General features: G+C 35.3%; 38 protein-coding genes and 3 pseudogenes (1 of these 41 running past the window's edge). 16 read left to right on the top strand and 25 right to left on the bottom strand.

The genetic code is table 11. The features are described from left to right. Nucleotides 1-233 carry the 5' portion of a hypothetical protein gene (locus LEP1GSC049_RS213110; RefSeq protein WP_004753147.1) on the bottom strand. 136 nt of this gene lie to the left of the window's left edge, so the window shows 233 of its 369 coding nt (coding positions 1-233); its start codon is at nt 231-233; the stop codon falls past the left edge of the window. Nucleotides 234-952: 719 nt separating this feature from the next. Between LEP1GSC049_RS213110 and LEP1GSC049_RS213115 the strand changes: the two genes are divergently transcribed. Continuing rightward, on the top strand, nt 953-2,092 hold the full coding sequence (locus LEP1GSC049_RS213115) for a DUF1577 domain-containing protein (RefSeq protein WP_004759144.1): 1,140 nt from the start codon (nt 953-955) through the stop codon (nt 2,090-2,092). Nucleotides 2,093-2,364: 272 nt separating this feature from the next. Here the strand turns inward: LEP1GSC049_RS213115 and LEP1GSC049_RS213120 are convergent, their stop codons facing one another. From LEP1GSC049_RS213120 to LEP1GSC049_RS213150, 7 genes are all read right to left on the bottom strand, one after another. Continuing rightward, the gene (locus LEP1GSC049_RS213120; protein WP_004768969.1) at nt 2,365-3,372 is read right to left on the bottom strand and encodes a hypothetical protein; all 1,008 of its coding nucleotides are present in this window, start codon (nt 3,370-3,372) and stop codon (nt 2,365-2,367) included. A 41-nt stretch (nt 3,373-3,413) separates the two neighbouring features. Next, nucleotides 3,414-4,058 carry a DedA family protein gene (locus tag LEP1GSC049_RS213125; RefSeq protein WP_004759162.1) on the bottom strand — a complete coding sequence of 215 codons (645 nt, stop codon included), beginning with the start codon at nt 4,056-4,058 and terminating at the stop codon, nt 3,414-3,416. Between the two features lie 440 nt (nt 4,059-4,498). Continuing rightward, nucleotides 4,499-4,831, bottom strand: coding sequence for a hypothetical protein (locus LEP1GSC049_RS213130; RefSeq protein ID WP_004753335.1), 333 nt, complete (start codon nt 4,829-4,831; stop codon nt 4,499-4,501). A 233-nt stretch (nt 4,832-5,064) separates the two neighbouring features. After that, complete coding sequence (locus tag LEP1GSC049_RS213135; RefSeq protein WP_025186062.1) at nt 5,065-7,572, bottom strand: TonB-dependent receptor; 2,508 nt, start codon at nt 7,570-7,572, stop codon at nt 5,065-5,067. 24 nt (nt 7,573-7,596) lie between these two features. After that, entirely contained in the window at nt 7,597-8,805 is a 1,209-nt protein-coding gene (locus LEP1GSC049_RS213140; protein WP_004753248.1) for a HupE/UreJ family protein, read from the bottom strand. Nucleotides 8,806-8,811: 6 nt separating this feature from the next. Continuing rightward, nucleotides 8,812-9,651: a peptidyl-prolyl cis-trans isomerase gene (locus tag LEP1GSC049_RS213145; protein WP_016560907.1), complete on the bottom strand. Its 840-nt coding sequence runs from the start codon at nt 9,649-9,651 to the stop codon at nt 8,812-8,814. Between the two features lie 71 nt (nt 9,652-9,722). Further along, complete coding sequence (locus LEP1GSC049_RS213150; RefSeq protein ID WP_032827512.1) at nt 9,723-11,933, bottom strand: DUF3604 domain-containing protein; 2,211 nt, start codon at nt 11,931-11,933, stop codon at nt 9,723-9,725. Between the two features lie 280 nt (nt 11,934-12,213). Here LEP1GSC049_RS213150 and LEP1GSC049_RS213155 point away from each other — a divergent pair, with 280 nt between their 5' ends. Beyond that, nucleotides 12,214-13,632, top strand: a complete 1,419-nt coding sequence (locus LEP1GSC049_RS213155; protein WP_016560974.1) for an OmpP1/FadL family transporter — start codon at nt 12,214-12,216, stop codon at nt 13,630-13,632. Nucleotides 13,633-14,392: 760 nt separating this feature from the next. Here LEP1GSC049_RS213155 and LEP1GSC049_RS213160 read toward each other — a convergent pair. After that, nucleotides 14,393-15,946 carry an SDR family NAD(P)-dependent oxidoreductase gene (locus LEP1GSC049_RS213160; RefSeq protein WP_004776739.1) on the bottom strand — a complete coding sequence of 518 codons (1,554 nt, stop codon included), beginning with the start codon at nt 15,944-15,946 and terminating at the stop codon, nt 14,393-14,395. Nucleotides 15,947-16,962: 1,016 nt separating this feature from the next. Here LEP1GSC049_RS213160 and LEP1GSC049_RS213165 point away from each other — a divergent pair. After that, nucleotides 16,963-18,114 (top strand): adenylate/guanylate cyclase domain-containing protein, encoded by a 1,152-nt coding sequence (locus LEP1GSC049_RS213165; RefSeq protein WP_016561002.1) that lies wholly within the window; start codon nt 16,963-16,965, stop codon nt 18,112-18,114. Nucleotides 18,115-18,305: 191 nt separating this feature from the next. Here LEP1GSC049_RS213165 and LEP1GSC049_RS213170 read toward each other — a convergent pair whose 3' ends face one another. Next, nucleotides 18,306-18,812, bottom strand: coding sequence for a hypothetical protein (locus LEP1GSC049_RS213170; protein WP_004752985.1), 507 nt, complete (start codon nt 18,810-18,812; stop codon nt 18,306-18,308). Nucleotides 18,813-18,981: 169 nt separating this feature from the next. Beyond that, nucleotides 18,982-19,236, bottom strand: a complete 255-nt coding sequence (locus LEP1GSC049_RS2000000228805; RefSeq protein ID WP_244266183.1) for a hypothetical protein — start codon at nt 19,234-19,236, stop codon at nt 18,982-18,984. On the opposite strand from LEP1GSC049_RS2000000228805, the gene lenC reads away from it, so the two are divergent. Continuing rightward, nucleotides 19,121-20,485 (top strand): endostatin-like outer membrane lipoprotein LenC, encoded by a 1,365-nt coding sequence (gene lenC, locus LEP1GSC049_RS213175; protein WP_016560963.1) that lies wholly within the window; start codon nt 19,121-19,123, stop codon nt 20,483-20,485. The two genes, LEP1GSC049_RS2000000228805 and lenC, sit on opposite strands and share 116 nt — an antisense overlap. Nucleotides 20,486-20,661: 176 nt before the next feature. Here lenC and LEP1GSC049_RS2000000229375 read toward each other — a convergent pair. Both LEP1GSC049_RS2000000229375 and LEP1GSC049_RS213180 read right to left on the bottom strand, forming a co-directional pair. Next, nucleotides 20,662-20,733, bottom strand: a pseudogene (locus tag LEP1GSC049_RS2000000229375) (SF0329 family protein); the annotation flags it as partial. 51 nt (nt 20,734-20,784) lie between these two features. Beyond that, nucleotides 20,785-22,449, bottom strand: a complete 1,665-nt coding sequence (locus LEP1GSC049_RS213180; RefSeq protein ID WP_016560968.1) for an acyl-CoA dehydrogenase family protein — start codon at nt 22,447-22,449, stop codon at nt 20,785-20,787. A gap of 325 nt (nt 22,450-22,774) precedes the next feature. On the opposite strand from LEP1GSC049_RS213180, the gene LEP1GSC049_RS213185 reads away from it, so the two are divergent. Both LEP1GSC049_RS213185 and LEP1GSC049_RS02000000224750 read left to right on the top strand, forming a co-directional pair. After that, a complete protein-coding gene (locus tag LEP1GSC049_RS213185; RefSeq protein WP_004767517.1) occupies nt 22,775-23,848 on the top strand; it encodes an ankyrin repeat domain-containing protein in 1,074 nt (357 codons plus the stop codon). A 531-nt stretch (nt 23,849-24,379) separates the two neighbouring features. Then, nucleotides 24,380-27,398, top strand: a pseudogene (locus LEP1GSC049_RS02000000224750) (DUF2339 domain-containing protein). Between the two features lie 144 nt (nt 27,399-27,542). Here LEP1GSC049_RS02000000224750 and LEP1GSC049_RS213190 read toward each other — a convergent pair. The 6 genes from LEP1GSC049_RS213190 to LEP1GSC049_RS213215 all read right to left on the bottom strand — a co-directional run bounded on the left by LEP1GSC049_RS213190 (nt 27,543) and on the right by LEP1GSC049_RS213215 (nt 36,277). Beyond that, nucleotides 27,543-27,800: a hypothetical protein gene (locus LEP1GSC049_RS213190; RefSeq protein WP_004759175.1), complete on the bottom strand. Its 258-nt coding sequence runs from the start codon at nt 27,798-27,800 to the stop codon at nt 27,543-27,545. Nucleotides 27,801-28,565: 765 nt separating this feature from the next. Next, on the bottom strand, nt 28,566-29,582 hold the full coding sequence (gene mltG / locus LEP1GSC049_RS213195; protein ID WP_004762453.1) for an endolytic transglycosylase MltG: 1,017 nt from the start codon (nt 29,580-29,582) through the stop codon (nt 28,566-28,568). A gap of 46 nt (nt 29,583-29,628) precedes the next feature. After that, nucleotides 29,629-30,192: a phosphoribosyl-AMP cyclohydrolase gene (locus LEP1GSC049_RS213200; RefSeq protein ID WP_004755506.1), complete on the bottom strand. Its 564-nt coding sequence runs from the start codon at nt 30,190-30,192 to the stop codon at nt 29,629-29,631. Nucleotides 30,193-30,605: 413 nt separating this feature from the next. Then, nucleotides 30,606-33,914: an efflux RND transporter permease subunit gene (locus LEP1GSC049_RS213205; protein WP_004762462.1), complete on the bottom strand. Its 3,309-nt coding sequence runs from the start codon at nt 33,912-33,914 to the stop codon at nt 30,606-30,608. A gap of 1,497 nt (nt 33,915-35,411) precedes the next feature. Beyond that, nucleotides 35,412-35,939, bottom strand: coding sequence for a hypothetical protein (locus LEP1GSC049_RS213210; protein WP_004755518.1), 528 nt, complete (start codon nt 35,937-35,939; stop codon nt 35,412-35,414). Then, nucleotides 35,936-36,277, bottom strand: coding sequence for a hypothetical protein (locus LEP1GSC049_RS213215; RefSeq protein WP_230848370.1), 342 nt, complete (start codon nt 36,275-36,277; stop codon nt 35,936-35,938). Before LEP1GSC049_RS213215 ends, LEP1GSC049_RS213210 begins: the two co-directional genes overlap by 4 nt. 285 nt (nt 36,278-36,562) lie before the next feature. On the opposite strand from LEP1GSC049_RS213215, the gene LEP1GSC049_RS213220 reads away from it, so the two are divergent. Then, nucleotides 36,563-37,249, top strand: a complete 687-nt coding sequence (locus LEP1GSC049_RS213220) for a hypothetical protein (protein ID WP_004755526.1) — start codon at nt 36,563-36,565, stop codon at nt 37,247-37,249. A 722-nt stretch (nt 37,250-37,971) separates the two neighbouring features. Here LEP1GSC049_RS213220 and LEP1GSC049_RS213225 read toward each other — a convergent pair. Next, nucleotides 37,972-40,497 (bottom strand): cyclic nucleotide-binding domain-containing protein, encoded by a 2,526-nt coding sequence (locus LEP1GSC049_RS213225; RefSeq protein WP_004755510.1) that lies wholly within the window; start codon nt 40,495-40,497, stop codon nt 37,972-37,974. 124 nt (nt 40,498-40,621) lie between these two features. Between LEP1GSC049_RS213225 and LEP1GSC049_RS213230 the strand changes: the two genes are divergently transcribed. From LEP1GSC049_RS213230 to LEP1GSC049_RS05710, 3 genes are all read left to right on the top strand, one after another. Continuing rightward, nucleotides 40,622-41,797, top strand: coding sequence for a DUF1343 domain-containing protein (locus LEP1GSC049_RS213230; RefSeq protein WP_004759170.1), 1,176 nt, complete (start codon nt 40,622-40,624; stop codon nt 41,795-41,797). A gap of 620 nt (nt 41,798-42,417) precedes the next feature. Continuing rightward, a complete protein-coding gene (locus LEP1GSC049_RS213235) occupies nt 42,418-43,740 on the top strand; it encodes a phospholipase C/P1 nuclease family protein (protein ID WP_016748426.1) in 1,323 nt (440 codons plus the stop codon). A 407-nt stretch (nt 43,741-44,147) separates the two neighbouring features. Beyond that, nucleotides 44,148-45,053, top strand: coding sequence for a GNAT family N-acetyltransferase (locus tag LEP1GSC049_RS05710; protein ID WP_016560910.1), 906 nt, complete (start codon nt 44,148-44,150; stop codon nt 45,051-45,053). Nucleotides 45,054-45,979: 926 nt separating this feature from the next. Here the strand turns inward: LEP1GSC049_RS05710 and LEP1GSC049_RS213240 are convergent. Further along, nucleotides 45,980-46,684 carry a DJ-1/PfpI family protein gene (locus LEP1GSC049_RS213240; protein ID WP_016560939.1) on the bottom strand — a complete coding sequence of 235 codons (705 nt, stop codon included), beginning with the start codon at nt 46,682-46,684 and terminating at the stop codon, nt 45,980-45,982. Between the two features lie 99 nt (nt 46,685-46,783). Between LEP1GSC049_RS213240 and LEP1GSC049_RS213245 the strand changes: the two genes are divergently transcribed. Continuing rightward, nucleotides 46,784-47,473 (top strand): HAD-IA family hydrolase, encoded by a 690-nt coding sequence (locus LEP1GSC049_RS213245; RefSeq protein WP_004755512.1) that lies wholly within the window; start codon nt 46,784-46,786, stop codon nt 47,471-47,473. 268 nt (nt 47,474-47,741) lie between these two features. Here the strand turns inward: LEP1GSC049_RS213245 and LEP1GSC049_RS213250 are convergent, their stop codons facing one another. After that, complete coding sequence (locus LEP1GSC049_RS213250) at nt 47,742-48,761, bottom strand: DUF2804 domain-containing protein (RefSeq protein WP_004755522.1); 1,020 nt, start codon at nt 48,759-48,761, stop codon at nt 47,742-47,744. 116 nt (nt 48,762-48,877) lie between these two features. Here LEP1GSC049_RS213250 and LEP1GSC049_RS213255 point away from each other — a divergent pair, with 116 nt between their 5' ends. Further along, nucleotides 48,878-49,753, top strand: coding sequence for an LIC_13029 family protein (locus LEP1GSC049_RS213255; RefSeq protein ID WP_004755508.1), 876 nt, complete (start codon nt 48,878-48,880; stop codon nt 49,751-49,753). Nucleotides 49,754-50,284: 531 nt separating this feature from the next. Here the strand turns inward: LEP1GSC049_RS213255 and LEP1GSC049_RS213260 are convergent. Both LEP1GSC049_RS213260 and LEP1GSC049_RS213265 read right to left on the bottom strand, forming a co-directional pair. Then, nucleotides 50,285-50,875: a DUF6962 family protein gene (locus LEP1GSC049_RS213260; protein WP_004755521.1), complete on the bottom strand. Its 591-nt coding sequence runs from the start codon at nt 50,873-50,875 to the stop codon at nt 50,285-50,287. Between the two features lie 528 nt (nt 50,876-51,403). Beyond that, entirely contained in the window at nt 51,404-52,507 is a 1,104-nt protein-coding gene (locus LEP1GSC049_RS213265; protein ID WP_004771239.1) for a DegT/DnrJ/EryC1/StrS family aminotransferase, read from the bottom strand. 85 nt (nt 52,508-52,592) lie between these two features. Here LEP1GSC049_RS213265 and LEP1GSC049_RS2000000229120 point away from each other — a divergent pair, with 85 nt between their 5' ends. After that, nucleotides 52,593-52,781, top strand: coding sequence for a hypothetical protein (locus LEP1GSC049_RS2000000229120; protein WP_004755525.1), 189 nt, complete (start codon nt 52,593-52,595; stop codon nt 52,779-52,781). A gap of 652 nt (nt 52,782-53,433) precedes the next feature. Here the strand turns inward: LEP1GSC049_RS2000000229120 and LEP1GSC049_RS213270 are convergent. Next, on the bottom strand, nt 53,434-54,282 hold the full coding sequence (locus LEP1GSC049_RS213270; RefSeq protein ID WP_025186060.1) for an Lp29 family lipoprotein: 849 nt from the start codon (nt 54,280-54,282) through the stop codon (nt 53,434-53,436). Nucleotides 54,283-55,751: 1,469 nt separating this feature from the next. On the opposite strand from LEP1GSC049_RS213270, the gene LEP1GSC049_RS213275 reads away from it, so the two are divergent. The 3 genes and pseudogenes from LEP1GSC049_RS213275 to LEP1GSC049_RS2000000227970 all read left to right on the top strand — a co-directional run bounded on the left by LEP1GSC049_RS213275 (nt 55,752) and on the right by LEP1GSC049_RS2000000227970 (nt 57,648). Continuing rightward, on the top strand, nt 55,752-57,041 hold the full coding sequence (locus LEP1GSC049_RS213275; protein ID WP_004755511.1) for a glycosyl hydrolase family 18 protein: 1,290 nt from the start codon (nt 55,752-55,754) through the stop codon (nt 57,039-57,041). A 252-nt stretch (nt 57,042-57,293) separates the two neighbouring features. Next, nucleotides 57,294-57,442, top strand: a pseudogene (locus LEP1GSC049_RS2000000229370) (LIC_10177 family protein); the annotation flags it as partial. Between the two features lie 59 nt (nt 57,443-57,501). After that, a complete protein-coding gene (locus tag LEP1GSC049_RS2000000227970) occupies nt 57,502-57,648 on the top strand; it encodes a hypothetical protein (RefSeq protein WP_016748420.1) in 147 nt (48 codons plus the stop codon). The last annotated feature ends 23 nt before the right edge of the window (nt 57,649-57,671 follow it).

Below are 57,671 nucleotides of genomic sequence, written 5' to 3'. Positions count from 1 at the left end.
ACAAAATCTTCCGATTTAAATTCTATCGTTTTTTCTTTTTCGGTTTCAGAAGATTGGTTTGTGACGAGAAAAGAATTTGGATTGTAAAGTTGAGAGTATATAATCGCAGAATAACAAATCAGGATCATTCCTAAAACAGAAAAAAATCTATAAAAAATTCCAAAACTTAAAAAACGATCTATCAAAACACGCGAGTTCAACGTAAAAAAACCGGGGCGAATCCGGCTTGCCATAGGCAGCCGGATCGGGCTCTCAGCTCTGGTAAATAAATTGCATAAAAGAAACGTAATACGATATTTCGACTTAAGTTTCAATTTATTTACCTCGCATCGATCCCTTTCGCGTTCATTCACGTTAAAAAAAGAAAACTTCCCTATTTTGAAAAACGAAATCGGAAGCAATCCAGATTATTCAAGTAACTTAAAAGTTTCATATACTTTTCAAATAAAATACTTTGAAGTTTTCTAGGAACGTTACGTTCTTTGAACCTCAAAATAACATTTCTTTTAAATGTAATTGATTTCTCATTAAAAATTCGTCTTATTTCTCATGAAAACGTAGAAAGAAATTTAAGTTCGTTATTGAATAAGATTCTATTACTCAGAACTATATAATAGAGTACCAATATTTTGCACTCAAATAGCTATTTATAGCGAAAATTTCCTATACTCAATTAGTAAAGTAGGCACAAACTAAGACTTCGTAAATCTTCCATTTTATGAAATCACGTCAAAATATATAAAATTCCATCTTTGCTCCATTTTCAATTGCCAAGACTTTAGAGCCAGAATTCTCATTACATTCAATAAATTATTTTATAGTTATTTTCAAGCATTTTTTAACATTATAATAAACTTTATCTTTTTATAATTCGAATTTATAATTTTCGTTTACTGAATTCTTTCCAAAGAGGATAATCATCCAAACGATTCTCCTTAAAGATACATTACTAATGGAATATATAGAAAAAACAGAAAGAGAAACGGATACGATCACTTCCGTTGAACAAAAGGATCACGTAATCACAAAGTATCTTTTAGAAAAGGAGCTTGTTTTCAAAATAGATCCATTTGATAAAAAGGCAGTAATTAAAAAAGTTTTAGAAGAAGGTGAAAAAATAATCATACAGGTCCTAAACGAAGAAGACTTACCGAAAGAAAAACCTTTTATTCTTTATACGATTCTTGCTAAATACATCCAATTAGAATGTATCTTTCTTCAAAAATTAGAAAATTCACTTTTTATAATCAAAGTAGAGAGTCTAGCCATCGCGAGAAAAAACAGAGAAACTCAAAGATTTCAAGTTGAATCGAACGAAATGTATGTGACTAACGTAATCTCTTCTAAAACAGTAATCGAGGCGAATATGTTCAATATTCCTACCTTGGTCAAAGTAAACTTCGAAGACTTTAAAAACCGGCTCAAACAACAAACAAACGATACCGTAAACATAGATACGTTCGGTCCCGGTTTGAATCATAAATTCGAAATCGTTAAAAGAACACTTAAATATCTTCTTTTGGAAAACACTCAAGATCCGAACTCTTATAAAAATAATTCTCCAGGAAGAATCCACTACGAAAAGGAAATAGACGACGATCTGGTTTCTTGTATTCAAGAATACAAAGATCAACAAATTATTTCCGAGTTAATCGTTCCGATCATTTATATAAATCACTCGGAAGAACAAATTCCGATCGGTTATTTTTCTATACAGAGTAAGGAACAATCTTTTACGGAAAAGGACGTACAGGAATTCCAAATTTTAGCAAAGGACATGATAGAAAGAATCAAAGAATCGAACACGATCAAAACTTCGGAACATTTTTCAATTCTTGAAATTTCTAAAGGAGGAGTTAGGATTAAGATCGAAAATCCGCATCTAATCGAAACGTTACCTAAACAAAATGATTTTGTATTCGACATCTTTTTTAAAATGCAGGCTCCGTTTACGGTTCACGGTATTACTCGTTGGTTGGCCCTGGATGAAAACGGTCATCTCATTTTAGGAATAGAACTCGCAGGGAAATCCGATTTGCCGGGAGAAAGAGCCCGTTTCGAATCAAACCTAGAACTGTTGGCTTCCAATTAATTTATATAACTTGGACAATTTCCGTAAAAAAGCTAGGTGGAATTTCTACAATTTTAGAAATAGATCTGCAAAATTCAGATTTATAAGAGTTCTTACATTTCGTTTTTGTATAAATATTGATCTTCATAAAGTGAATTTCTTACATCAAACACACGTTAATATTGTTTCAAAAAAAATGAACTATATAACATGAGCTTGATATAGAAAGTCAGAATACACTTTTTCAAGTGATGATTCTTACAGATTCTAACATAGAAATTAATTAAAAAATTTTAATATTTGTTTTGGTAAGGATCCAAATATTGATGATCCTTTCTCCAAGGACGCAACCCGTGAAACTCAACTCCAGCGGCCTGTTTCGCGTTTAAAACAATCTCTTTTCCGCGATGACGTATAACACATTTTGCACTTCCTATATCACTTTGTTCTACATATCTAGGACTTCCATCCGGGTCTCTGTAGATATAACCCGCAATTTGATCCTTGTCCATTTCACTTTCCACAAATATTTCATAATCGTCTAAACGAGTTTGAAAACGTAATTTCGGATATTCTACCTTTGTAGAACTTCTCAAAGAACGAAAGATAGAATGTTGATGGATCGGAACTCCTCCTTTTAGAAGTGTGACAAAGGTCAAAGCAGGAGTAAACGGCTGAGGTCGAACCGTTACAATTTCCATAGACCAATTGTCTGGATCATCATCAAACTTAGGAACAAAAGTCCAAAACAATTCGGATACTCGATTGGTTCCCCAAATATGGTTAAAATGTCCATTCGCATTTTGGAATGTAAATTTACGATTTGCAAGTTGAATCCAACCCGCAACTTCCGTAAAAGGTGAGGAAACGATACTTCTCGTTTTTGGAATCGGAGTTCGTTCTAACCAACGTGGTAAGTGTGTGGCGGGTTCCAGTTGATGTCTAAACTCCAAGTCCCAAGCCAAATTTTCCGATTGTGGGGTTTGGATTTTTCCGTTCATGTGATCTGGCCCCACCGAAGCCTCGGGAAATTCGATCGAATTTTCCCCAATTGAAACGTTTTCGTAAGGAAAAGACTGTGCAACGGTTCGGTGATTTTTTGGATTCTTACGATCGAATAAAGAAACCCAAACCGCTCCCGTAGAATACAAATCACGGTTGTTTCTGGGATTGAGAGTAGAATATCTCACCCAAAAAGCCTGATCATTTTCAGGAATCAGTATGGCAGCAAACCAAATTTCAAATCTGGGTTTTACGTAACTCGCCGCGAATTTAGAAATAAAACTTTCTCTTAAGTTCATCTTTTATTAATATTTGGGCGAGCTTTTTAGATTAAAAATTCCTAAACCTTGCCCTTTCTCCTTTCCTTTAGGTATTCGATCACAGCCGGCATCACAGAAATAATAATAATCGCAAATATTACAATTTTAAAATTTCTTTTTACAAAATCCAGGTTACCGAAATAATACCCTCCGAGAATAAAAATTGTGATCCATAGAATTCCACCCATCACATTATATGCAATAAATTTAACATAAGTCATGGTTCCAATTCCGGCTACAAAAGGAGCAAAAGTGCGTATGATCGGTATAAATCTGGCGATGATAATCGTTTTTCCACCGTAAACCTCATAAAACCGGTGCGCTTTTTGGAGATGTTCTTTTTTGATCAAGGGTATTTTTTCTTTTTCTAATATTTTTTCTCCTGTAAAATTTCCCACCGAATAGTTCACGGTATCTCCTAATATAGCCGCGATAATAAGAAGAACTAACGTGCTTCCTAGGTCTAAAGAACCTCTGGCGATAAAAGCTCCAACGGCAAAAAGTAAGGAATCTCCCGGAAGAAAAGGAGTTATGATCAAGCCGGTTTCGGCGAAAATGATCAAGAACAGTATAACGTATGTTCCGTTTTGATACGTCTGAACGATCGTATCCAAATGTGTTTCCAGGTTTAAAAAGAAATCGAGTAAAAACTTAAGAATTTCCAAATTGCCTCCCTACTTGCGAGTCGTATTCTAGATTGTATTTAACGTGAGTTTGACGTAAAAAAACCGGGCAAACCCGGCTTACTACAGGCAGCGCTCTTTAGCTCCGGTCAATCACTGTATCCAAGAAACATGATACAACAATTGTCTTTAGATACAATTTAGAACGCAATCTATAGAGAGCAGAGTTCTGCTTTAGCTTCCTTGCATCGATTTCTTTCGCGTTCATTCACGTTATTTAGAGCCTATCCCAAAAAAATCTTCTGTAAGTCTGTAACTTAAACGTGGTGGTTCCCACAGAAACCGTCACTTGAAGCAATTTACGAGTTTTGATTGTAACGTTCGCTCCTAAACTCTTATGTGAGTTCCCACATCTTTTAGAATTTGGGCAGGTTCTTAGGATAAAATTTATAGGGGATCGAGTAAGTCAAACGTGTAAAACATTAAAATAACAGATGTTCGCTTCCCGAATTATAACGAAAAATCTTCGTTGGATAATTTAGTCGAATTGAATGCGAAGAAATCCCTTTCCGATCCGGTTTGATTCTCGCGTCGAACTCAATTTCATCACCCGGTTTGAGATTCATAGATCTGAATTTTCTAGATAAATAAAACAGTTGAGATTGAATCACCGATTTTCCGGAAATCAATAAACGAATATCATACAATAAAATTTTAGATTGTTCCTGGTTTTTATGATGTAAAACGGATTCTACAGTAGCACGAAATCGAGTTCTTTTATAAGGAAGTATTTGGATTGAGTCCTGAACCATCATTCTATTTTATACCGTTTTCTCAAAATTTAAAATTCTAAAAACCTGATAGTGTTGTTTTATAGGCCGTACTTTTTATCTTTTTGCTTTTGCACAAACGTGTCCACTATTTTGGAGAAGGATCACTATAGTTGTTGAAAAATTAATTCTTGATCTGTTTGTATTGAATTGAAATGGACAATTGAAGCAATTTTACAAATCTTCACTATGGAATTTTTCAACAACTCTACTATTTTTCAAAATAAAGCTCTTACCCCAAACCGAATAGAACGTGGAGAAGCCGGCCTGGTGTGTATATCGTTGTATCCGCCTTCGTCCGGACCTTCTGGCTCGGATTTTAATCTTGATGCATAATAATAATCTATATCGCTTACTTTTGCATTTTGAATATTCATTATTTCGAATACAATACTCCATACATCGTTGAACTTTTTTCCAACTTGAAAGTTGAATAAAGTCGTAGGAGAAGATCTGACGCTATTGTCTTCTATCAAAGCCCTGGGTCCAAAGTATCTGCCTCGAATCGAACCGAAAAAACCGTACGTTTCTTTGAGAGTGATTCCGCCAGAATAAACGTGTTCAATAGAACCTGGAATAAAATTTCCTGTGTCTTCGTCCCCTCTAAATCTAGATCTGGAAATCGATACTTCCAAATCCAAAATTAAACCTTTTATCGGCTCAAAGTAATTGGACCATTCTACTCCTCTTCGAGTGCTGGATCTACTGGCTACGGTCGAAGCAGAGTCACCTTCAAATATGAGTTCGGAATCTAAATCTAACCGCCATAAACTAAACACTGTTTTCCAATTTTCAAAAATCATACTTCTAACTCCAAATTCTCCTCCATGTGATCTTACTATCGGAGTGAAAGTATTTTCCTTATTGGTAAGTCCTCTTGCATCGTTAGTGTGAAATCCTCTACCTGCGTTTAAAAAAATTTCAGTCTTGAACCAAGGACCAAAAACAATTCCTCCTTTTGGATTTGCAATTGAAAAACGTTTTCGATCGTTTAACTCCGAATTACGATCGTCTACATGAAATTGAAATTGATCGCCGCGAAGCCCGAAAATGGTTCTTATTTTAGAATTCCATTGTATTTTACTTTCATAATATATTGATAAGTTTGTTTCGATGATTTGATTGGATCGGACTACGTCTAACTCGGCCCTTTTTTCGGTATGATACAGAGCGTTCCTGATGAAATCTCTTCGGACCTGAAATCCGAACGAATTTTCAAATTTGATTTCATCCCATATCGATCGTATCTTATAACTGGATTTAAGACCAGACACAGATCTTCGGTCCGTTTGTTCGATCTGATCCCCTCGTATCGGATCGTCAAGATAGTAGGTTGTATTTGAAAATAAGGAAAGATCGTTATATAAACCATAAATTAAAATTTTTGCATGTGAATTTTTATCTGTGTGCTGTGCCTCGCCAGAAACCGAAACTCTATTTGTAAAACCTCCATCTGTAGGATCGACCGTATCAAATCTACTAAGCTCGTTGCCTATCGCTCTTTTAGGGATTTGGTGAGTAGTGTGCCAATTTCCTCTATAACCCATTGCTAATATACGATAACCATTCTGCTCGTCTCCTCCGCTGTAACTAACAACCCCATTGACTTTTTTATAATTTTCTTTAACGGTCCAGGGGCCATCATAGTGCGTAGTTTCCAAAGCATACAAGAGATTACCGCGACCGATCGTGTGGGACTTTGCAATGAGCGTCCTCGCATATCCTAAAGTTCCACCTTCTAAAGAAACCATTCCTTTTTGAAGAGAACGAAAGTAAGATACGTTCATAGAGCCGGCAGAAGAAAAATTTCCTTCCTCCACGGAATAAACTCCTTTTTTAAATTTGATATCTTCTATAAGTTCCGGAATTAAAAAACCGAGATCTGTATATCCTTGTCCGTGTCCGTGAGAAGGATTATTAATCGGAATCCCGTTCACATGAGAAGCGAAGTCGGTTCCATGATCCAAATTAAAACCGCGTAAAAAATACTGATTTCCCTTTCCAGATCCGCTGTGTTGAGTAGCGATCATTCCCGGAACAAATTCTGCAATCTCCCCCGTTCTAGAAATTGGTCTGGATCTAATTTGTTCAGATCGAATTGTATCTTCGCTAGCTGAATTTAGATTTGTAAAATCTGCTTTTCCGGTAACGATAATTTCTTTCTTTTTTATTTCTTCTTTTTCTGGATTTGGCTCTTGAGCCATTAGAATATTAGAAATTACTAATAAATTGAACGCTATCAAAGTCCGTTTCGGAGTTATTCCGAGAACACCCAAGAAATCATCCATAAACCTTCGGAGAGTTTTTAATAAAATGCAGTAGTTCCCATAAATTATGTCTCTTAAGGTAGAATTCGTGGATTTGAATGATTTTTCTGTAGTTAAATTTCGGTATGAGTTCCCACACCGCAAGTTTCTAAAATAAGTTCTTAAATTTCTAAATAAACTTTTGTTTACAGAAACGATCAAATTCTTAAAGAAGTTCGTCCTTTGAACTTTTTGAAATAATTCTGTTCCGAAAAATCCACTCCAAAACCAAATTGATTTTATTATATTTAAATTTATTTTTTTACTCTTCTGGGATTTTAAAATAAGTTTCAATACTTTTCTAAATGATCTCACCTTAAACAAAACTAAACGATTTTTTTCATACAAGGGGTTACGAATCAGAAATCGAAAACAAAAATTCTTAAAATATAATATTAATATTTTATAAAATGCTTTCATTCTTGAAGCCGACTGTAAATGTATTTAAGAATGAATTTGAAAACTACGTTGAAAGAACCAGTACGTTCCTAGGACCGCGAGCAGAAATAATAAATATAAAAGAGTAAGTTCCTTGAACTCAGATTTGATTTTTCGAAATAAACACCAAACCACTCCGAGAATAAGACTGATCAAAACCAGCTGACCTATTTCCACACCTAAATTAAAACCAAGAAGTGGAATTAATAAATGGTCTCGATCTAGACCGGTTTCGAGTAAAAATCCTGCAAATCCAAAACCGTGAATCATTCCAAAAGCAAGGGTGGTAATTCCCAAATACAAACCTCTTGATTTAGAATTCGTTATATATTGATTGAAAGACAAATAACAAAAAGTGAAAAAGGACATTCCTATATACGCAAATAGAATATGGGTTTCTCGGATCTGTAAACTCCAAACGATCCAACCTACTATTAAAGGAACAGAAGCGACCCAAAAAGGAATTTGACTCCTTTTTTCTTCTACAACTAACACTGATTTGGCGGCAACGATCAAAATGGTAAGTCCAATAAATGCCTCTATACCCGAAGTATCTGGTTTGATTTTATTTAACGTTGCAATTGAAAGAGTAAAACTATGACCCAAGGTAAAACCTGTAATCGAAAGTAGAACTTCCTTCCAATGTTTAGAAGCTAAAAGAACCGCTAATAAAAATACGATGTGATCGACTCCAGTTCCGATGTGTTCGATCCCGGCAAATACAAACCCCAAGAAACCAGAAGACTGAGAAGCGGATTCTTTTTTAAAACCCCACTCGGTTCTTTTAGATTGAAATAAATTTTCAGAGATATTCCCGTCTTCGAAATTCAATCTGGAATAATGAAGATGAGAAGGAGCATAAAATCCGGTATATATCATAAAATCCGGAGGTTTATTTTCACATTGGAAAATCATTTCCAGTCGTATAAAAGCGGAATTGGATTTTAAAGGACGAATCGGTGTAGAAAGAAAACATTCTTTATCTCCAGAACGAACTACAATATGAGGTCGAATGTAAGAAGCGAAATGATCCGATAAATCTCCAGTTTCTCCGTCTAAAAAAGGAATTCGAGTAACTTCCCGAATCGGAATTGTTATTACACCACTGAGAATATTTTTATCTACTTTCCAAACCGAAAAAGACTCACTCCTATTGTGAGAAAAAACTTCATTTGAAAAAAATAATATAATAATAAAATAAATTATTTTCTTCATGTTTTATTAATCTGAAGTAGGTAGACTTCTTTTTATTTTAGATTTTGTTTTTAGCCTGTCTAAATATTCCCTCAAAGTCCTGTCACCTTTTTCCTGAATATAAGACGCTTCTACTTCTTCCTTTACGGAATCAAAATCAGGCGTAGAACCTGGCTCCAAAACAAAAACTTTGACTACAAAAAAAATTTCTCCCGATTTTATCGGATCAGATACTTCTCCGGATTTTAAATTTCCCAAAGCTAAAACCACATCCGGGCCCAGATAATCCAGAAGTTTAGATAAAGGTAATAATGTATTTGGAATATAAGATACGTTATTCGATTTTGTGCTTCCGGTTTCTCTGAGTTCTTTTGAAATTCGTGCGGCGGAAAGTTCATCCGATTGTTGATAAACCGCCACTTGATAACGGGACGTTTTTAAAAATTTATCCCGATTGAACAAAAAATAAGATCTGAGTTCTAAAACGTTCGGTTTTTCGGAAACGTTTTCCGAAATGATGGATTGAATAACCGCCCTAACAATAGAAGCCCTAATCAAACGATCTTCTCTTGCAAAACCCAGTTCTAATCCCCTTTGTACCAATAATTCTTCTTCTATCAGTCGTTCCAATACGTTAGTACGAGCTTCTTTCGTAATCGGGTTTTTACTATCGGAAGAAATAGCGGTTAACGTTCTTAAATATTCATCTTTTCTAATGTAATTTCCGTTCACTTCCGCAACCGTATCGGAAAGTAAAATTTCCTTTTCGGGAAACAATAAACCAATAAGAGCAAGTAAAAAGCCGAACAATGCTCCAGCACCTAAAAAATACTTAGGTCTTATAACTATATTTTTCCCAAAAAACATTCTACTAAGTTTCCCCAAAATTAGAACTCAACGATCAAAGTTATCAGAGCCGAGCCCAGTTTAGAAAGAATTCATTTTTGTTTCGATTGAGTTAGATAAATTGGAGAAGACCAAGCTCGTTCTTCCACGTTCGCCAAACAGTCGTCATTCGGATCGGTACGATAATCTCCGTAACAAGGTTTCACTTTGATACAACGCCCTTGCTCATCGTATTCACAACGCAGTTGTCCTCCGTTTACCGCTGGAGAAACTTCTTCAATCGCCCTAACGTAATAAACCGCGTCCCTTCCTAAATCGGAATAAGTTGTATCTTGAAATTCAACTTCACAACCGGACGGATCGGGTTTGCAACGAAACGTTTTCCAAGGATCTTGAATCAATTTGGAAACGGATTCGTTCTGAGAAATTTGAGGAAGGATTCGAATCACTTCGATTCTAGTAATTTTTTTTCTTTCCGAAGAAGGATGATAACATTCGCCTTTACAAAGTCTTTGTAGACGTTCGGCTCCGATTCCAGAAACACTTTTATCGGGACAACCTGGCTTCTGTTGAAATGCTCCTACAGCGCGCACTTTGAAAGTTGGATTTTGAGAGAAAGAAATTTCCGAGCCCATAGGTGCTACAATTTCTGATTTTTCTCCCGGAGAATTTTTTAAATCGAACCAAAGTAAAATTCTATCTCCGGAAGTTGCATATACCTCTTTCCGATTTAGAGAATCCCAGATAGAATCCCTATCCCTACCTTTAGAATGAACCGCAACCAAACCTCCGGTAAAAAAGAAAGAGGCTTGTCTTTCGTTATCCATGATTTCAAAAGGTCCCAATCCTTTAGGACTAAAAGGAATTGATTTAGAAACCGGTTTTTTTCTGTTTTTTGCAGGCTCCATCATACCGAATGCATTTGGTTTTTCCGGACCAGCAGCTTCCGTCAGCCCCTTTCTCCAATATTCTTTATAACCGTTACCCGCTCTTGCAGTGTGCGAATCGCTGGAACCTATAAAACCGAAACGGAAGTTTCTAGGTTTATGAGGATTATCAAAATTAGTAATTGCTAATGCATATTGAACCGAATTACCCGGCCTAAAGTTGAACGCTGGTAAAAAACAATCCGGACATTGTCCCGAGTTTCCCCAATCGTCCGGAGTGGCTCCAGGAACGGTAGTAAACCCGGACACACCTGCGACCGCGTGGTTTTCTCTTGCGATAGTCGCTTTATCATCGCATTCTTTTGGAGAATCCCCTTCTTTTAAACATCTTGCCCGAATGAGTTCTCCCGCTCTCCAACAAGAAGGTTCAAAACCCAAAGAAGGTTCGTTACAAACTGGTTTGCCGCTTCGATCAATACTTACTTCTTGCCAAGGACGATATTCCTCCGAGTTGCCATGCCCCGAATAGATTTCGACTAACTTTTGTATGTCTTCGTTATGATCCTCTCCTTTTAATTGTTTATCATAAGTAATTCCGGGAGGTGTATAAAATCCCCAGGTATTACCATGCGGAATGACTAATGTAGGTATATTCCATTGTTGTAATTTTTCAAAAAGTTCGGCGGGGGTCGCGGCCCATTCGGTACAATCCTTAGGGAGTTCCTTAACATGAACTCCTGAAGGACAATGTTCGTAAGAAAGACGATCCGTGACAAAGTCTGCAAAATCGTAATACGCTTGTCTATTTCCTCCGGGTGCGATTATCTTTAAAATATTTCTCATCACAAAAGGAGGTCCCGAAAAAAGTTCAGTATATGGACCAGAAGCCGCAATAGTTCTTGCGGGGACCTTATCTTCTTCTGTGTCTTTAAAGATTACGTTTCTATGTCCATAATGACTTTCTACTGTGGTTCCCATTTGGGTCCATTCCCAACCTAAAAAAGAAACCATATCTGGATTTTTAGGATCTCCTGCGTTAGCGTTACATTGACGAATCAGATCTTTTTCTTCCTGCCATTGTTTTGGAGTTAAACCTTCTGCATGATCGTTGATAGACCAAAAATCCAAAGCGGAGCAATATCTTGCATAGTCACAAGCGTCCTTAGGTGGATGAGCGCCTTCTCCGTTTAACATAGGTAAGCTGATTGCATAAGCGTCCATGGAGTAAGTGGTATGTACATGCAAATCTCCGAATAAGATTTGTTTCGATTCTGTTTGAGTTTGATTTTCTAAAGTTGTATTTGAATTTTTAGATTTTGACTGAGAAGAATTGCCGTTGCCGTTCCACGCATTGACCGCGAAAACAGATACGATCCCGATAAAAAGCACCAACTTCAGGAAATTTTTTTTACTCATTTTATTCTCCAATTCTTCACCTGGAATGGTTTTGACAAAATCAAGACCAGAAACCAGGGACAGACTGAAAAAGTAGGTACAAAAAAGCAAACAATTTCTATTATAACATACAAAAATATCAACATATAAGAAATAAATATTGATAAACGGAGGGCATTTTCAATTATGGATTGTATTATTTGTTATAATGGATAAAAATCATTCCTATTTGAGACCGGGTCTCTGTAAAAAGATTCCACCGACAAAGACGAAAAAAAAATCCGTTTTTTAAAAGAGATCTATGAGAATTTTATTGAATCGAATCCGAAAAAGTACATTCCCGATCTTTATTGGTCTGGGAGTTTTTATTTCTTTTCCATCCCTCTGGGCAGTTGCAAGTAACAGTAGAAACGCAATCAACGCAAGATATGAAGGTTTGGCTGGCGTCAACTTTGCGTTAGGTGGTTCTCCTATGGACGTTGCACTCAATCCTGCGAATTTATATTTAACGAAAGAAAAAAAAATAGAATTCGGTTTAGGAATGTCACACGCCCAAGTAAGGCTGAAGGATCAGTTTTTAGATCCGGACCCAAGTTTAAATTATACGAATTCTAAATATAGAAGTGGTGCAGGAGCCGCTCCATACATGGCGGTTAAACTTCCGGTAACGGATACGATCGACTATGGATTTGCGGCGTATGTGTTCGGAGTAGTAAACGGAGCTGCGGAAAAAATCAATCGTAATACTCCTACAGGAGAAACCGTAAATCAATGGGCAGGTTTACCTGGTATTTTTGGAGATGGTAAAAGAATCCAAGAAACTACCGAAAATCAGGGAATTTTTATTAAGGCTGTAAACGGTTTATCTGTCAAGTTTGGAAATCTTTCTTTAGGTGCTAGTTTAGAACTAAACTATGGCGCTCAAAACCGTAACATAAGATATTACGATGCTTTTGGAATTCGGGAAATTCCTGGACAAGGATTTCATTATGAAAGTAAAAAGAACGCTCTTGCGTTAAGTGGAATTATCGGCTCTAACTATACGGTTACAGATTGGCTCAGAATTGCATACGTATATCAATCAAGTGCAAATTTTCCATTTAATGGTAGTTATACGATCGGTGTCAATGATCCCACCTATTATAGATCCACTGGAGTTTCTTATTATTTCCGTTCGCCCGAGAAACACGGTCTTGGATTTGCAATCGGTCCAGAAAACCTAAAAGTAGCGGTCGATTTTCTTTATATAAATTATGGTTCTTACTTAAAAAACGTCAGACAGAATTTAGAAGATCCTTGGTATCCAAATCCACAAGGACGAAGTTCGGAAGCAACTGCACGTTTAAACTATCGGAATCAATGGGCTGTGTTAATTGGACTCGAACATAAAATCACAAAAGATTGGACTTATCGTTTGGGATATAGTTATAATTCTCCGATCGTTTCCAGCAACGCTGTAAACGGAGCGCAAGGGATCTTATTAACTCTCAACCACGTAATTGCAGGAGGATTTAGTTATTCTTCCGGGCCCTGGAGTTTCGATTTTGGAATGAGTTGTTTTATTCCCGGAAAACAAATTCAAGGTGGCAAAGATACAGACTGGGCAATAAACCACGGAATTTTTGGTCCGAACCAAAACAACATTGTAGGATATTCTTACAGTACCCAAGCACTTCATTCGATTGGAATCAATTTTGGCGTTACTCGTTCTTTTGATTAGTGTGGTAGGTTCCTACAAGTTCCGAGTTTTTACTGTAAAATCCCGGAGTTGCGGTAGTTCCCACAGAAAGTATGTTTGTTAGTCCTGAATTTTGTAATGTTTTTTCCTTAAAAAAACTTCTATAAAATTTGAAAATAACAATTAAATTTCTACATAAGCCCACTACTTTACTCAGAACTACATAATGAAATGTGAATTCATGGAGAAAATCCGTTTTATCTTAGGTCAATTTTTTTGTAAAAAAAATAGATGTGGGAACTCTCACAAATCGTGGATTTAGCACTTAAACTTTGAAAATTGTGGGGACTACTATAAAATACAAAAAGAATATCTTCCATTCGATTTTTACACAAAACCCCTGTTCTACAGTCATCATCAAAATTAAAAATCTATTTCTATAAGTTCCCCATTCGCTTTAAATATTATGAAAAACATTATATTTTTCGCACATTTTTTTAAATATCATATTTTTAAAATATAATACTCCTTGAATTCTTTTTTAAAAGTATAACAGTGCCAAAAACAGGATTTTTACTCCGCCCTCTATACAAAAGAATAAAAACTGTAATGTGCAGATTTACACAAATCCAAGCACTTTACGCCGAGACAAATCTATATGCGTAATTTAGAATGTAGTTTAAAAAATCAGATTTTAGAACATGGATTCAATTGTAGATTTTATAAATTATACTGAAAGATAATTCTATGCATCATCACTTTCCGAAGGAAAACCCTACGATTTTGTCGCTTACAGTCCGGTTCACCAATCAATCGGAAAGTAATCTTTTAAGAATTTACCGCACCAATGTTTACCGGTAAGAATTCCGTCAAAAATAGGATCACAAACTCTTGCAGCTCCGTCCACTATATCTAGCGGAGGTTGAAAATCGTGAAGTTCCTGTTTTTTTTGCGACAATTCTACAGGATCTTCGTCGGTCACCCAACCAGTATCTACTGCGTTCATATAAATCCCGTCTTTTGCAAAATCACTCGCAGAAGTATGCGTAAGCATGTTCAAAGCAGCTTTTGCCATATTAGTATGAGGATGCCTGTCTTCTTTTTTAAAACGATGAAATTTTCCTTCCATCGCGGAAACGTTTACGATATGTTTTTGACCCGTATTTTCCCTTCGCATAACAGACACAAGACGATTACAAAGAACAAAAGGAGCGACGGAATTTACAAGTTGGACTTCCAACATTTCAGAAGTCTGAATTTCCCCTAACTTAAGTCTCCAACTATTCGTTTTTCTAAGGTCAATCTGTTGTAGATCCGCGTCCATTTGGCCTTCCGGAAAAACGGTCTCCAACTCAAAAGAATTATCGTGTGAATAAGGAATTTGAGAAAGTTGTGCTGAAGAACGAATTCCGACTCCTGGAATTTTTCCATTCCAACTTACGGGAAGTGCCACTTCGTTAGCTAAGTTTGCCCCGCCGAAAGATTCGAGTTTTTCCTTACAATCCTTGTGAAGTTTCAAAAGTTGAGCGGCTTCCCTTGGTATATCATGAAAATCTAATGATTCTAATTTCATCAAATGAGAATAAAATCCGGGAGGCCTTCGAACCGTCTGAGCCGCGTTATTGATGATAATATCTAAACGATCCACGGTTTGTTCTATATAACTCGCAAAAAGTTCTACACTCGGGGTATGTCTTAGATCCAAACCGAAAATCTGAAGACGATCAGACCACTCTGAAAAATCATCTTCTTTAGAAAAACGTAATGCTGCATCCACTGGAAAACGAGTAGTAGCGATTACCGTCGCTCCCGCTCTTAAAAGCATTAGAGTTGTCTGATAACCTATCTTTAATCTGGAACCGGTAATCAAAGCGACTTGTCCGTGTAAGGGTGCGGTTTGAAATCTTTTTTTATAATTCAGCTCCCCACATTCCGGACACATAGAATCATAAAAAAAATGAAGTCGAGTATATTCTTTTTTACACACATAGCAGTTACGCGGAGAAGAAAGTTCAGGCGCAGTTTCATTTTTCCAAATATCGGTTTGATCCGAAATTTGAAGAGGGGCTTTAAATACTGGAGTTGTTCTAGCCAATCGAATTCCGGTCGTCGCCCTCGCCTGCCTTTCTTGAGTGACAATTTCCTTTCTTCTCGAATGTTTGATCGTTTTATTTCGGATTCTTATTTCATTTCGATCGGGACGGGAAATTTTTCCCGCAACGATCATCAAAGCGATCCGTTCCTTTTCGGGAAGAGCAGTCAGTAATTCAGGATTCTTCGTTAAAGTTTCCAGAAGTAAAATACAGTTTTTAATTTCTTCAAGAGAAACTTTATTTTCTTTTCGCGGCTCGTTCATATCTATCGTCTCGTTAAAAATACAAATTGAAATCAAAAATTGTTGAAACTTCTGTTCTAACTATTTCATAAAAATTGATTTCGAAACAAGTTGTATTTACAACTTTATATTTATAAGAAGTCTTAGAAACCGTAATTTCGAAGTATTATCAAAAGATAGATTCGATTTATATAGGTTCTCACATTTTTTAAACCGAAAATGTAACAATAAACCTAGATCTTTTTTAAAAGAAACAACAGTTTTTTTAAACCTAAAAGATTTGCGTTAAGACATCTTTACTACAAGGAATCTTTATAAAATAAATTTTTTATTCAGTGACAATCGTAAAACGATTCACCGATCCTAATCAAATTGAATATCCTGAATTTTTATTATAAAATGGTATTTGAAGACAAACGTTGGGTACTGTTATTTTACAACTCGAGTAAAGACAAACTTTTATATAAAAAAATTCAAATCAGAACGAGCCCGCTGACATAAAAGTGTAGGTTGTCTATTTTTTTTAGTATCTAAGGAAGATCTCTGTGGTTTCTTGCAAAAAATGAAGATTTACCGAATCGTTGCAGAATGAATACTACGGCTCAATTCGTCATAAGTTTTTATACTTCAAAATAAAGCATACAAGTCCTTATCAGTAGTTATAGAAAACAATTAAATTTAAATATTCAAATATACTCATTTTCCGGATTTTCTCAATATAAGAATCCCGCGTTCAAACCTACGTCAAAATGTACAAGTATTCCATAACCAATAAAATTTATCTTTTATAAATTCGAAAAAATGTCCTTTAAGAAATCATACGAACTTTTTTGCGGTAAAAGACCAATTATAATTTTTTTTATATAAAAATTCTAAGTTGAAAGGTTAGACGCCTTTCAGAATAGTTTCTTATTTGTTTTTTAGAGTGATCTCAAAATCAATTCGTATGCTTATTTAAAAGCCAGAATAAAAAGTTTTTGAAAACAACTTTAATCACTATCTCAAAAACAAACGATATACGAGCGCTAAAAGTAAACATGAAAGACATTATCCATTGGTTATCCACTCACGAATCCAGAACCTTAGAGGCCAAAGAACTAATAGAAGTTTTAAATCGTAAAATGATAGAAGCCGGAATTCCTGTCTGGAGATTTTTTACGAGCATCCCCACAATGCATCCGGAAGTGATGGTAAGATCAATCATTTGGACAAGAGGAGAAGAAACTCAAATTGTATTTATTCCACACGATGGTCTACAACAACCACAATATAAAGATAGTCCGATCTATCTCATTCGGGAAAAAGAAATCGATTTTATCCGTTGTAAGTTAACTGGTCCAGAGGCAGACCTTTCGTATCCGATCTGTGTCGACTTACACGAAAAAGGTGGAACGGATTATTGTATCTTCGCTTCCGTTTTCGGAAATAATATCCGAAGCGCTATTTCTTGGAGCACGGATACGCCCGGCGGTTTTACGGATGAACAAATCGATTGTTTGAATTCGATTCGAAGTATTTTGCCCTTACGTTTGGATTTAGAATCCAGAAAATTTTCAATTAATGAACTTTTAGAAGTTTATTTAGGTTCCAACGCTTCTAAAAGAGTTTTATCCGGAGAATTCAGAAGAGGCACTGGGGAAACGATCTACGCGGCAATTCTTTGCGCAGACTTACGGGACTTTTCGTTTTTAAGCGAAAACAATTCCCCCAAAAGAATCGTGGAAATTTTAGATCATTACTTTGAACTGACAGCACAACCGATCCAAGAAGAAAAAGGGGAAATTCTAAAATTTATAGGGGACGCGATTCTAGCCATTTTTCCTGCAGAAGCGGATTCGCATAAGGCGTGTTTGGCGGCACTCAATGCGGCTCAAAAGATTAAGAATTCCGTAATACAATGGAACGAAGAACATCCTGATTTACAAATTCATCTAGGAATGGCGTTGAACGTTGGAGACGTAGTTTATGGTAACGTAGGCGCAAAAGACAGACTTGATTTTACCGTAATCGGAAACGCGGTCAATCAGGCTTTTAGAGTTGAGTCTTTGTGTAAGGATTTAGGAAAGAATATTCTTGCCACCGAAGAATTTGTTCTCAAAGCAGGGAAAGAACGTTTCGAATTTGTAGGAGCTAAACGTCTTAAAGGAATCAGTGGCGAAAGAAATATTTATTCTCCTTTACACGGATAAAAGAAAATATAGAGAACCGATTGTGGATTTAAGAATCCGGATGAGTATAAACGTTATGAGCTGATTGAAAAATACAGAGCCAAAAAAACATGACGATACCAAGCATATTAAAAATAAATGGTTTTTATACTACCGACAAATATTATCAGATTATACACAATAACCTATTTTTGCCGATCCTGTGGGTAAATTTATAGAGTTCTCTTAATTTCCAAAGATTCACTCAAAATACTTTTAATTTTGCCAGCGTCCGCAATATTCCAAATTCGATCCAGGATCAGAACTTCGTTTCGATTATGCAATATGCAATAAATAGAATATGATTCTTTAAAAGAATCTTCTGAAGTATAATCTTCCGCTGTTATAATTATTTTCTCAATGTCTTGTTTCCGTATTTTTTTTCTCCATTGTGTTGGGATCGGAAACGAATATACGGTCACATACCACATTTCTATTTTTATATGTATAGAATTGAATGAACGATGAACCGTAATTAAAAAGATTAGCCCGAAAAACAATATACAGGATATCTTTTCATAAATATAATTGGATCTTTCTATTTCAAACTCGACCATATCAAAAAAAATAGCCGCAATTACTAACAAAGAAATAAAAATTCCAATTAAAGAAGTATATTCAAATCGATCGTAAGAACATAAGATCCGTCCTGGTTTTCTTTTTAAGGTTACTTTGTTCATTTTTATGGAATTCAATAAAAAACATAACAGTTAGAGTATTCTTGATTTTATTTTTCCCGAAACAATTCACTTTTTAAGAAAAAATTTTTACACCAAACTCGCGTTAATCGAGATTTTAAATGTTATAAATAAAATAATTTATTTTGTGTCAAATATTCAATAAATTATTTTAAAATAATTTTTTGGGAAAAAATAAATAATAATTTGTTATATTTTTAGAAAATATATTTACACATGAATCTTTCATGTTTTCTAAGTCATTTGTGTTTTGCATTTGATTAAAAAACTTGAGGAGTAAATCAACGATTATGAAAATTAAATATAAAATTGCGGTTGTATCAGTATTCACACTGGTATTTGTCGCTTGTTTCAATAAATCATCTGAGGGCAATAACTCGGTTTTAAGTGGCTTACTTTCACTTATCTCCGACAAACAAACGTTAGGTTCAACGACGTTAAGTAGAAATCAACTCAGTGGACAAAATCTACAATCAGTTTTTCCAGAAGGTTACATTCCGTATATCTTTACTACATCCTCTTCGGGCGATGAACATAATGGAAACTTTGGAGGAATAGCTGGAGCGGATGCATATTGTCAGAGTCATATTCCTTCTAATCTTCCTAATACTGGAAAATACAAGGCAATGATAGTAGATGGACTCAATAGAGTTGCAACGACTGTAGGACCAAACTCCACGGCGGGACAAAAAGACTGGGTGTTTCAACCGAACCAACAGTATCGTAGAGCGGAAGACGGTGCAAACGTAATGTTCACAAATGGTTATGGTATGATCGATTTTCAAAGTGGTAAACGATTAGAAAATTCATTTACCCAAGTTAAGAAATCCGGTCAATGGACTGGTTTAAATTCGAATTGGGTCCTTTGGACATCCGGAGGAATTCCTGGCCGAGAGCCTATTATTTGTGACTCTTGGACTACTTCTAATATTTCTGTTTATGGAGTGTACGGCATATCAGTTAGCACGGACTCTAATATTCTTAGAGGAGAATCTACTGGATCCTTCGTAACGTCTTGTGAAAATACACTTACCTCCTATCAGAATTATAGATTAGGTCTCGTTTGTGTGGAGCAGCCACGTCCAAAATATATATTCGTTACTTCTAGTACGGAGGAATGGCATAACGGAAATTTTGGAGGAATTGCAGGAGCAGATGCATATTGTCAAAGTCAAGTTCCTTCAAACCTTCCTTCAGGAGGAATATACAAGGCAATGATCGTGGACGGAGTCAATAGAGTTGCAACGACGGTAGGACCAAATTCTACAGTAGGACAAAAAGACTGGGTATTGCGACCGAATCAACAATATATAAGAGACTATGACGACGTGTTCATAATGACTACAAATAGTTCCGGAATGTTCGATTTTGCAAATAACAATCAATTAGAAAATTCATTTTCGCAAATAGCAGCTGCACAATGGACTGGTTTAAATTCAGATTGGACCGTTTGGACATCTGGAGGAATTCCTATTACTTGTGACTCTTGGAATAGTAATGATCTTTCTGTTTATGGAGTATACGGCATGGCCAATAGTAAAAACTCAAATGCTCTTAAAGCAGAAGAATCTAATGGAGCATTCACGACGTCTTGTTCCCATAACTTTACTTCCTATGGTAATTATAGAATTGGTTTAGTTTGTGTAGAACAATAAAAATCTGTTTTTTAACCGGGAGATGATTCTTTTAGACTTATCTTTTTTTGATAAAACAAAATCAAATTTTGAGATACACCGTAAGTAAAAAAGAAATCGGTTTTTATATTCGATTTTGTAAAAATATTAGAAAATTCGAATGTTACAATGAGGGATCAGAAATGGTCCCTCTATTTTTATTGTCCTCGTTTGTTTTTAACATCTTGAATCAATTCCAATCTTTTTTCAATGACGAGTAACGCAGATTTATACAAACCCGCACACAAAAAAATTTGTATTCGCAATTTAGATATACTTTTTTATGCTCCTGAATATTGGTCCATTAGAGATTTTGCGATTACTCTCAAAGCCATTACTTCTTCTGCACCTTCAAAGATGGAAAAAACTCTAGCGTCCACAAAATAACGAGAAACCGCATATTCTTCCGCGTAACCCATTCCACCGTGTATCTGCATCGCTTCTCTTGTCACCCATTCCGCCACTTTAGAAGCATAAAATTTGATCAGAGTCGCTTCCATTTGTCCTTTGTGATTATCTAACAAGTTAGCCACGTGATTTGCATATTGACGAGACGCTTGTAAGATCACTGACATTCTTGCAATTTTATATTTCGTTAAATTATATTCGTAGATTGGCTTTTGAAACACAGATCTCTCTTGCGCATAATGTAGAGCCGCTTCCAAAGCAGCTTGCATCACTCCGTGTGCACGCGCGGCGGTTTGTATTCTTCCTCCCGCAAATCCTTCCATCTGAAAATAGAAACCTTTTCCTCTTCCAGCTTCTCCGCCTAACAAGTTTTCTGCGGGAACAAAGTAATTGTCAAAAGAAACTTCGAAAGAATGCATTCCTCGATAACCGATCGTTCCGATCGCTTTCCCTTCTATTTTTCCGCCCTCTGGTTGTGTGTATGTAAATTCGTGTCCAGTAAAGGTTGGTTTTTCCGCCAATAGAATTGATAATCCTTTGTGTTTTAAGGAAGGATCCGATTCCGTTCTACAAAGAATTAATAATAGGTTTGCGTAACCTGCAAAAGTACACCAGGTCTTGACTCCGTTGATCACCCAACCTCCGTTAGTCGGCTTTGCGGTAACGGAAACCCCTGCAACGTCCGAACCGTAATTCGGTTCCGTTACCATAATCCCCGCCATCTTTTCACCCGATGCGAGTAACGGAAGCCACTTGTCTTTTTGTTCCTGAGTTCCACCTTTGAGAAGCGCCTTGGACATGATTTCCGGTCTTGTGATCAATGAACCTGCAATTCCTAAACCGCCTCTGGATAACTCTTCGGTTACTACGAGCATGGAAAGATTATCCGGTTTATCGTTGGGTTGAATTCCACCGTAAGACTCAGGAATACAAAGTCCAAAACATCCCATATCCTTAAGTCCGCCGATGATGTCTTCTGGAATAATATCATCTTGTCTGTGAACGTGTTCCGCGTGAGGCATCACTACGTCTTCCGCAAACTTTTTAAACGTTTCTCGAAACATCTCATGATCTTCGTCCAGTCCGTAAGCTCCGAAATGACCTTTCGCAACGATTTTTTCCGCGATCTCATTGTAGTTTTGAATCGCCATCGCATTTTCTAAGAATCGATTGATTTCATCGTTGAAAATTTTAGAAACTAAATCGGAGGATTTGATTCCATATTCAGAAGGACGAGAACTGATTTCGGATCTTACGTGATTTACGGTTTCCGCCGCAAATACAATCGCCATTTCTTGTTCTAAATCTCCAGTGCCACGGGAAGAATCCCAAGCGTATTCAATAAATTTTTCTGCTATTTTTTGTTCGGAAGTAAGCCAAGCGATCTGGTATTGAACGAGTTGATTTTCGTCCATCTTATCCACGGAAACTTTTCCGTTTACACTACAACGTGCGGCAAGTGCCTTTGTAACTTCTTCGATCACTCCTGCGGAAGCAGTAAGTGCTTTTTTAGCGGTTGTTTGATCGATTACGCTCATGAGTTTTGAATCCTAATAGTATGATATTCAAAGTTGGAATCCGTTTACTAGAAAAACAAAACTTATCCCTCTGTCATTTGCTTTTTAATCCATCTTCACAAGAACAATCGACCTCAAAATAAGTCCTGGATCGCATTTAAAACATTTATGCTCTCGGAATAAGTTCATTTTCTTATGAATCAAAACAACGTTAAGTAAAATGAACACAACTCCCTATTTTATTTTTTAGAAAGTTTTACGCCGAACTTACAAGATATGAGAATGCCAAAATGGATTGAATCGGAACTGGGTAGAGCAATCCAATATAGTTGGGAACAAATAGAAAATGAAAATCTTGTTCAGAATGATGATAACGATCTTGATGGCCGCTCAGATGGATTGCGCCACAATCCGAATGCTTGAAGAAGCCAAAATTTTACCCACACCCGTTTGGTCTATGGCGAGGTACGCAGATAAAACCATCTCTCCAGAACTGTCTAAAAATCCTAGCGTTTGGAATCCTCCCCTCTGGATTTATCCAGGGACACGACGTTATTGGATAACTGGTATAGATCAGAATTTTCCTTTTAGTGTTATTGATTTTACTTTGTCCTTCTTGGCGGATACGATCCTACTTCCTATTACAATTCCGTTGACGGTATATTACTATTGGAAAGTCCCCGAAGCCTGGGAGTCAGGCCTTCTGATCGGAAGTATCCAGAACAACGATCTATCCGGGGTTCGCCGATGCATCGAGACTGGCGCGGATGTAAATTCCACATTCATTGGTCCACCTCCATTGTATTTTGCTATTAAGAACGAGAACGTTGAAATCGTGAGGCTCCTCTTAGAGAAAGGCGCCGATGTGAATTTCCAAAACAACGCCGTCTATGATCAATCTTTATTGTATTTTGCTATTGAGAATGAGAACACTGAAATCGCTGAGCTTCTTTTAAAAAAAGGCGCCGATGCAAATGCAAAGAGTTGCGATCTTTTTCGCCGTTGTAATTATCTATTCTTCAACGTGATAGAACGTTATTCTAATCTTTCCCCAAAAAATGATAGAAGACTCAAAATGATTAGGCTGCTCCTAGAAATGGGAAAAGCCGATGTCAATGCTACTTTGGCGGAAGACGGGAGCAGTCCTCTACACTACGCAGTGGAGAAAAAACATAATATTCAAATTGTAAAAGAATTAGTAGAACACGGCGCCAATGTAAACGGTAAGGATGTCTATCAACAGACTCCACTGTATGATGCAGCCTCAAAAGAAATCGCACAGTATCTTTTGCAACAAGGTGCAGACCCAACCATAAAAAACGGCTCTGGGGAAACTCCTCTGGAACATGCAAAATATTTAATGAACTTAGGCAGAAAAAACAATTATGATGTGCTCAAGTTTCTTGAGAACACTCCCTAGTTGGCAGATATAGCGTAGATACGTTTTTTTGAATTAAAAGTCATATAAACTTCCAGCCTAATTTGAAGCTTCGATCAAACAAATCGGTTTTTTCAAAAGCCATTTCAAAAATCTTCGTTTACTTTCGAAAAACCGTTTTAAATCAGCAGAATCCATTTTTGAGACAATCTATTAGCTTGACCTTATTCTATCAAATAATCCTTAAATTAAGAAAAAAGAATGTTTATAATATAGAAAATAACGTATCATGTTAACCTCAAAAAACGAAACCCCTTTATAAAATGAATTTTATGGCAGCGTCAAACTGCGATTTCATAAAAGATTATCCTTACACGTTATTTATGTTTTGCGAGATTGGCATTTTTAATATTATCTTCTTATCCAATGTAGAACGTCATTGTTTAATTTTTTTTAGATTTTACAAAGGCCTTCTTAATTGAAACGTAAGCCAAAACATCGACTCAATGATTTTTTACTTTCAATTTTCAATAGGAAATTATAATCGACCTTCCGAATAGAAGGTGTCGTTTCTTGGATTTAAAGAAAATACAAAAACGTTTAGATGAACTGGAAACGGAAATCCAATCTCTCAAAAAAGAAATTTTCACCTATTCAAAAAATCAAACCGATCTAGAACCGAAAGAAGCCGCTTCTACGGCGTTTGTAAGCCCCTCATCAACTTCAGAAACGCTCCCTAAAAAAAGAAGTCCGGAATGGGAACTTTTTTTAGGCGGAAATTTTTTAGGAAAGTTAGGACTATTCTCCATTCTACTCGCAAGCGTATGGTTCATCAAATATGCCTTTGACAATCGTTGGGTAAATGAATCCGGTCGAATCTTGATAGGCTTATCGATTGGTTTTGGAGTTTGTATTACAGGCATTCAATTGGCCCGAAAGAAATTTCGGATTTTACCCGAATCGGTTTTAGGAGCCGGATTTTCAATCGTCTATCTCAGTTTATTCGGCGGGTATTATTACTACGATTTATTCTCTCTTTCGGAAACTTTTTTATATCTTTCTTTATTAAGTATATTTTCTTCTGGTTTAGCCTATTGGATTCGAAAGGAAATTTTATATATTTTTGCACTGATCGGTTCTATTTTATCACCGGTACTAATCTCACAGGGAGAAAATTCCTATCAATTTTTATTTGGATATTTAGTTTTTTTGAATATACTACTTTTCTTAATTTCCAGAAAAATACCCTGGATCGTATCTTCTTTTTTCTTATTAATCGCGAACTTTGTGTTATATCATTTTTGGGCGATAAAAAACATCAATCAAAGCGGCTTTATCGTTCCATTCTCATTTATTAATATTACATATTTATTATTTATTTACGGAAAGATTTTCTTCTTTCCAAAACTTTTACAAAAAAGCGAAAACTCAGGTTGGAATTGGATATTTTATCCTATCTTTCTCGTTTTAAATTCTCTAAGTTTCGGACTTATGGGATATATGCAAATAGAGGAAACTTATCCGAAACTCGGTTCCCATTTTATATTATTCGGTGCCGTTCTTTTTTCGTTATGGATTTTGATTAGTCGAAAAAAATCCGACTTTTTTGATCCGTCACAACTAGAAATATTTGAAAGAATCCATTTGTATCTTCTTTTAGGATTCACATTCGCGGCCCTTTTAGATTTTTCGGAAGGAAACTGGCTTACTTTTTCCTGGATCACTTTTGCGGGAGTAATTTCCCTTTTGAGTTCAAAATACGGAAACACACATCTTCGATACGTTTCGACTGGTTTTTGGATCGCGGCGTTGTTCAAATTGTATTTTTTCAATCCGATGGACGACGTAAATCGTTTGTTTTTGTTAAACGAACGATTTACTTTATACTTTCTTTCTTCCTTATTTCTTTTCGGAACATACTATATACAAAAAAACAAGGAATCATTCTGGTTTCATCGAGGATTTATTTATATGGGAATTTTCACCCTAATTTTAGGCACTCTGATAGACGTTTACCACACCGTTCATAACGAACATTATAGAAATTTAGGATATTCTTATGTTCTCGCTTTTTATGCGGCCGTGTTTTTATTTATAGGATTTAAATATTCCTTTCGATCCCTTCGAATCGCGGGGTTCATCGTTACGGCCGTGTTAGTTGGAAAATTCTATTTTTATGATATATGGACAATGAGTAAAATCGTTAGAATTATAGCCGGATTTACCTTGGGCGCGGGTTTTATTTTGGTAAGTCTATTCTATCAGAAGTTTAAGGAAAAGATTACAAATTACCAAAATACTTCAGGGTTACTCCTACTTTTATTAGCAATATTGGCTTCTTCTTTTGCCTCTCCTTTAAACGCGGAGAAAATCGACACAAAAGGATACCGGTATTATAAGGAAATCCAAATCCCGAAACTTTCCAATAGAGCTGGCAATGCTGGAGAAGAAGAAAACCTATTTTACGGAAAAATAAAATTAGATGAGGACATCGTTAGGCATTCCGGAATTAACGATAGAAGGATTGTTCATAACGGTAAAACGATTCCTTTTATTTCCAGAAACGTAATGGGGGCGTATCAAGAAGGAGAAAAAAAAGTAAATCTACTTTTCCAAGAAAAAGACGAAGATATGAATCGTATTTACGTTTTAAAACTTCCTAAAATTCCATCTAAAACGAGATATAAATCCATAGTCGCAGAAGGACCGGGAGAATACGAAATCAAAGGGAAAATCTATCTGGGAGAAACTTTAGAAGATTGGAAACTAGATTCCGACTTTACGATCTATAATTATTACGGAGGAAACGTATCAAACGAAATTAAATTCAACTCGGATAATGAAAAATTTGTTCGTATCGAAATCGATCAGAACGCTTCCAACATAAATTTAGAATTTACTAAAGTTCTTTATGAATCCGTTTCCGAAAAAATGGAATTCAAAAAAAACCGTAGAAAAATCTGATTTAGAATCCGGTTTTAATTCGGATACTAGATCCAGCGTATTCTATTTTAGAAATCCTATGAAAGTCCCGATTCATAGAGCGATGTTATTCATCAAAGAAAAGAAGTTCGAAAGAAAATTGAACATATTCTTTAAAAATTCCTCTAAAGAATTTGAACTATTGGGAGATGGAGCAATTTTCCATAAACAGAATGGATCATCGGACACAAATTTAGTTTTTCCAAAACCGATTTCTTCCGAATTAAAAATAGAAATTTTTGACGGAGACGACGATCCTCTCACATTAGAAAAAATGGAAGTGTTTATCCTTCAAGAAGAGATAATATTCCCTCTCAAGTTAGAAAATGATTCAGAATCGATTCAAAATTTAAGAATTTATTATGGAAACCCTTATGCCTTTTATCCGGAATTCGACTTTGAAAAAACTTTTTCGGAATCTACATATCTAAACGAAATTATCATTCAAGAAGAGCATGAAAATGAAAATTTCGGTTATTCGATCGGAGAGCCTCCCGTTTCTACTTGGATCATTCGAGGTTTCTTTTTTTTCGGTTTAATAATTTTGGCTTTTTTAACCTATAAAGTTTTTCGTTCTAAAACTTTAGATTTAGATGGACCGGTTATTTAATCAACAATTCCGAGTTAGATGCAATTTCTTGAAAACTTCCACATCTTTGTAAAATCGACCGTTCTCGGTATTTTTTTTATACGTCCAAGTAATCCTTATTCACGTTATTGAACGAATAAAACGATCTAATAGAATTTTCTAATTTCAAACCGATTGACTGCGAACTAAAGAAGCGCGGATTCGAAGCAGATTATTTTTTATTCTTCTTTTTTGATCTTCGGTTAAACAAATTTCCTTCTTTTCAGCCCTTTGAATGACTAAATCCGCTTTGGTAATAAACTCAATCGCCGCGTCGTCCAAAGATTCCCGATTTTTCTGTTTTTCCCGGAAAATATCCAAAGCTTTTTGAACTTCCATTAGTTCCCGAGCTACGTTTTTGATTTCTAGATCCGGAGTAGGCATTTTCTTTTCCTGATCGATTTTAAGGAATCGATCACCTTATTTTTAGATTCGTCCTTATGAAGTTTTTTGTACAGTAAATTTTTGAATTCAAGTTAGAACTTTGTTATAATCTATTTCAAAATACTTTAAAAAGTATTCAAATATCTCCAATAAATATAATACATTCTAAACCGAATAACGTAAAAGTTAGACACATCGATATTTAAAAGTCTATAAATTGCTCCGATAGACTTAGAGCTTCTACTAAAATCTTAAAAGAAATCATTTTAGTAATTATCCCCAAGCGGACATTAGAGAATGTGGCTTTCCAAGCATAATTAACGTGAGTTCGGTATAACAAATGCGAAAGCGATTGAGGCGGAGTCGATTAAATTGTAATTAAAGATGAAATAGAGTATTACGTTTTTTTCATACAATTTATCGACTGGAGCTGAAAGCGCGGTCCGGCAACGCCGGATTCGCCCAAACTTGATTACGCTGAATTTTCATTATTACTCGTAACTATATAATAAAGTACCTAATATTTTGCATGGAATCAGTGTTTTGTGATAAAATTAACGTTACTCGATTTTATAGAGATCAGTAATAGAGTTGTTGAAAAATTCCATAGTTCAGTTTAACAAAACTATTTCAATTGCTCGTTTCCATGGAATAGAAACAGATGGAGAATTCATTTTTCAACAACTCTAATATACGAACTATTAGATTATATTTTTATTATGTAGTTTCGAGTAATACAAAAGTTTTAAGGCAGAATCCATGAACTCAATCGTAAAGTACGTCAATATACTTCTTCTTGGCTTCTAAGTGTTCTTTGAGAGATTTTGCGAAATAGTGATAACCATCTCCCTTTAAAAGAAAAAACAGATAATCGGTTTCCTTAGGATAAAAAGCAGCTTCCAACGCCGGAAAACCAGGATTAGAAATCGGTCCGGGAGGAAATCCTTTATTAAGATATGTGTTATACGGAGATACTATTTTGAGATCCTTTTCAAAAATCCTGTTATGAGGTTTGTCAAAAAGATATTGTATCGTTGCGCAGGATTCCAAAGGCATATCCCTTTTTAGACGATTGTTAAATACTCCCGCCATAAGAGGTCTTTCTTCGTTTCGTTTAGCCTCTCGTTCTACTACGGAAGCAAGAATTACAAATTTATGAAGTTCTAAAGGAGAAAGATTTTTAGTTTTTTCTATCTTTGTGATTCGTACGTAGAATCTTTTAATCATCATCCGAACGATTTTATCAACCGGATAATTGATCGGAACACTATAAGTCTCCGGAAAAAGATAACCTTCTGCGGAAGTAGATGGAATTTTGAACTCTCTCAATAATTGTGGTTCACTGGCAGCGAGTAAAAAATCCTGGCGTTTGGAAATGATTTTTTTAGAAACGAGTAAATCCCCGATTTGTCTATTATTATAACCTTCTGGAATTGTAAAATTTATAAGTTTGACTTTTCCTTCTGTAATCACTTGTAGGATTTTTCTAGAATCCATTCCGTCGTTAATCTCATAAAGCCCTTGTTTGATCTTGCCGGCACTACGTGTAAATTTTACTAAATAAAGAAAATATTTGGAAGACTTGATCATTCCATGTGTGGATAACGTTTCTACGATCTTCCCAGAAGTATCCCCGGATTCGATGAGAAGTTCCATTTTATTCTGACCAGATCCAACCGCACCTCCTTTGATTTCGTCCACGATAAAAAAAGCAACGATAACAATTAAAAGCAGAACTCCGATAACAAATCCGGAGAAAATCAAAAACTTTTTAATATTCATAAATCCATTTATCCTTCGACAGGTTTCCAAAAGGCAGAATACAATTTTAGCTCTTTTCTGGAAGAAAATTTCTCGGAACCGGAAGTAGTTTCCAAGTAACTCCTTCTATCCTCTCTCTAAAAAAACAACTGTAGTAACCTTCATGACAAGCGGCCACCTCTTGTTCCACTTGATAGACTAAAAAAGAACGATCCGTTGGAGATAAAATTTGAAGGATTTTTTGAGTATGTCCCGAAGTATCTCCCTTTTTCCAAAGTTGATTTCTGGACCGGCTAAAGTAATGTGCGTATCCGGTTTTTAAAGACAAAGTTTGACTTTCTTCATTACCAAATGCTTGCATTAGAATCTGACCTTGAAGATCAATCGCCACAACTGGAACTAAACCGTTTTTTCTCGTCGAAATTAGTTCTGTCGTTTTTTGAAAATCTAATGGTAAAAAATCAGTATGTAAAAATAAAATAGTGTCTTCGTCACAATCCACTTCCTCTCTAAAACCTTTAGGAAGTGTTTTTCTATACTGTGGTAACTCTTCTTCCATCATCCGAATCAGAGATGCAATCGACTTGGTCGGTTCTTGTATTTTTAGAATCGTAATTTCTCTAAAACTCATTTTCGTTTTTCAAACTCACTTGAATCTTCCCAAAATTGTAAGGAATGTTTAAAAATTTATTATGTGACTTAATCTGTGTGAACTCTCACAATTCTATATTTTACGGTAAAACTTTGAAACGTGGGAACTACAATGTTTTTGGTCTTTAAAAAAGGAACTATTTCATTGTAAAAAACAATTCCCACTTTCTAGTAAGTTCATTCTACGACAACTCAAACAAGAACTACCACAATTCTATATTTTACGGTAAAACTTTGAAATGTGGGAACTCACATAAATCCGAGTTTTACAGTTAAATTTTGAAAATGTAGGAACTCATACGAACGAATCGGATTTATTTGAAAACGAGATAAAACCAGATATAAAATTGGAGAATCCGTCTAAAACGAATTCTCCATTCAAAAAACTGAATATTATTTTTTACTCTTTTTCGGAAGTTCCACTTCTACTTCTTCCTGTAAAGAAGCCCATTCTTTTTCGTAAAACTTCTGTTTGTTGGTAGAAGGTGCATGTTGAACCATGGACGCGTTCATATCATATTCAGGACGGAATTTACTTTCGATCCATTCTCTAAATCGATCTATAAATCCGAAAATAGAAGGTACAACCACAAGAGTCACCACTGTGGAAAGTATCAATCCTCCAATGATCGCGATCCCCATCGCGGTTCTGGATTTTGCGGCTTCTCCAAACCCAAGTGCAATCGGAACCGTTCCCATAATCATCGCAAGAGAAGTCATTAAAATCGGCCTGAGTCGGACAAGACCCGCTTCATAAATTGCGTCATTTCTAGACATACCTTTTTCTCGGATTGCTTGCATCGCATAATCCACAAGAAGAATCGAGTTCTTTGCGACAAGACCCATGAGCAAAATCAAACCGATCATCGAAAATAAATTGAGCATTTCTCTTGTAAGTGCAAGAGCAAAAAACGCTCCCGAAATCGCTGGTGGAATTGCAAACAAAATCGTGACCGGTGTGATAAAGGATTCATATAACGACGCTAAGACGAGATAGATGAACACAAGAGCCAATCCAAACGCGAGAACTATATTCGCTAAAAGTTCTTTAAAGTCTTCTGATTGTCCTTGGAAATTATATCGAATTCCAGGCGGCGGAGGTAATTCTTTTTTGAGAATTTCATCGGTAATCCGAGTCGCATCTTGAACTGCACCCCCCGGAGCTAAGTTTGCATTGATCACGATCGTTCTAGCGCGGTCGATTCGATTGATTCTAGAAGGTCCGGCTGTTTCCTTACCCACGCTGATCGCAGAAAGTGGAATCAGTTTATTTGCGATATTCGGAACCTTCGTTTCAGCATAAGCCATTCTCAAATTTCTTTGATCAGGGCGAAGCCTCATCTTCACTACGTATTCAATTCCTCGATCGTAAAACTTACTGACCTCGTCTCCCGCAATCTGATAACGAAGTTCGGAACCAGCAACTCCTGGAAGAACTCCTACGAGCTGCATCTTCATATTATCTAAATGAATTTGATATTCCGGTTTTCCCGCTCTATAATCCGTATCCAAGTCAGCTAGATCGGATAAGGATTTTAATCTTGAGAGTATCTTTTTAGAATAGGCCTCCATCTCCGCGAGATTTTCTCCTTTGATCACAAGTTGGAACGGGTATTGAATCCCACCTCCCACTGCGCTATAATCAGACACAGCAGGTCTTGCATATTCGAAAGGTTTTAAAAGTTCTCTGATTTGATCTTTAATTTGGGTTGTAGTAAACTTTCGTTTTTTAGAATCTACTAATGTAATTGCAAGAGTTCCCGCGTTAGGCTCCCCTCCATCCGGTTTACCGATGGTCACTGCAATCATTTCCATTTCCGGAATTTTTTTCAGAACTTCTAGAACTTGATCTGCTACTTGTTTCGTTCCTTTCAAACTAGTTCCAGGAGGTAAATCTAAGGTAACTAAAAATTCGCCCTGATCGTTTGCAGGTAAAAAGGTACTTTTTACCAACTTCAAGGATAAGATCGAAAGAATAAAAATTCCAAGAGAGAGTAAAAGAACAATTCCAGGTCTTTTTAAAGCTACCTTCATCACCTTTCCATACTGTCTTTCCAACCAAGTTTGGAATTTATCGAAAAGTTCCACGGCCTTATTCGGTTTTGCGTTATGATCAATCTTACCCGCAAAGTAAGCGGAAAGCATAGGCGCAACCGCAAGACCGTCAAAAAGTGAAATGAGCATCGCAAACACTACCGTTAAACCGAATTGTTTAAAGAATTGTCCTACGATTCCGGAAAGAAATCCCACCGGTAAAAACACTGCAATTACAGTTAAAGACGTTCCGATAACGGCTAATGTTACTTCCGTGGTTCCGGTTTCCGCCGCTTCCATTACCCCTTTTCCTTCTTCCAGTTTTCGGAATATGTTTTCCCGAACCACGATCGCATCGTCTACGAGTAAACCCACTGCCAAAGAAAGAGCCAAAAGTGTCATAACGTTGATGGTAAAACCCATCATCCACATAAGAACAAAAGCGCCTAACATAGAGTTAGGAAGTGCAAGTCCCGTAATAACCGTGGAACGAAAATTTCCTAAAAAGAAATAAACCGTAATAACAGCGAGTAAAATCCCGATTACGATCGCTTCGGTCACGTCTTCTACGTTATAACGAATCCATTTTGAACCATCTCGGATCAAACGGATTTTTGGTTTTCCTTCTACGTTCTGAATTCCTTCATTGAGTTTACCAATTCTTTTCAGTACTTCATCCGCAACGGAAACCGTATTTGCACCCGATTGTTTATAAACGTCTATAAATAAAGCTGGTTTAGTTTCTTTAACTGCAGCGGAGTTTTCTTTTTTGCCTTTAAAAAGATTACCGATCTTGGTAAAAAAAGAAACTTTTTCTTCTATACCTTCTCCTTGAGAAGCCCAAAGATAACCTATCGTTTCTTCGTCTTCGGTTCCGTCTCGAACGGTTCCCAATTGTTTAATTAAAACCGCGTTCCCTACTTCACCGCTAAAAGAAACGATCGTATTTTCGATTTGAGAAAGAGATTCATATCTACCTAAAGTTCGATAAGAAGTTTCTTTAGAACCGGATTCGAACTTTCCAACGGGAACGTTTAAACCGGCGGTTTTCAATCGATTGGCGATTACTACCGTAGGCATTTGATAAGAAATGAGTTTATTTCGATCCAATTCGATTTGAATTTCTCTTCTGGTTCCACCGATCAGTTTTACCGAACCTACACCTTGCACCTGTTCCAATCTCGCCTTTACGGTTTCTTTGGCGAGGTCGTATAATTTAGCCTGATCTAAATCCGCAAACAATGCAAGACGAACGATCGGTTGATCCGCAGGATCAAAACGAACTACTTTAGGTTCTTTGATTCCAGTGGGAAGTTTCGGTTTTACAAGACCGACTTTATCTCGGAATTGTTGTTCCGCATATTTGATGTCCGTATCTAGAGTGAACTCTCCAAATACGACAGAAACACCTTCTTGGTTTCTGGAAGAAATTTTTTTTAGGCCAGAGATTGAGGACAATTCCTCCTCTAAAGGTTTAGAGATCAGTTCTTCAATTTCTTCCGGGCCGGCCCCTGGATAGATCGTAGCAACCGAAACAACTGGAATGTTTACATCTGGAAAAAGATCTACTCCCATTCTTCCCATTGCCACCCAACCGGTGAGAAGCATTAGGAGAACAATACTACAAATAAAAATAGGTCGTTTGATCGAAAGGTGGGCGATATTCATGGAACTACCTCAAACATTACTACCAGTGAGTATTCAGCTTATTAAAAAAGAAATCAATATCAAATTTTTGTGAAGAAATTTTGAATATTCTTAAAAATAACTTATTGTATAGGTGATTTTGTTTTTAGACTCAAATTATATTCTTAAAATGGATTCCCCTATTCATTGGAAAACTTAATCATTTAGACTTTTCTCCAAATAAAATAAGACGTGAATTTGGTATCGGAAAGTTAGAAAAAAAAATCTAAAAGCAGTAGTTCCCACAGATTTAGTGGCTTATGCAGACTGAACGTGGTTCTTATGTTAAACTTATGGGAACTTCTATAAAATAGATTTTTAGGATGGCCACAAAACTCAGTTTTATGCAAAAACTAGGTTGAATAACGATTTCAAATCGAATTTCTGAATAGAAACAAAAGACCGTAATTAAATTAAAAATTCATTTTATAGAGATTTTCTTATAAAATTCCAAAGTGTATTCAAAATTTTTGGAGTTTTGGATTTGTTTTTCTCAATCGCTAACGTTATGACTTCCAATTTTCAAGAAAGAAATTTATACACGTTATTTGAAATTAGATCCACTTTGAAAAGAATCAGTTAATTAACGTGAATTCAATTCCGGGCGAATCCCGCCAATGGTTTGTAAAAAGAAAGATGAAACGGAAACAGGCGGGACCGGGCTCTTTAGCTCCAGTCAAGTTTTGTGTGCTATAGTTCTACATTCAATTTCTTTAATTTCAATAACTTGACTCCACAACGCGATTCATAGAGAGCCATAACCTTACCCACAAGTATTTAGATTTCAATATTAAATCTTGTGGGAATTACGACAAATCCTCTGTAAAACTGAGTTCCCACCCTTATTTTTGGGTGGGGTAACTCAATGAATTGCTTCCCATGGGTCGCAATTCAGGTGGAGAAATTCGGAAGACTTTTCTCTATCAGAAAAACATGCTTTTTGCAAGTAAAAAGACTCATTCTTGTCGGAACACTTGAAAAATGTGCGTTTTTGAGCCTTCTGATTCTAAAATCCTATTCAACTTGTGGGTAAGGTTATGATAGAGAACGTTGTGCTTTAGTTCATTCATCGATCCCTTTCGCGTTATACCAAACTCATACTTTTAGAAAAATTTATCTAGAGTTTGTCCCAAAACCATCCAATGTGGGAACTACTACGAAAATTTAATGAAATTACTGATCTCTATAAAATTGAGTACCGTTAGTTCTATTACAAAACGCTGATTCTATGTAAAATATTAGGTACTTTATTATATAGTTATGAGTAGAACTGTTTGAAAGTTCGCAAATTGCCAGATGAGACCTAATTTGTAGGAACTACTGCATTTTATTAAAAATTTCTAAGAAATTATCGCCTAAAATACTTTAGGTTTGAGGCAAGCTCTAAGTTTCTCTTATACTGAACTTACGTTATCTAAGGTTATTGGACCAATTTGTTTGAGAAGAAGTAAAAGAAAAACTGATCATCACAAATCAAATCTATGAAATAGAACTAAAACCTTCCGGAAGAGTTACCTTTGGAGATTCATTCGATTCCAGAATTGGAATTGATTTACCTTGAAATCGGATTTCGGTTCCGCCCATCGTTTCTTCTAAAAAAGGACTGAGATCGGAAAGACAGTTTCGATCTGGTCTGAATTTTAGCTTTTTATGATCTACCGTTTTAGCAAAAAGGCAACCGTTTACGTCTAACGCAAAAATTAAATCCTCCAACAAATAGACAGAATTAGATTCTGCAAAAAAGAATAACGTATTTTCCATTTCTTTACAGGCGATTAAATGGATCGGATAACCTTCTAATTCCAAATAGCCGTTTTCCCTCAACTCTCCAAAACGATTGTCTATGTAAATTCCAAGTTCATCTTCGTAGAGGTTTTGACGAAAGTAAGATAGGATTTCTTTTTGATCGATTCGATTTCCTCTAAAGATCCAGCGGTCTTCAGAATCTACGAAAATTTCGCTATTAAATCTTCGAATAGAATGAGAATGATCCGTAAAATCCTTCATTGTAGATTATCCTTGTAACGATAAGCAACACCTTCGATCACTCCCATTTCGTTGTTTACATAACCAATTACAACCGTATTGCCGTCTCCATTTCCGGAATGAACTAAAACGGGCGGAACGTTTACAATTCCTTTTCCAGTAAAAATAACACCGTCCATATGGTTGGTAAACAATTCTTTTTTGAGATTGATAATCATATAATCCGGGATTCTACCGTTTGCAAACGAACGAATAATGACTTTGCCGTATGTGCGATATGGTTTTGGAGGAGAAGTATTACGAATTTCGATTTCGTTCCAGGAACTTTTATGAGAAAAACCGAATTCTTCTCTTAAAATCGTATCTGGGATAAATTCTATAGACTCGCAAGAAAAAAGAGTGGAAAGTAGAATTGGTACGAAAACAATCTTCGAAATCTGTAAAAAGATGCGAAATCGAGAATCGCTTTCCGTTTCCGGACACATGATTCCATTCAGAAAAACCGGAAATTAGGTGCAAGTGTTTTAATCTTGTTTCTCTTTAGTTGAGAAGCAAGTTGTTCAAAGTAAATTCAATGTTATGATAAAACGGGATAAGGGAAACAAGTTTCGGATTTCAATCTTGCCGTTCCTTTAAAACTTCAAATGGAAGATACAGAATTAGGGAAAAGGTCCAGGGAAAACGTATTAAAAATCGGTTATTGTTCTTTGGATGAAATCGAAGAAAAGGTCAAAGCGTTCCGAGTGATGAATCAAGGTGCGACCAAAAAGAGATACATTATCACAAGAGAACCTGTTCTTGATTCTTCTGGAAAAACGATTCTTACTAAAGCCGCCGAGATAGATATATCCGCAGCAAAACTTTTGAGAAGACATTTCAAAGGCTCTCAAATGTTCAAAACATTCCAACCGGATGAAGGAATTGTTATCATTTCAGACATGACTTCTGCGGAAGGAGTTTCCTTTACAATGGATATTGTGACACAGATTATGAACTTAGGCGGCGGCGCCTACGAAGGTTTTATAGATCGTGTGGATAGTTTTGCCGAATTCATAAATTTATTACAAAAATCTCTTTTTCCAAAACTGATTATCATTGGTTACATTGCACAAAGTCAGGTCCAATCTGAGTTGTTGAATTTCGTTCGAGTCAAAAGAGTCGATAATTATCTGAGAGCGGTTGAACTTTCTCACAGTCATTATAAAGTGGCTCCCTATTTTCCGAAAATAAAACAGGTCGAAATTTCACAACACGATCCTAAAAGTTGGGGTCGTTTTGTAGTAGAGATCATTCGAGAATATACTCGTCCTTATCTTTTGGAAGAAATATAGAATCTAAAACTAAAATTTCTTTTTATAAGTTTTCGTTTCTTACCATATTTCATTTTACTTAGAATTGTTGTAGAACCTAAAAATGTGGGAACTCTTACAAATTTTAAGAAACACTCTATTTCTAAGAGACTGAATCTGTGGGAACTAACACATCTGGCGAGAAATCAAAGAGAATCGCTTTGGAACAGTTTTTTAAATAACGTGAGCAAGAGCGTAAAGAAATCTAAGATTCATTTTCTGAAAAAAAGTTAGAATCTGAACTTTATAAATCTATTTCTAAAATGTGGGAACTACCACAAATCACAATTTTACAAATAAATTCTTTAAATGTGGGAACTCATACTTTTAAAAAATTTTTTCCCAACAAACTCACGTTAAAATGGGATTTAAATTTTGATGATGACCACAAAACAACGATTTTGTGCAAAAATCGGATGGACGATGATTCTTTTAGCATTTCATAGTAGTTCCCACATTTTCAAAGTTTAACTGGTAAACCCACAATTTGCGGTAAGTTCCGACAAACGATCTCGAAATAAAAAAGAATTGAAAGTTGGTTTCAGAAACGAAAAGCCGAGCAAACATTAGAGTTGTTGAAAAATTAATTCTTGATCTGTTTGTATTGGATTGAATGGACAATTGAAGCAATTTTACGAATCTTCACTATGGAATTTTTCAACAAAGGATTCGGACTTAAGTTCTAAAAAATTAGATTTTAGAACTTAAACTTTAAAGAATTCCAAGTTCTCACGTAGAGGATCTGGAAGGCTTCCCAAAGCGTTGAGATACTTTTTATAACGATTTTCTATTTCAGTATATTTGCGATTTCTAATATTAATAAATCGGTTGTGGATCTCTGCAAAGGCGGGAGTTTTAGCCACTTTATCCCGAACCTGTTTACTAAAAGGAATGTGTCTGTAAAAAATTCCACGAACTACTTTGTTCAATCTCTGAACACCGTCCGCTTCGTATTTCATCCAGAGCTGATAATCGTTTGCAAATATATCCCTATCGTTTCTAAAACGTTTGAAGTCCGAAGCCAACTTCTCTTTGATCTCCATCGAAAGATCTTTATTTTTTTTAAAAAATTGAATGTAATCCGTGTAATCCGCGGTAATCGAAGGATTACCAACGTTATTCCATTCAGCACCTAAAATGGATTTGGTGAGTTCCCATCGAAACGCAGCCAGAGCATCTGCGACCATCGTTTTCAAATCCCCTTGTGCAAAGATAGGAAGTACAATTCTTCCGGGACTTTCTTTGGAACCAGCTCCTCTGTGAATGGAAAGATCCTGCCACATCATCACTTTGGTTCCGATGGAAGGAACTAAGATAAAATCTGGAATCACACATTTTTGAATGAATTCTTTAGTAATTCCTAATTCGTTATTATTATAAATTACTTCTCTATGGAAAATCGAATAGTCAACCGCCATCAGATCGTGAACTACTTCTTCCAAAATCTTTTTAGAAACATAGGACTTATCAATTGCCATCTGACTATGAAACTTAGTCAAAATCGGAAAGTGAGTTGCAGGACTACCCGAAGTGAGTCTAACGTTTGCTTCATAAAGAGAAGCAAACTCGAACTTAAGTCTAGTTTCCGGATTGTCCAACTCGGGCGGAATATCCGATTCTTTTTTAATCACTATATTTCTATTTTCAAGTTTTACTTTTTCAAAAAAGTTTTGGCCCATCTCGTCCAAAGAAGTTGGAACTTCTCTTTTATGCACTTTCTCCAACCATTCAGTTCCAAGTGAAATGGGAACGTTGGAAGTAAAGTTGGCTGGATCTTTTTGAGTGTACATAAAAGCAATTTGAGAATCATCTACCAACGTTTCATCGAAGTAACCGTACTTTAACATCAGTTCAACTGGTTTAGGAACGTTTCGATTAGAGCTCATGTACTTGATAAAACATTCTTGGTACATGTCCCAGTAGTGCCTTCCCAAAGTCCTTCTGATCTTTCTATTGTCACCTTCCGGATCAAGAGGGTTCTTTAGGCTTTTCACCTTTACCATAAGAGCGGAAAATTCTTTTACTTTTTCTGCTTCTAAACCGGAAAATTGAATGATAACGGATGCGGAATTATCTAGTTCTTTACGGATCGCATCAACATCTACTCCTGCCGCTGCAGAAGACGCAACAGGAGTTTGAACTTTAGGAGCGGTCTCTTCCATTTTTTTCGCGAGAGTGCTCGCCTTAGATTGGAACGCTTGTGTATTGGGAGAAATATTGGCCACAGGAACACCAAAAAGAGCCTGATGTCCATTTTTATATTTTTCGATTTTGCCCGCAAAAGCGCCTAACACAGGCACTACGAATTCTGCAGGAGCAGTACCGTAACCAGAAGAAGTAATATCTAAAATGAGATAGAATTTTTCTACGAGACTACTTTCACCGACAAAAAAAATACGAAATGCTTCATCTAAGTCGGTAAGACAGATTTTTAGAATTCCGGAAATTTGATCCAACACGTTCGCCAGTTTAGAACAAACGTAAGCGAGCATAGAAGGATCTGCGGTAAATAATACATTCAGAATTTTAGGATCTTGCATTACCAGTTTGCGAATGAAATTAAATTCTCCGTCTTGAAAATCGATTTCTTCGGGGTAAAGTCTTGTAAGTTGAGATTCGTGTTCTTCTTCTAAAAATTGAGGGCTAGGTCTATCTGGTAAAATACCTCCGTTATCAAAGAACAACTTCAAATTTTCTCTACAAAGACGCATAACAGGATCTACTACGTCAGCCGAAACTTCTGGAATCGGAGAACCAGGTTTGATGTCCGGAAATACGCTCGGATTGAATTGATAATATAGAATCGATAGATTGTCGTTTACCTTTTCGATTTCAGAAGTAATCTTTCGGATCTGGTTGGATTTTTTAAAAAGTTCTGTGATTTCTCGAAGTAACGTCCTTGCGACCATGAGTCCTAAAGAAACACGAGAACCTACACTTTTAGAAATCGTATCTCGATTCATCGCATAAGTAGAAATCACGCAGGCTTCTTCTGCTTGAAGATGAAACGGGTATCTACCGCTCGTAAAAAGAGCTACAGATCCAGGAGTCAAATTAGCTCCATTCAGTTTAAAAAGTTCTAGTTTTCTACCGCCTGGAACTTCGGTCAAATACCGAACCGTTCCACTATGAAGTACGTTTAGAGTATTTGCGGAAGAACCTTCTGGAAACAATAAAGTTCCCGCGGGAGCTTGGGCTTGTTGTTGTGGAACGGATGGATCAAATGCCATATTGGGATTAATGAAAAAGAAACTATTTCTTATCTATAGAGAAAACAATTTTTTAGAAAGGGAATTAAAAAACCGTTTTGAATCGGCCACTTTTGAGTGTAATTCTCGTTAAACTTGACTCCTTATGCCTCTTAAAGAGTATATCGGAAGAATGAATAAAATTGAAAAGTCGCTTCGTACTTCCAGAATTGGAATGATCACCAATCAGAGCGCTTTCGGACCAGATGGAGAATATCACTTTCAATCCATTCACAAACGTTATGATCTAAAGAAAATATTCCTTCCAGAACACGGACTTTTTGCAGAACTTCAAGATCAGGTTTCCGGTTCCAGCCTGAGATATAATCTGGACGAAGTTGAATTTATCAATCTTTATGGAGACCAAGAATCCAGTTTGGTTCCAGATTCGATTTCTTTAGAAGGATTAGACGTAGTCATCATTGACATCAGAGATACCGGAGCGCGTTATTATACTTTTCTTACTACCGCTTATTATTTTTTAGAAGAGATTTCTAAATGGAATTCTTCAGGAAAAAATGAAATTTCTGTAATTGTTTTTGATTCTATCAATCCTGCGGGAAAAAAAATAGAAGGTTCTCCTCTTCAAAAAGAATTTGAATCTTTTGTAGGAGTGAGAAGTGTTTTGCATCGTCATGGTCTAACCCCTGGAAAATTACTTTCTTATTATCAAAAAGAATTTCACTTAAACGTAAAGATCAGAATCGTAAATAAAGGATGGTATGATAAGAAAGATTCGGAATTTAGTTGGATTCCACCTTCTCCGAATATTCCATTTCGCTCAACTTGTTACGTTTATTCCGGTCAGTGTCTTTTGGAAGGAACCAATCTTTCCGAAGGTAGAGGAACCACGAGGCCCTTTGAAACTTTCGGGGCTCCTTATCTAAACGAACAAAACAATCGTATTCGAAACGTTTTAGAAGAGTCTCAAAGAGGAAGTTTGATTTTAAGACCTTTGAAATTTATTCCCACGTTTCACAAACATAAGGATCTAGTCTGCGGCGGTTTTCAAATTTTGTTAAACAAACCGGAGAAATTCCACAGTCTATTTTTCACTCTAAAGTTGATTCGTATTCTCGGTGAGGAATATCCAAACGATTTTGCCTACAGAGCCGGTGCATACGAATTCAGATCGGATCGTCCCGCAATCGAACTTTTGGTAGGAGATCATTTTCTTTTGGATTATTTAAAAGGAAAACATTCCGATTCCATTGTATTCCAATATCTGAATGAACAAGAGCGTGTTTGGAAAAAAAAATGTAAGGATTTGGAATTATTTTAGAGCCAAGACGTTCAGACTTATCGAAAAGTTTTAAACCACCTCAAAAGAACGTCTAATTTTTACCGTAAAATTTAAATTTGTGAGAGTTCCCACAGATTTTGTCTCATTGCAAGTTCATTATGCTTTTTGAAGATCGTACGGCAATTAAACATGTGAGTTCGGTCTAAAAGAATACAAGTAAGAGAAAAATAACATCCTACTTATATTATAGATGAAATAGAACTTTTATGAAAATGTGGGAACTACTGCAAGATTTTGCTAGAAAAGTATAATTTAAAATCGCTATAGTTCCCACATCTTTAAGTAAAGATAAATTTTCCGGAATTAAAAATCCCTTACTCAAACACACGTTAACCAGAAATGTGGGAGTTTTCACGTTTCAAAGTTTTTCCGTAAAATTTAAAATCGCGGTAGTTCCCACATCAAAGAAAAGTTGAGATAAATCAAATGTTCGGAAAAATTCTATTCGATCATGATTTCCCAAAACAATTAAATCTTTTGTTGTGTTCGATTACCAGATCATTCACCTTGGACCATTTTATAGATTATCCTGAAAAGTCATGTCTGGTTTTTACATTGATTCTGACGGAAATCCCTAAGACTAAACCGAAGAGAAGATTATGATCAAAAATCAAAATATTATAATGAAGCGGAAAGTGTTTGTTGTACTTTCATTTCTTTTTGTTCTTCCAACAGCCTTATTTTCTTGGGGAACTCACTACCTCATTATGGATCAAATATTAGAACATCCTTCTATGAGATTTATATCCAGAGAAGTAGAATCTGAATCCTTGGATTCTTTCATAAAAAAAGAAAAGAATTCTTTAAAGGTTCTATTTGACGAGTTTGCAGCTTGGGAAGAATCCAGAGAATCAAAACGATTTAAAAAAGTTGAATTTCATCCAGAAACCGCATCGGTTATAGAATTTTTAAAAGCGGCAAGACTCAATCCCACTACTCGATTTTCAGAAGTGGAAAGAATTCTCCCCGGTTCTAAATCAATGATTGGAAACGTTTCAGTTTCTTCAATCACTCCCTACCTTTTAGATCATCCCGAACTTCCGGCAAGGTTTCAATCTACGATCGGAAAAAAAGTTAAACTTAAAAACATTCTATATACTTTTATCGATGAACCGGATTGGGGAATGGATCATGACCTTTGGAGTTTTCAAGAATATGGGTATGGCAAACAACCTTATGGAAAAGCAGAAGGAGAAGGTAGTAAAGCTCCTTTTCATATGCAATTCCAAAATGAAAATTGGATTCTTTCCCTTTTCGCTCCCGAGGTTGTAAAAGGTGGAATGATCTTGGATCGGATCGAGTTGTTTTCTCGACTTTCCAAATTGGCGGGAAAAACGGGACACGATTATTGGAAATATCGTTTTGCCGCTTGGACTTGTCACTATATCCAAGACATAGGACAACCGTATCATTCCAAGGCAGTTCCCGACGCAGACTTTTCGTATTACGCCCGTTATATCTTCTCATCAAAAGAAACAAAAAAAGACATGAAAGCCAAAACTACTCAACTTGTAACCAATCGCCATTTTTTGTACGAAGATTTTATCTCCTACAATTTGATAGACTTTTATAAAAATCATACTGCCCAGAACTTAACAGAATTTTTAGTACAAAACTCAAAGGGTTTTCCTTCGTTTTCGTCTAACGAAGATTTAATGAGGTTCGTAGGAAAAGAAGCTTCCATTCACGCCTTTCAAATCAACAAATCGATCATAGATACTTTTGGAGAAAAACATACAATGAAACCTGAATATGATCTGGAAAAGGAATTAGGCACTAAAATGAAGGAAATCATTCCAACGTTAAATTCAGAAAAAAGAAATCTTCTTTTAAAAGAAGCAGGTAGAGATTTTTCTCTAACCGGCTCTGCAACCAGAGAAATGTTACATTTGCTTTTAGAGGATTCAAATCATAAAAATTAGATCTCAGCTGCAACATTTGTTTTCAGTTTCGGCAAATGTTTTAGAAACTTGTCTGCAAACTTCAAAGAAATCATCTTTTGAATCTTTTAACAAACTACAGTAATTTTTACAACTTAGGTTTGTTTGTAACAGTCTAAGAATTTTTGAATGATATTTTTTGTCAAGTTCCGGGTATAAGTTCGTAGATTTTTTATAAAATGGATTTTTCAACAACTCTAATAAAAACAAAAAAGTTTTAGAAAAAATTCCGAGTAAAATTTATATACAGAAATTACTATTTTTAGAAAATTTTCCCACTGACACTATATAAAAAATATCTAATACTTTGTACTAAAATATTGAGATTAAAACTCATAGTATTCTATTAAATAGGGATCCGTAATATTCTTCCACCAAACTCAAATTAAATGCAGAAAGAATTTACCTTTTATAAAAACTACAGAGAAGAGGAAAAACTTAGAGAAGCGTTTTTTCAATTTACTCCCAAAGCGCTTTATGGAGCGGACTTTCGCCTTTGGTATCAGCTCGGGTTTTGGGAAAATTCCTACATTCCTTATTCTTTTTTTAAAAACGAAATTATGGTATCGAACGCCTCCGTATGCGAGATGAAGATTATATTAAACGGACAAGAATTTGACGCGGTTCAATTGGCAACAGTAGGAACTTTACCGGAATATCAGCGTCAGGGTCTTTCTCGCAAACTCATAGAACGTATTTTAAAAGATTACGAATCTAAAACTTCGTTTTTCTTTCTATTTGGAAACGAAAACGTATTAGATTTTTATCCTAAATTTGGGTTTCAAAAAGTGGAAGAATCCTGTTTTGTTTGCAAGAATCTAAATCCGTTTCGCAGAAAAAAATCTTCCCTGAATTTTCAAATCTTGAACGCAAATTCGAAAAAAGATAGAATCTTATTTCGTAAAATTACTTCTTCTGCTAAATCGACTACAAATCGATTTGGAGTTATACAATATGAATTTATTTTATCTTTTTATTGGATTTATGTATATCCAGAGAACTTTTATTATTTTCCGGAAAATGACTCTATCTTAGTTCTACATCTGGATAAAAAGATTTTATGGATATACGATATTCTTTGTAAAAGTCCTTTTTCCATTTCTAAATTTCTCTTAGATTGGAATTTAGAAGGTGTAGAAGAGATTCGTTTTGGCTTTTGCCCGGATCAATTTGATTTTTTAGATTTGGAAATTGAAAACGATATTATTACTCAAACAGATTCTCCTTTATTTGTGAAAGGTTTTCAATCGGCTTTTAAATCTAATTTTTTATTTCCGATGTTGGCAAGAACCTAATTAACGTGAATTCGATATAACGCGAAAGGGATCGATGAATGAACTCAGCAAAACGCTTCTACGGTCGCTCGAAGTAACTCAGCGTCTCACTCCCCATGGGTCGTTCGACAGGTCGCGTTGGAAACTCAGCAAAACGTTTTTTACGAAAGCATTTTAGGGTTAAGTTATTGGTATTTTATGAAAATTGAATCTGATTCTGTAGTTTCACAATAACTTGACCGAAGCTGAGAGCCTGGTCCGGCTGCCTGTGGCAAGCCGGATTCGACCTAGTTTTATTACGTCGAACTCACGTTAATTAAAATAATAAGAACGTCAGTATCTGTTTCAACTTGAAACTTGCAGTTTTTTTAATATTCTATATTTTCTTCTATCTATATGTCAGAATTATATCAAACGACAGAGTATTTTTATCTTGGAATTTACAATTTCAATTTTAAAAACGATTTACGGGAGAAACCTCTATAAAATCCGAAAAGTATAATCATCCAGTCAAATTTTTACATGAAAGCTCTATTTTGAGACTTTCATCAAATCAAAAATTCATTTATGAGATTCTTACTGATCTTTATAATACTGAATTACAGTAAATTTTTATTGTAAAACCTGTTTCAGTGCAAAAGACCAAGTACTTTATTATATAGTTTCGAGTAGAGAAATATAAAAAGAGATTTAACTCCGGCTTACTTGTTTTAGTCAAAAAATAAAAAATGAACCTATAGTATTGCTATCGTTTAAATTCGCGGTAGTTCCCGCAGATTTTGTCTCATTGTAAGTTCATTATGATTTTCTTTTGTATTTCATAGTAGTTCCCACATTTTAAAGTTTTACTGTAAATCTACGATTTGTGAGAGTTCCTACACCCTACTATTTCTTTGTGTTCGAATGAAAGGTAATACATTCACTCTAAATAGAAAACACGCATAACGTTAGGATTTAGGCCAAATATTCTTAGATGTTAAAACCCGAATAGCCGCCGCCTTTCTGCGATTTTGAGTAATCTCTCGATTTGACTTCACCTTCTCAACTAAATGAGAAGTGGCGGTGGTAGGATGTCCCGAAGTAAACGGAGGAACTGGATTGTATTCAATCATAAGTTGAATTTCTTCCGCAAGTTCGGAACCGAAAAATTCCGCAGTTAAAAAAAGAGTAAAATCGATTCCAGCAGTAACACCACCTCCGGTAATTCGGTTGCGATCTTTTACAAAACGTTCGCTGGAAATCTGAACCGGAAATAATTTTAAAACATCTAAAGATAACCAATGAGTAGTGGCTTTATAACCGTCGAGAAGACCGGCAGAAGCAAGAACCAAAGAACCGGTACAAACCGAAGTGATGAATTTAGAATTTACCGTTTTTTTTCTGAGAAAATCCAAGACAGTAAATTCTTCCATTAGAAGAGTCGTTCCGGGGCCACCAGGAACAAGTAAGATGTCAAGATCTGGACAATTCGAAAAGTCGAAGTCCGGAATCAATTTCATACCAGATTCTGACTGAACTGGATCTTTAGATTGCGCAAATAAAAATATTTTTACGTTCGGGATTCTTGAAAAAACTTCATAAGGCCCTGTAAAATCGAGTTGGGTGACTCCTGGGAAAATAAAAATTCCGATAGAGAAATTAGCATCCGGCATAAATCAAGAAAATAGATTCTGTAAAGTGACTTACAAGTCATTTTTAATTTTAAAATTCTTACGGAGATGCAAAAAACCGGGAGTAAATAAACTAGGTCTGTGAGTTATCAGAAATATTTATTTTTAGATGTAGGAGATACAATTCTTCATCTAAAAAAATCAGCCGGAGAAACATATCTCGAAATCCTTTTACAAGCAGGGTTACAAAGGAAAGAGAATGCAGTAGAAATTTATAAAAAAGCATTCACAGAATCTTGGCAAAAGATGCAAAAAAATTCTCCACCGGAACATAGAGATAAATACCAATCTCATCCAGGAGGAACACCTGGTTGGTGGAAAGAACTACTTGAAGACTTTTTAAAAAGAGTTCCGGACCAAGTCTCGATTGAAAAAGCATTTCCGATTATATACCATAAATTCGCGGACCCGGAACTATGGACTTTGGATCCGGGGTTTTGGAAACTTAAGGATTATTGTAAAAAAGAAAACTGGGGACTCGGAGCAATTTCAAATTGGGATCACAGGCTCAGAGCGCTTTTAGAAGCAAAAGGAATATTAGAATATTTGAATCCTCTAATCGTAAGCGCCGAATTCGGATACGAAAAACCTTCTCCAAAAATATTCGAAGAAGCAATGCGTTTGGTGAGGCTTTCGAGCAATTGTTTGGTTTACTGCGGAGATAAATACGAATTGGATATAAAAGTACCAAAGTCATTAGGTTGGAGATCCTACTTAAAAGGAAAAAAAGGAGATTTGGAAACTTTATCCGAGTTGATTCAATTTTTATAAGTTGAATCTATAAAAGAAATAACAGGTAGCGTCTATGCTGTTTTTTACGGCCGTAATATTATACTTCAATTTTTACTCGGAAATACATAATAGAGTTGTTAAAAAATTAATTCTCCATCGGTTTCTGTTGTATAGGAACGGTCGATTGAAGCAGTTTTGTTAATCGCCACTATGGAATTTTTCAACAACTCTATTATTTTTCAGATCCTCTTTTCGAATTTTCTCTATTGAATAGTTAAATTATAATATATTAAAATTCTAATTCAATTTACCAAACAGAACGATGGAACTCAGTAAAACCGTAAACGTCTCGGAAAGAAACGTTTTTTTTATCCGCAGAACGAAATTTACCCGAAAATTTTCCCACAAATTGTCTGAAATACAATTTGGAAACAATTAGATTCATTTTATCTTTTCTTTCTCCTTCCGGGATGAATGTGAGATTTACGAAACCGTCCTCGTCATAAATTTTCCAAGGTTTGGTCGGATCTTTTTGGGAAAAATCAAAGATCACTCTGGAAACCCTTTTCCGTTTCCGATTGATCCAAAATGCGTTCTCGGAAAAAAAGGTTTCGTTTACTAAGGCTGCAAAGTTAGCACCGATTGAAGTTCGATTAGGAAGAATTGCGCCCAAAGCCGCCCAATACCAATTGGTTTCCCTTCTGAGATAACCTCCAGACCAATCATAAAGGATTGTAGTTTTTTTGCGATCGAACGAAAGAGGTTTACCTTTATAAGAAAGTTCTAATGAATTCGGAATTAAAGGAGAACATTTTTCAGTAAAAGTCCAATGGGTAGGTTCGGAAGGATTTAGAACTCTCAAAGGAGAATGAGTTTTTAGGGCAAAGTTCGCTTGAAATTGAAATCGCAATTTATTTCCTAAAGAAGCGTCTACATCAAGTTTACCTTTAGAATGTGATTTATAGACGTTTAGAAAAGAATTTCCTTTTTGGAATCGGATCCTATGTTCGTCCGGGTTGACTGGAAATTGTAATCCACTTTCGTTATCTAAACCTTTAGTATCAAACTCAAATAAAATTCCATCTTTGTAATGATACAAATAAGCAAACACGTTATACACATAGCCAAGACTGACAGCAGCAAAGCCGATTAAGAATTCGTCCGTGATAATTCCGATATAATTGAATTTTTTAAATGCGAAACGTTTTTTAAATCCGCTAATTTCTTTACCAAAAAAATCCAACAGTTGAAACTCTTTATAATTGAATTCAACTGGACCGTCGAATACCCCGTAGTTGACCTTATTTTCAGCGCCTATAATTTTCATTTCGGTCGATCAGAGTAATGCAAAAGGTTTAAAATGCAATGTAAATTTCTATGATTTACAATTTCGCTTTACTTTTATTTTTTTTAGATCAGCATTGGCCTCCAAATTCAACGCTTATGGTAGAAACAAAAAGCCAGAAATCTTACGGCCTTGATGAAGCCGACCTTAAAATTCTAAAATCTAAAAAAACATCTCGTGAAATTTCTATTCTACTTTATCGAGTTCTTTATAGAACGGAAGAAGTACAACAAGGTATAGTTAAGGTTCTAAAAGAAATGTTGTTAAGAACTCATGCCAATCATCCCGATTTATTTCCGATTTTAGATCGGACTCAATTTACCAAAGATATGATCGATCTCTATAAAACTTCTTCATCTCTAATCCCTGAAAAATTAGAATTATTCTTCAACGCGGTTCATATCTCTTTTCAAAGCGAGATTCTTTATCTTGTTGGTAAATCCGTTCAATTTTCTTTCGACATTATCTTTGTAGTAATCGAAACAATCTTAAACGAAATGAATCTTCCCGAAAATGAAAGAACCGTCAATATGAAGGACAGAGAAACAATCTTGAAAAATTTCAGAGCTTACAACGATCTTTCTAAAATTTTTAACAAAATCGGAAATACAAAAGTAGTGATCGATAAGAAGGACGATATTATCACCGAAATTTCCATTCTCCATAAAGACATCACGATCATATCGATAGAAAGTATGTTCCGTCATATATTGGCCCAACTCTTACTTTCTAAAAAATATAACTGTGGAAATTTGATCGAAAAGTGGGCTCAAGAATACGGGATGGAAGATAATATTCCTTCGATGAAACGTGTAATACCAGAAAAAACTCCTCTTACCGAATTTAGACTTCAGTTTACAAACGCGGTCAAAATTCTAAAAGAAGAGAACGAAATGGATCTGATGTTTTTGAGAACTTTGGCAAATTATTATTCTTCGTGGGTAACCCAGGTTTCGGAACAAATCCCATCTTAATCAGAAAAATATAAATATTATAATATATTTAATAATTAAAATATTATATACATCTCTGTAGAAAAAATTTCAAAAATCAAAAGCGTTTCTTTCACATCAGATTCTATCGAACTTACTTGAACCAGCATGTGATGAACATTTCAGTATTTAACTTTATAGAGATGAGTAACGTGAACTTGTTATTACTCATAACTATATAATAAAGTACCTAATATTTTGTATGGAATCAGTGTTTTGTGATAAAATTAACGGTACTCAATTTTATAGAGATCAGTAGTAAATTTAAAAAAAAACTTTTAAAAGTAATAGTTCTCACATTTTACTTTTAGGACCAAGGTCACTTTCCAGAACTTTTACAAGTTTTTACTGCAAAATATAGATTTGTATGAGTTCCCACAGATTAAGTCTCATTGAGGATTTATAGGTTTTTAAATAAAAACTCATCGTCAAATCAATGTTAGGAATTTCTACAGATTGAAATTCATCTGCAAAACATAGATTTGTGAGAATTCCCACAGATTGAAACAAGAACTAGTTTAATCGTTTGAGAGAAACACCTAGAGAAAAAACCGCAACTGCTAAAACGATATGAAAAATATCTACGTTCAAAATTGGTCCTCTAGACCCAGTTGTTCCGATCACGAGCCCCGCGAGAATAAAAAGAATCGCACCTAAAATACCATACAAAGCCGGAACTTTATTTTCTCCCGAGTTTTTACGAATACAGACAAGAATTGCCGTAATCATAGAAATTCCACCTAACACAGTAGATAAAATCGGAAGCGGAAAAACATAACCAAAAATCAAATCGAGAAACAACAAAACTCCTCCAACTGGATAGAGATAATTTTTTTTCAGCTTTTTGATCCCAATATGAAAAAAACCTGTACCAAGCAATGGCACTCCTGCAAAAGAAGCCAAGTTCACGGCAAAACGATAAATCGGATCTAAAACTTCGATTCCTAAAAAGTGAATCGTCCCTAAACCGGCAGAAATCCCTATCGTAAGAAATCCTATAAAACCTGCTGATTTCGAATAAGAAGTTCCATTTCTGATTTGAATCGCAACAAAGATTGATACAAGACTTAAAATGAAATCGGAAAAAACAGTACTCAATTGCATGGAAAATGATCCTTATTATGGAAACAAATTTTGCAATTCTTTTTCAAAAGACAAATGACTGTATTGTCTGGATTTGTTTAAATAAATCCACCTATTTTATGCCAAAATAAATCTATATGCGTAATTTAGAATGTACTCTCGATTTATAATTTAGATTTAATCATAAATTTTATAAACTATACTAAAAAATATTCACAATTTTTTACGCATTACGTTTTTTATATATAGTTTTGATTTGATAATTGCTCAGAGTTATATAATGAAGTAATCAGTGTTTGTAATAATAGAGTTGTTGAAAAATTCCATAGTGAAGATTCTTAAAATTGCTTCAATTGTCCATTTCAATCCAACAAAAACAGATGAAGAATTCATTTTTCAACAACTCTAATATTCACGGTGCTCAATTTCATAAAGATCCGTAAAAACTTCTACATCTATATAAAAATCTACCGTTTATTTTCGGCATCATTTTATAGATTTTTGTATAACTTATACAATCGATTCTGAGTTAAGGATACGAGCGAGCGATCAATAAATTCTACGGATTGCCTGAGAAATTCTTTGAATATTATCTTTTGTTAAATTAGGATAAATTGGAATACAATGACCTCTTTGAAAGAGCCTTTCTCCATTCGGGAAATCCGTATTAGGAAGTTCTAAAATATGATGAATTGGTTCTTCCATTACTCTTTGAGTTCCTATCTGTAAAGAGCGAAAATATCTTTCCACTTGTTCGTAACTTCCAGGAGCAAGAATAATAAAACGGTTAAATGTATCTAAATTTGGATCTCCATACCAAGTTTTAACTGAAGTTCCAGAGATCGACTGTAGATAAACTTGTGCTATTTTTCTTTTTCTCTCTAAGATGATTCCAATTTTGGAAAGTTGTTCAATTCCAAGCGCTGCCTGATAGTCGATGAGATTATAGTCTAACTTAGGTTGCCCCTCTTTTCTTTGGTAAGGCTCTTTACCCGTTTTCATCGCTCGAATTTTTTTAGCCAATGGTTCTTGATCCGTAATGATCATAGCGCCATTTCCAGTTGTGATCATTTGATCTACAGAAAGTCCACAAACGGCAAGACTTCCTTGTTTTCCAGGAATAAAAGTTGCACTTTGTGCGCCTAAAACTTCGGAAATATCTTCGATGACCGGGATTCCTTTAAAGTCGTAACGTTTTGCATCTGCGATAGAGCCAAAAGAATGATCTAAAATAATCGCTTTAATAGAAGGATCTATTAATTTCTGTGTAAGCTCTTCCGAATTTAGATGGAAAGAATTTTTATCCAGATCGATTACAACCGGAGTCGCTTTTAGAAGAAAAATGGCATCAAGTGCCGAAACGGGCGCAAATGTAGAAAGTGCAACTTTGTCCCCTGCTTGAACATCCAAGGCAAGAAGTGCAAGATGATAAGCAGAAGTCAGATGATTTGTAGAAATAACTTGTTTATAACGGAAAGTAGAAGCAAATGCTTTTTCAAAACGTGTAGTTACATTTCCAGTTGTGAGATGGTCTTCTACGAGACATTCTAAAACCGTTTTCAAATCTTCTCTGGAAAGAGTAGGCTTATGAAATTCAATCTCAGTCTTTTTTTTAGAATTCTTTTCTAGAATTTCAGTTTCGGTGCTGCTCATGTCCAACTAACTCAGTTTCTGATAATTTTATTATGTCGCATTATGTATTTGAATTCGATCTCGTAAAGACCTTTTTCTACATCTTGTGAGCATAGATTGTAATAGGATCAAAAAAGTACAAGAAAAATCCGCCCTAAAACCGAAATTTTGTGGGAACTACTGCATTTTAAGACTGAAACGAACCAATTTAGAACCTGCCCAAACCTTAGTCATTTTGAATCTTCAATCCAATGTGGTAGTTCCCACAAAAACCATCATATTGAATGATTTATAGTTTTTTAGCATTCTTTTGTTATTACAGTTTCTGCATGAGTTCCTACATTTTTGTGAAACTAAAGCCATAACCAACCCCACAAGTTGAAAGAAGATTTTAGAATCAAAATTGAACTAAAGCACAACGCTTTCCTAAACTCAATGCATCGCTCCCTAAGGGTCGCTTCTGCAGGTCGCGTTGGAAACTCAGTTTTACAGAGGATTTGTCGTAATTCCGACAGATCTATATTGAAATCTAAATACTTGTGGGGTTGGTTATGACTAAAGCGTCTCGCCTCCAGAACGCTCGACAAGATTGAGCATGACTTTGTCGGGAAAGGTTCATACATCCCAATTTGGTCAGACCACCTTATGAATGTTTTCGAAATTCGGGGGCAGGCATTTCGAAATTTATAACAATCATTTATAACTCACATACAGGATTAAAAACTTCCAATTACAAAATGGTGAACATGATCGATAAGTTAGATTGTATTGATATACAACATTCAGAGTATGATAGACGATCCGAAAGAAAAGAGACGGCTTTAGTTTGAGAGAGCGTTCTGCTTTAGTTTTCCCGCATCGATCCCTTTCGCGTTATGTCGAAATCAAGTTAAATCATAATTTTTGTTTTTTGAACGAGTTTCTATGTAAAAAAAAATTATAATTTTTTATTTACGAAACGGAAATTGAGTTTGTATGAAACTCACTATGTCCGATTCAAATTGAGATCCATATTCTTGATAAACAAACTTAGGTGGGGAAGATACCTGTTTCAGAGAATTACATTTCATGCGACTACATTCTTCCGGAACAGAGGAAGCCCATATTGCACCTAAAACGGAATATCCATGATCGTATTTCATGGATGTAAGTTGATTTAAATTTTTATCATAAATTTTGATCTCGGTTCCGGCTTGTAAGGAAGCATAACTTGGAATCAAACCAAAACTTAACACGGAAAAAACAGAAGAGAATAATTGAATTACACTGCTTCCGAAATGTTTTGGAGTTTGAAAAGCGGGAGTGTGAATTCCCAGCACATAATAATCAGTTCCTATATCTTTTAACTTAAAGATACGTTCTTCACCTTTTTTTTCGACACTTGTTACGTACGTCAGTTCAAGAACACCGCTTTCTTTCACTTCGTTTAAATAATCCTGGACAAACTTTTTTACCTTATCCGAAGAAACATCTTTTCTATAACCAACGGCTTTTAAATCAGATGCATAAACCCCATTCTGAAATTTGAATACAGTTCGATCTGGATAAACCAAATTCGCAGTATAAACCCGAGTTTCAGCAGAAGATTTAGTAATTTCAGTCTCATAAGGGCGAAAACCTATATAAGTGATTTTTACTTTAGGTAAATTTGGAATCGGAGCATTTTCCGAAATATTTTTTTCCACGTAATAATGATAATTACATTTTATAAAAGTAGAAATCATTATCAGAAAAATCGAAGAAACAAAAGTTCCACTCTTAGAAAAACGTATCTTTTTTTTCTCTAACTTGGTCATAAAGTTCGCTTCCCTCTCTAAAAAGTAATTTTGAATTTGTTCTATGCTGTTCAACTCCATTCAATCAAAGTTGAAAAATGATAACCTTTAGAACAAACCCTCCAAGATAAAAACAAATCGACTACTACTAACAGTTATATAAAAAGTACCTAATATTTTATACTCAAGCGGGCTTTTATAAAAAAAGACTCGTGATACTTTATTAGAGTTGTTGAAAAAAACAATTCTCCATCTGTTTTTGTTGGATTAAAATGAACCATTGAAGTGGTTTCTCTGATCTCCACTATGAAATTTTTCAACAACTCCATTTATAATCCTAAATAATTCCTAAAATAAATCGTAATTTTTTCAACTTAGATTTATACTTTTACTGATTTATGATTTATATAAGGAAATCTCTGTAAAAACCAAATAGAATATTTTTAATCTTCAAATTTATGTATAAAATTGTCGCTTTGTAGTCATCAAAAAAATTAAAAATCCATTTTATAGAAGTTTTCATAATTGACTCAAATTTTCCAATACTAAAGGAACTACTACTCATAACTATATAATAAAGTACCTAATATTTTACATAGAATCAGCGTTTTATGATAGAATTAACGGTACTCAATTTTATAGAGATCAGTAATAACTATATAACAGATCATCTAATATTTTGCACTCAAACAACCTTTGAGAATAAAGATTTTCTGTATTTATTATAGCTCCGAGCGGGCTCTGTCATACAATAAAAATCATATTCGTTTTTTCGGGGAAAGTCCGAAGATATATAAAAATAATCAATGAATCTATTTAAAAAATTAGAATGTACTAATATATTTATACTATAAAAAGAATCTAAACTTCAACATGTAAACAAATCTATATAAGTCCTTTTTATCAATGATATTACTGAGTTTTATAGAATTACTGATCTCTATAAAATTGAGTACCTTAAATTTTTACTGCAAAACCCTGTTTTAATTCAAAATACTGGGTATTTTAATCATGTGAATTCAGAGAAAGAAAATCCGGACGAATAAAAAACTCAATACAACGACTCCCTGAACTCAACAAATCGCGTTCTAAATTGTAACTAAAGACGAAATATTGCATTACGTTTCTTTTATACAATTTATTGACTGGAGCTAAAGAGCACGGTCCGGCTGCCTGTGGCAAGCCGAATTCGCCCTAGTTTTCTTACACAGAATCGAAGTATAAACTATTTTGTTCTTTATGATGTAGTTTTGAGTTATAGTTATCTCAAAAATATCTTAGAACTAGGCATTTTAAATAAAGATAAAGTATTTTAAAGATAGGTTCAAACGCACCGAGTCAAATTCAGAATCCAAACGCGAGATTTGTTTTAAAATCTAAGACGCAATTTCTTCTTTGGGTACATTTAGATTAGAATTCACTTTCCAGAATAGAATCCGAATTTAAACTGACCGAAAAAATTCAATCCGGAAACGGTAACCGAGCTCATTTTGAAAAAACTTCTTTTACTTTTTTTTACCTTTATCTTATTACTTTCGGCGTGGATAGGATTGTATCTTTTTCGTATCCCTAAAGTTAAAAATATATCCGAGCTTATCAACTCGTTACACAATTTTAAAAGTGATACAAAAGAAACTGAAAAGAAATTTTTAGCATCCACTTGGTCTTCCGATATAGTCGCGATGGCACAAAATATTCATCTATACGACGAGATTCATCCCTTTCTTTATACTTTAGAAGGAGGTAGATCCAATACGGGCAATATCAAATCCATTTGGAGTCATGAAGCTCAAGAAATTTATATTTGGACTTTAAAAACAATTTCCCCAAAAACGAAAATCATTCCTACAATCTTTCGTTGGGAAAACGATTTTGAAAAAGTTTCGGATGCTATCGGACTTAACGGAAACGTAAAAATTCGTGATTATCATATTCAACAAATCTTAAATGAGATCGATTATTACGGCTACGACGGAATCGACATCGACTACGAAGGAATGACGTGTGATAAAAAAGAAAGTTTCGAAACCTTTTTAACTCTTCTTTCCAAAGAATTAAAAAAGAAGAATAAACTATTATCTGTTGCAATTCATCCTAAAACATTCGCCGAACAACCGTTAGATTATTTTTGCAAAGAAAACGGCAAAAAGATGCAGGTTGATTTTTACGAAGCCTATCGAGGCCAACTTTCACACGACTATGAATTCCTTGGCAAAGTCGCAGATAAAGTCAAGATCATGGCCTACGAATTACACCCTAGAAAAAACGCCTTTCCTGGTCCTGGTCCACAAGCCCCATCCTGGTGGATTGAAAGAATATTAGAATATTCTACTAAAAAAATTCCTAATTCTAAACTATATATGGCAATTCCAACTTATGGTTACGACTGGCCGTTAAACTGCGATATTCCTTCCAAAGCAGTCTTTTATTCCCGCGCTCAATATATCAAAACAAATTGGAATCCAAAGATAGAAGAACCTACGGATGTAGTTCGAATTTTTAAAAACGCCAGAAAATCGGGAGATTGGATTTATCTCCGCCCTTATTTATATAGACACGAAGGACATATCTACGACGATCCTTCTCTTTGGTATACTTTAGGCGGCTGCGACCGTGTCGCTTTTTACATAAACCGTAGATCTTTCGAAACAAAAATGAATCTATTAAAAAAATATAAAATACGAGGATTTTCATTTTGGCAACTGATCCAGGATAACGATCCGGAAATCCACACCTACTTAAAACAAATAATTGAAAATCCAGAAAATTCAGTTCATTAAAGATTCATTTTATAAAAGTTCTTTATTTTTTTAAAAGTAGAATAGAGTTGTTGAAAAATTAATTCTTGATCTGTTTGGATTGAATGGACAATTGAAGCAATTTTACGAATTTTCACTATGGAATTTTTTAACAACTCTAATAAAATAAGAATGGTTTTTGCATTAGAATTTTGTTTAGAAAATCCTAATACGATTTTTTCCGTTATTTCTAAAGACTTCGAAAACTATTCTCCACATACGTGGGATTGAACCGCCGATATTGATTTTATAAATCACTGTTTAGTATATCCAAGCTCTAAGACATTTTCCGACTGAATCAATAAAGGAGCCCCGGCCTTGCCAGTCGTAAGATTTTTGATCTGGCAAAACTAAATCAAGAGACGGTATCAAAAAAGCTTTAACGGATCGGAATTCGGAGATTCGGTCGGAGATAGAAGCGCTTGAAAATTTAATTCGTCACTTGTCTCCCGATACTCCGATTGCGGATCCGTTTGACGCGAAAGAAATCGCAAGAAGAAGCAAAGGCCTTCCATGGACACAAGAAAGGATTATAGATATGATCGCGACTGGAGTTGTTAAAGGAATCGCAAAAGCATTCGACAAGTAATAATCTTATTTACAAAGAATTTC

It is taken from the genome of Leptospira kirschneri serovar Cynopteri str. 3522 CT (genome assembly GCF_000243695.2).
Taxonomy (GTDB): domain Bacteria; phylum Spirochaetota; class Leptospiria; order Leptospirales; family Leptospiraceae; genus Leptospira; species Leptospira kirschneri.
The sequence above is the reverse complement of the archived record's forward strand: the minus strand, read 5'-3'. Positions and strand labels throughout refer to the sequence as shown.

Excerpts from the sequence above, each read along its gene's own strand:
- LEP1GSC049_RS213225 (WP_004755510.1), bottom strand. The coding sequence starts at position 40,497 with ATGGCATTTGATCCATCCGTTCCACAACAACAAGCCCAAGCTCCCGCG.
- LEP1GSC049_RS213130 (WP_004753335.1), bottom strand. The coding sequence starts at position 4,831 with ATGATGGTTCAGGACTCAATCCAAATACTTCCTTATAAAAGAACTCGA.
- LEP1GSC049_RS213260 (WP_004755521.1), bottom strand. The coding sequence starts at position 50,875 with ATGCAATTGAGTACTGTTTTTTCCGATTTCATTTTAAGTCTTGTATCA.
- LEP1GSC049_RS05710 (WP_016560910.1), top strand. The coding sequence starts at position 44,148 with ATGCAGAAAGAATTTACCTTTTATAAAAACTACAGAGAAGAGGAAAAA.
- LEP1GSC049_RS213235 (WP_016748426.1), top strand. The coding sequence starts at position 42,418 with ATGATCAAAAATCAAAATATTATAATGAAGCGGAAAGTGTTTGTTGTA.
- LEP1GSC049_RS213115 (WP_004759144.1), top strand. The coding sequence starts at position 953 with ATGGAATATATAGAAAAAACAGAAAGAGAAACGGATACGATCACTTCC.
- LEP1GSC049_RS213230 (WP_004759170.1), top strand. The coding sequence starts at position 40,622 with ATGCCTCTTAAAGAGTATATCGGAAGAATGAATAAAATTGAAAAGTCG.
- LEP1GSC049_RS213240 (WP_016560939.1), bottom strand. The coding sequence starts at position 46,684 with ATGCCGGATGCTAATTTCTCTATCGGAATTTTTATTTTCCCAGGAGTC.
- LEP1GSC049_RS213190 (WP_004759175.1), bottom strand. The coding sequence starts at position 27,800 with ATGCCTACTCCGGATCTAGAAATCAAAAACGTAGCTCGGGAACTAATG.
- LEP1GSC049_RS213160 (WP_004776739.1), bottom strand. The coding sequence starts at position 15,946 with ATGAACGAGCCGCGAAAAGAAAATAAAGTTTCTCTTGAAGAAATTAAA.
- lenC (WP_016560963.1), top strand. The coding sequence starts at position 19,121 with ATGAAAATTAAATATAAAATTGCGGTTGTATCAGTATTCACACTGGTA.
- LEP1GSC049_RS213180 (WP_016560968.1), bottom strand. The coding sequence starts at position 22,449 with ATGAGCGTAATCGATCAAACAACCGCTAAAAAAGCACTTACTGCTTCC.
- LEP1GSC049_RS213185 (WP_004767517.1), top strand. The coding sequence starts at position 22,775 with ATGAAAATCTTGTTCAGAATGATGATAACGATCTTGATGGCCGCTCAG.
- LEP1GSC049_RS213200 (WP_004755506.1), bottom strand. The coding sequence starts at position 30,192 with ATGAGTTTTAGAGAAATTACGATTCTAAAAATACAAGAACCGACCAAG.
- LEP1GSC049_RS213165 (WP_016561002.1), top strand. The coding sequence starts at position 16,963 with ATGAAAGACATTATCCATTGGTTATCCACTCACGAATCCAGAACCTTA.
- LEP1GSC049_RS213145 (WP_016560907.1), bottom strand. The coding sequence starts at position 9,651 with ATGTTTTTTGGGAAAAATATAGTTATAAGACCTAAGTATTTTTTAGGT.
- LEP1GSC049_RS213120 (WP_004768969.1), bottom strand. The coding sequence starts at position 3,372 with ATGAACTTAAGAGAAAGTTTTATTTCTAAATTCGCGGCGAGTTACGTA.
- LEP1GSC049_RS213205 (WP_004762462.1), bottom strand. The coding sequence starts at position 33,914 with ATGAATATCGCCCACCTTTCGATCAAACGACCTATTTTTATTTGTAGT.
- LEP1GSC049_RS213210 (WP_004755518.1), bottom strand. The coding sequence starts at position 35,939 with ATGAAGGATTTTACGGATCATTCTCATTCTATTCGAAGATTTAATAGC.
- LEP1GSC049_RS213250 (WP_004755522.1), bottom strand. The coding sequence starts at position 48,761 with ATGAAAATTATAGGCGCTGAAAATAAGGTCAACTACGGGGTATTCGAC.
- LEP1GSC049_RS213265 (WP_004771239.1), bottom strand. The coding sequence starts at position 52,507 with ATGAGCAGCACCGAAACTGAAATTCTAGAAAAGAATTCTAAAAAAAAG.
- LEP1GSC049_RS213255 (WP_004755508.1), top strand. The coding sequence starts at position 48,878 with ATGGTAGAAACAAAAAGCCAGAAATCTTACGGCCTTGATGAAGCCGAC.
- LEP1GSC049_RS213220 (WP_004755526.1), top strand. The coding sequence starts at position 36,563 with ATGGAAGATACAGAATTAGGGAAAAGGTCCAGGGAAAACGTATTAAAA.
- mltG (WP_004762453.1), bottom strand. The coding sequence starts at position 29,582 with ATGAATATTAAAAAGTTTTTGATTTTCTCCGGATTTGTTATCGGAGTT.
- LEP1GSC049_RS213155 (WP_016560974.1), top strand. The coding sequence starts at position 12,214 with ATGAGAATTTTATTGAATCGAATCCGAAAAAGTACATTCCCGATCTTT.
- LEP1GSC049_RS213140 (WP_004753248.1), bottom strand. The coding sequence starts at position 8,805 with ATGAAGAAAATAATTTATTTTATTATTATATTATTTTTTTCAAATGAA.
- LEP1GSC049_RS213150 (WP_032827512.1), bottom strand. The coding sequence starts at position 11,933 with ATGAGTAAAAAAAATTTCCTGAAGTTGGTGCTTTTTATCGGGATCGTA.
- LEP1GSC049_RS213270 (WP_025186060.1), bottom strand. The coding sequence starts at position 54,282 with ATGACCAAGTTAGAGAAAAAAAAGATACGTTTTTCTAAGAGTGGAACT.
- LEP1GSC049_RS213135 (WP_025186062.1), bottom strand. The coding sequence starts at position 7,572 with ATGAAAGCATTTTATAAAATATTAATATTATATTTTAAGAATTTTTGT.
- LEP1GSC049_RS213170 (WP_004752985.1), bottom strand. The coding sequence starts at position 18,812 with ATGAACAAAGTAACCTTAAAAAGAAAACCAGGACGGATCTTATGTTCT.